This window comes from Burkholderia stagnalis (assembly GCF_039848545.1).
Taxonomy (GTDB): Bacteria; Pseudomonadota; Gammaproteobacteria; order Burkholderiales; family Burkholderiaceae; genus Burkholderia; species Burkholderia stagnalis.
This window is the reverse complement of the sequence record NZ_CP156685.1, coordinates 3,346,094-3,401,457: the sequence shown is the minus strand read 5'-3', so window position 1 is coordinate 3,401,457 and position 55,364 is coordinate 3,346,094. Positions and strand designations below refer to the sequence as shown.

The following is a 55,364-nucleotide window of genomic DNA, read 5'->3' as shown; positions in this document are numbered from 1 at the left end:
GCGCGGATTCTCGCGACCATCCCGACCAGCCGCTGGCTCATTTCCATGGTGCGTGTGCGTTGCGGCCGGCATGCGTGCGCCCGCTGCGGGCCGGGCTGTTGCGTCGTGCGCGTCGTGCCGCAGGCGACCTGCGCGGCAGGCGCATGCCGGATGCAAGTGTCATCTTCATTGGGAGGCCCGTCGCGCAATCATTCGCGACATCAGAGCAAAAGGAATGATCGTACCCTGACGGGCGATCGAAATGCACGACGGAGAATTCGACGCATGGCTTTTCATTGGTCGGGCGGCATGTCTTCAAGACTCCGAATGATATGCACAATCGTCTCCGGTCATGAGTCGGATTCGTGCGGTGCGAAGCCGATGGAGGGCGATGGCCTTTGTCGCGTCTCCGTTGCCATCCGATCGCCCGACGACTGTGATCTCACTGGGCATATCGTGCTTGACCGCGCCGGGCAGCGTGGTTGTTTGTATTTCTTTTCCCTTTCAAAAAGAGACCTTTTGTTAACATACTTCGCTATCATGTCGGCGAAGACTGAGTTCGATACCGCGAACGAGAAAAAAATCATGAGAGACGTTTCAACCGAGCCGGCCGTCGTGCCGGCAAGTGTGCGACAGCGCCGCGAGGGCAGGCGCCGCACGCGCACCTACCGACCCGCATCGGCTGACGGCGCCTGAGCGTCCGTCCGATCCCATGTGTCGCGGGCGGCGGCGCGGGCGTGCAGCCTGCATACGTCGCGGCCCTTTCCGTTGTCGACCAGCAGCCGGTCGGCCTATCGAGCCGATCCGGTAACGGCGGCGCGCGGGCGCCCGTGCGCCCGTGCGCCGAACCATGAAGCCGGCTCGCTTTCGGCCGATCGGCACGGGCAATCCAGAACACGACAGCCAATACGTCATTGGCAAGCAGAAGTGGCGAGGGACCAGGATGGATTTGCAGGCGTTGAAGATATTCAAGGCCGTCGCAGACGAGGGCGGCATCGCTCGCGCGGCTACCGTGTTGAACTGTGTTCAGTCCAATGTCTCGACGCGGCTGCGGCAGCTCGAGGCGCAGCTGGGCATCGCGCTGTTCTATCGCGTCAACGGGCGGCTCGTCATCACGAATGAAGGATCGCAGCTGCTCGGCTACGCGGAGCGGATACTGCAACTGGCGGACGAGGCACGCTCGATCGTGAAGGGCGGCGGCGAACCCGCCGGCAAGCTTCGCATCGGCGCGACGGAGGCGACCGCGGCCGCGCGCCTGCCGCGCATGCTGGCCGGCTTCCATCAGCGCTATCCGAAGGTCGACATGTCGATCGAGACCGGCTCGATCGAACAGATCACGCGCGCGGTCATCGGTCATCGTCTCGACGTCGCGCTCGTGCCCGCGCCGGTCGTATCCGACGAACTGGCCGATGAAGCGGCGTTCGACGAGGAGCTGCTGCTGATCACCGCGCACAGTCACCCGGCCGTCACGTCGGCCGCCGATCTCCGGGACTGCAGCTTCCTCGCGTTCCGCTCGGACGGTTCCCATCGGGCGCGCTTCGAGCGCTGGCTGGAGGGCGAGGGGCTCAAGCCGAGGATCGTGCTGGAATTCGGCGCGCTCGAGGTCATCATCGCGTGCGTCGGCGCGGGCATGGGCGTATCGCTGATGCCGAGATCACTGATCGAGCGGCGGGACTTGACGAATGTCATCAAGTGCCACGCCATGCTTCCGGATGTCGCGAGGAATCAGGTGCGTTTCGTGTGGCGCAAGGACATCGCGCAGCACAGCGCGCGGGACGCCTTCATTCGCAACCTCAAGGGGCACGAGTTGCGGGCGTCGTAGCGTACGGGCCTACAGGTCGCACGTGTCGCAGACGTCGACGGCCGGCGCCGTCTGCGCGAGCGCTGCCGACGGGGCGGGGCGGCCGACGAAGCTCTCCGCGAGCTGGCGGTGATTGGCATGATGCCGGCTGTCGGCGCGCCAGATCATCGTGGTCCTGACGAGCGCGTACGGTTCCGGCAAAGGGTGGCACTGGATCTGATCGGTGAAGCCGAGATTCCCGACGACGGCAGCCGGCATGATCGCCGCGCCGAGTCCCACCGCGACGCAGCCGACGATCGCCTCCGATGAGTCGAATTCCAGCATGCGGGTCAGCGGCACGCCGCCTTCGGCCAGCCAGCGCTGCAGCCGGTTGCGGTATGCGCATCCTTCTCGAAAGCCGATGATCATCGTATTGGCCAGATCCTTCGGATTGCGAATCACGGGATGGCGGCGATCGGTCAGCAGCACCAGTTCCTCCGCATCGAGTTCGATCTGGTGAAGCGCGTCATGCGAACCGGGGCCGACGATGAAGCCGACGTCGAGCGCCTGGTCGAGTACGTCGCGCACGATGCTGTCGGATGTCGCCACGTTGACGCGCAGTTGTATCTCGGGATGCTGGCGATGAAATTCGGTCAGTGCGCGCGGCAGATGCAGCGTCGCGGTCGCCACGGTCGCGCCGATGCGCAACTCCGTGCAGGGCTGGTCGGTGCCCTTCATCACCTGCCGGGCCTCGTCGGCCAGTTCCAGCAGCCGGGCCGCATAGCCGTGAAGCACCACGCCGCGCGGCGTCACCGTCAGTCGCTTGCCGACGCGGTCGAACAGGCGCGTGCCGAGCATGTCCTCCAGTTGCCTGATGCGTGTCGAAACGTTCGACTGAACACAGTGCAGCCGCTCGGCCGCGCGCGCCACGCCTCCCTCGTCGACCACCGTCTTGAAAATCTGCAATGCCCTCAGATCCATTCGTTTCGCCCCCGCAATCGGCCCAATCCAGTCGTCGACCTGAAACTCGCCCAATAAGAGAATTTCTCTTTATTCGGGTAGTTTCATTGCTTTGAAATCTGCGGGCAACTGTTTCTTAAAAAGCGAACGGAATATCAAAAATATAAATTATCCCGCTCGTTCGTCAGTAAATAGAATTTGCCTGGTGATTGATGTCGAGGCGGATTTTTCTAATTCGATGCCGGTCGCGCAGTAATCGAGGGCTGATTGATTCCAGGGTTTCGACGCGCCCGGAGGGGCGTCGGAACGGGATGAGCGGCGCTGCCGAGAGGCAGGCGTCCGGGGAGATTTTGTCCTTCGATTATTGAATCCGATTGTGGTGTATCTGATTAAATAATTCGGGAACGAATATGAAGAGAATTAGTGTCGTCATTGTCGGCATGGGTCAGCGCGGGCTGACGCTCCTTGAACGATTGCACGCAGTGCTGTCGGAACGCGAACTGGATGTCGGCATCGATCTGCATCTGATCGACCCGTCCACGCCGGGCCAGGGAATTCACGAATGGAGCCAGCCGGAACATTTGCTGGTGAACACCATTGCCGCGCAGATCACGATGTACTGCGACGAGTCCGTCACGGATGCCGGCCCGGTGCTGCCGGGGCCGTCCTTCCTTGAATGGGCGCTCGATCGCGGCTACAAGAAGCTCGACGGTCGTTACATCGTGTCGGACGAGGGCGAGCCGGTGGACGAGAACACCTATCTGCCGCGCGCCGTGCTGGGCGAATACCTCACGTGGGTGTACGACCGTCTGATCGACAGCCTGCCGGATTACGTGAACGTGATCAATCACCGGCGCAACGCGGTGGACATCGTGCCGATCGATTCGAACCGGATCGAGGTGCACCTCGAGGGCGGTTTCCGGATCGATGCGAACTACGTATTCCTGACGATGGGGCACAGCCTCGGCGGCGCGGACGGGTTCGACCGGAAGTTCGAGAACTGGGTTGAGCAAGGCAAGGCGGGCAACAGCCATCTGGCTTACTTCAAGTCCCCTTATCCGATCACGTCGCTCAATTCGATCAGTTCGCAGGCGCGCGTCGCGATCTGCGGCACCGGCCTGACGGCGGCGGACGCCATTTCGGCGTTGACGATCGGGCTCGGCGGCCGCTTCGAGAAGGTGTCGTTCGACCGCTATCGCTATGTTGCCTGCGGACGCGAGCCGAAGATCACCGTGTTCTCGCGCCAGGGCCTGCCGGCGGGAGGGCGGGCCGTGAACCAGAAAGGCACCTACGGCCAGTACAAGGCGAAATTCTTCACGCGCGATTTCGTCGACGTATGCCGGGCGAAGAACCTGGCCGAGCGCGGCAACGCGCAACTCGATTTCGATCGCGACCTGTGGCCGACGCTGAGAAAGGAAATGGCTTACGTGTACTCGAACTCCGTGTCGGGCGTGTGGGCCGATCCGGCGAGCTACGAGATCGAGCCGGAGATCGGCGCGGCGGTCGACCTGATGATGGTGCCCGCCGCGCATCTCGAGTTCGTCGACCAGGACGCGTACCGCAAGTACGTCCGCAGCCACCTGACCGAGGACATCGCGGACTGCTTCGCCGGCAACGTCGACAATCCGCGCAAGGCGGCGGCCGACATCCTGCGCGACATCCGCGACAACATCCGGCACGCGGTCGACTACTGCCGGCTGACGCCGGAATCGCACCGCCGCTTCCTGTCGTACTGGTGTTCGATCAGCAACCGCATCGCAAGCGGGCCGCCGAAGGAGCGGAACATGGAAATGCTCGCGCTGATCGACGCAGGCGTGCTGTCCTTTTTCGGTCCGAAGCCGGATCTCGGCTACGACGAGCAGCACCATTGCTTCACGCTGTCGACCGATCGTTTCGCCGAGCCCGTGCAGGAGGCGTTCGACGTGCTGATCCGCGCGAAGGTCGACCTCTTCGAACCCGAAGCGAGCCCGTCGCCGCTGGTTCGGAACATGCTCGCGTCCGGCGTCATCACGCCGTTCGGAAACGGCGACTTCAAGCCGAGCGGCATCGAGATCACGCAGGGCGTCAACGTGATCAACCGCGCAGGCGACGTGATCCCGAACCTGTGGGCGCTCGGCTATGTGGTGGAAGGCGCGCACTTCTATACGTACGTGCTGCCGCGCCCGTTTTCGAATTCGCGCGGGCTGCAGGATGCGGGCCACGCCTGCATCGCGATGGCGAACGACATCGAGGCGCGCTGCCAGGCGGAGCAGCCGCTGGCCGCCGAAACCGCATGACAGGAGACCGAATCATGAATCGTCGAAACTTCAACCAGGGGGCGTTCGGCCTCGCGCTGGGCGCGTTCGCGGCACGGCAGGTCAACGCGCAGGACGCGGCGGCCAGGACGCCGGAGAAATCGCAGTCGAAGGCGAAGACGTTCGTGCTCGTGCACGGCGCGTGGTATGGGGGCTGGTGCTGGAAGAAGGTCGCGAAGGAGCTGCGCGCGGCCGGGCATTACGTGTCCACGCCGACGTGCCCGGGCGTGGGCGAAGCCAAGCACCTGCTGTCGAAGGACATCACGCTCACCACCCACATCACGAGCATCGTGAATCACATCCAGTACGAGGGGCTGAGCGACGTGGTTCTCGTGGGCAGCGGCTTTTCCGGGCTCATCATCAGCGGCGTGGCCGACCGGATTCCGCACACGCTCAGGACGCTCGTCTATCTCGATGCGCTCGTGGTGCCGAACGGCGTGTCCGCATTCGACGCGCAGCCGGCGGAAATCACCCGCAAGCGGCTCGAGCAGGTGGCCCGCGAAGGCAACGGCATCGCGATCCCGCCGCCGCCGCTCAGCACCTACGACATCGTCGCGGAGGAGGACAAGGCATGGGTCGGGTCGTTGCTGACGCCGCATCCGGTCGGTCCTTACCAGGAGAAGTTCCACCTGAAGAACCCGATCGGAAACGGCGTGCCGCGCATCTACGTCGACTGCGTCGCGCACTCGTTCGCGCCGCTCGCGAAGCTCAAGAAGGACATTCGCGCGCAGCCGGGCTGGATCTGGCGAGAACTGGACGCGCGGCACGATCCGATGGTGACCGAACCTCACCTGCTCAACGAATTTCTGCAATCCATCTGAAACGATAAGGAGAACATCATGTTGAACGGATGGCAGAAAGTCAGCGCGCTGATACTGAGCTCGCTGCTGCTGCTGGCGGCGATTGCGTTTTCCGCGGCGCTTCCCAAGCTGGCGTCGAGCGTCGGCGTGATCGTCTGCATCCCGCTCGCGATCCTCTGCATGTCGAAGGAGAGCCGCAAGAAGCAGACGCTCTGGTATGCGGCGGGCATCTTCGTGATTTGCGTGCCGCTCGTCGGGAACGCGCTCGATGCGCCGCAGCTGCTGGCGGCGATGGGGCGTTTCTCGCCGGTGATGGCGCTGCTCGTGGGCGTGTCGCTGTTCCGGCACAGCCTGACGCGCTCGGGGCTCGCCGCGCTCGTCAGCAGCCGGCTCATCACGCCGCCCGCCGGCGCGCGGAACTCGGTGCGCGTCGCGCTCGCGACGATGGCGCTCACGCTGTTCACGAGCCAGGGGGCGATCTCGATGATGGGCGCCGTCTGCGGGCCGCAGGTGAAGAACCGGCTCGGCATCGCGCGGATCACGATGCGCGCGCTGTGCGCATCGATGTTCGTCCTGCCGACAACGGTTGCGTCGGCGTCGATCGCGGCGGCGATCCCGCATCTGGACACCGCCGCGGTGCTGTTGCTCGGCATGCCGCTGGCGCTGTTCGTCGTCGCGGGGGCGATGACGCCGCATCTCGAGCTCGACGACGGTCCGGGCAAGGCGCGCGAGGTCGACAAGCTCAAGCCGATCGTGCTTGCGGCGATGGTGACGGCGTTCGGCGTGATCTGCTACGTGGCGACGAACAAGCTGACCTGGTCGTTCGCGTTCGCGATGGTGTCCGGCTACGCATTCGAGCTGTTGGTGCTGTCGGGCGGCAAGGCCGCGCAGACGCTGGCGAAGGAAGCGCCGAAGAGCATCGACGGGATCGCGCCGGAGCTGCTGCTGCTCGCGGCGTCGAGCCTGCTGATCTTCACGATCCAGCACATCGATCTCGCCGCGTACCTGCCGCAGGCCGCGCGCGCGCCGCTCGCCAATCCCTATGCGATCGGCGTGCTGCTGATCGGCGTGCTGCCGGCGATCACGATGCTCGGCGTGCACCCGATGATCCTGTTCGGCATCTTCTTCCCGCTCGTGGATGCGACCGCGCTCGGGCCGACGTACGTCCAGTATCTCGCCTGGACGTCGATGTTCGTGATGTCGAACCTGCTGTCGCCCGTGTCGATCTGCTCGATCCTCGCCGCGACGAGCCTGCAGATGTCGAGCCGCGACACCAGTTTCGTATCGAACTGGCGCTTCTGCGCGCTCGGCATGGCGATCGCCTATGTCTACGTGCTCGCGCTGCTGAAGTTCCTGCCGCACGGCTGACGCCCGCGCGCGAACGTTCCGGATGCGCGGCGCGCATCCATGACCCTTACCGACACTCCATCGGACACCACCATGAAGATACTGTTGCTAGATTTGCTGAGTCAGCCGCTTCAGGATTCGCTGCTTGCGGACAACGTGGTCTACCGCCCGGATCTGCTGAACAAGAGCCAGGACATGCTGGCGCGCACGCTGATCGAGGGGGAGATCGACGCGCTGATCTCGAGCGAGCCGGTTCCCCGGAAAGCGATCGACGAATGGGCGGCGGCGCGCGCATCGACGGTCTACGTCGTGCGTGTCGTGATTCCCGATCCGAACGCGCACGACCTGCTCGACTATGCGCCGTCGGGCGAGATCGAGGCGGGCCGCAGCGTGACGCTGCAGGCGGTCGGAAAATCCCTCGGCGACGCGTACGTGAATGCATTCGAACTGCTCGAAGGCCGCTGGGTCAAGCAGGCGCTGCGCAGCCGCTTCGCCGTCGACGAAGCCGCGCTGCCCGACGTCGTTGCCGGCCGCACGAAAGTGCTGCTGGTCGGCGCGGGGCTCGTCAATCTCGTGACGGGCTACCGGCTGCAGCAAGAGGGCTATGCGGTGCATTTCGTCGATGCGCGGCCGGATCCCGGCGCGGCCCGCGCGTGGACGGCATACGGATGCAGCCACGGCGGCGACGACGCACGCATGTTCACGCTGTCGGAGATGGACAACTACAACGACCGGCAGGTTTCGCTGACGATGAACAGCCTGTTCCGGCGCAGCGTGACGGAGCTCGGCTGGAACGTCCACTGGCAGGAGACGCTGTCCGACGGCGAACTGCGCTGGGTCCGGGAGTTCGAGGGCATTCCGGTCTGGCTGGCCGACAAGTACAACGAGGACATCTTCGCGCTGTCGCGCGCGAGCCATCCGAAATGGACCCGCTGGATCGACGACGATCCGGATTTGTTCACGGCCGCGCTGATGCGCGAGGGCATCCTGCGGCTCTACTCGGACAAGACGCAGTTCGCGGCCGCGGTGCGGCGGCAGAACCGCATCGGCGCGACCCGGCACGTGCTCACGCCGCAAGAGGTTGCGCAGCAGCATCCGGCGCTTGCCGATGCGGTGCGCGGCGGCCATGTCGCGGGCGGCGTCCATGTCGTCGGCTTCACGGTCAATTCGCACAAGTTCGTCCGCGAACTGCTGCGGCGCCTGCGTGCGGGCGGCGCGGAGTTCACGTGGGAGCGCAGCGTGCAGAGCCTCGAGCGGGATGCGCAGGCACGGGTGTGCGGCGTGCGGATCGACGGTGATGTGCTCGAAGCCGACCACTACGTGCTGTCGACCGGCGCGTACGGCGATGCGCTGCTGAGCGGCACCGAGACGAAGGGCAAGATCCACGGCGTGCTCGGTGCGTGGCTGCGCATTCCGAATCTCGAGCCCGACCTGCGCCACTCGCTGAAGCTGGCGCGCAAGGGGCACATCACCGAGGACGCGAACATCACCGTCGCGACGGATGAGCACGGCCGGCCGATCCTCGTGATCGGCTCGGGATACGGCCATACCGGCGTCGATCCGCGCAACGTCGACCTCGCGCAGCTGCGGCAGATCTACGAGGGGCTCGTCGACACGGCCGCCAAGTACTTTCCCGCGTCGCACCGCGCGGCGGCCGAGGCCGGCAACCTGCGGGACAGCTTCAAGTACTGCGTGCGCCCGTGGACGTCGTCGGGCCTCGGCGTGTTCGAGATCCTGCCGGGCGCGAACGGCGGCCGCTGCGTGATCACGGGCGGGCACAACACCGGCGGATTCGCGCAGGCGCCCGAGATCGCGCAGGCGGTGTTCGACGCCGTCGAGCGCCGCGAGCATCCGATGCATTTCGCCTACCACCCGAACCGGCCGGGCGTGTTCCTCGGCGCGTCGGCGCCGCTGCCGCAGACGCTCGCGCATCCGGAAGCCGTGCTCGGCTGACGGACGGGGCGCGCGGGCGGTTTCCCCGGCCGGCCCGCGCGCCGTTTCATTCATTCCATCAAGACTGGCAGACCATGAAGATCACCAACAAGAAACCGACCCAGCGCGAACGCGACTATGACGCCCGGGCGCGCGAGGCGGCCGAGGAGTCGCAGCGCGTCGTGCGGAAGATGAAGCAGGAGGTCGGTGCGCGGCAGCCGCAGGTGCTGAAGGCGGGCGCCGTGGCCGCGCCGGACGTGTACAGCGCGCACGAGGCCGAGGCGGTGCTGGCGGAAGGCGGCAACGCGGTCGACGCCGCGGTCGCGGCGGCGTTCGTGCTGGCCGTCACCTATCCGGAAGCGGGCAACATCGGCGGCGGCGGGTTCATGAACATCCACTTCGACGGCTCGCCGTACTTCCTCGACTACCGCGAATGCGCGCCGGCGAATGCGCGGCGCGACATGTACCTGGACGAAGCGGGCGAGGTCGTGCCGGGCATGTGCGTGGTCGGCCGCCATTCGGTCGCCGTGCCGGGCACCGTGCGCGGGCTGTGGGATGCGCACCGCCGGTTCGGCAGCCTGCCGTGGCGGCGGCTCGTGGCGCCCGCGATCCGCTACGCGAAGCTGGGCTTCATCGTGCATCGCCAGTTGATCGAGCGTCGCGACGTGATGCTGGCCGATTTCGAGGGCAAGACGAACTTCGCGCAGTTCTTCGGCAAGATGGAGGAGGGCGGCGTGTTCCGCCAGCCGGATCTCGCCAATACGCTCGAGCGGATCGCGCGTTACGGCGTCGGCGAGTTCTATCTCGGCGTGACGGCGGACTTGCTGGTCAAGCAGCTGACCGACCTCGACGTGCCGATCACGAAGGACGATCTGCGCCAATACCGCACGATCTGGCGCAAGCCGCTCGTCGCGGACTGGAACGGCTACCAGGTGGTGACCGCGCCGCCGCCCAGCTCGGGCGGGATCGGGCTGCTTCAGCTGCTGAAGATGAAGGACGTGCTGAGCGCCGCATTCGCGGGCGTCGAGCACAACTCGACGCAGTACGTTCACCTGTTCGCGGAAATGTCGAAGCGCGTGTTCGCGGATCGCGCCGAATATCTGGGCGACCCTGCCTTCCAGGAGATGCCGGTCGACGCGCTGCTGCATCCCGCCTATATCCGCCGCCGCGCGGCGGAGGTCGATCTCGCGACGCCGACGCCGGTCGACGCCGTCCAGCCCGGGCTGGAGGAGAGCGAGGAGACCACGCACTTCTCGATCGTCGACAAGTTCGGCAACGCGGTGTCCAACACGTACACGCTGAACTCGAAGTTCGGCAGCGGCATCGTCGTGGAGGGCGCGGGCTTCCTGCTGAACAACGACATGGACGATTTCTCCGCGAAACCGGGCGCGGCCAACCGGTTCGACCTCGTCGGCACGGATGCGAATGCGATCGCGCCGGGCAAGCGGATGCTGTCGTCGATGACGCCCACGATCCTGACGAAGGACGGCCGCGTGTCCATCGTGATCGGCACGCCGGGCGGGTCGCGGATCTTCGGATCGATCTTCCAGGTGCTCAGCAACCTGCATTCGTTCGACATGTCGCTCGCGAAAGCCGTCGCGAAGATGCGCGTTCATCACCAGCTGCTGCCCGTCAACACCGTGTACTGGGAGCCTTACGCGCCGATCGAGGGCGCGCTCGCCGACGAGCTCCTCGCGCGCGGCTACAACCTGCGGCCGCGTTTCACGAATGGCGACATCCAGGTGATTCGCGTCAACGGCGACATGCCGGAAGCCGCGTCCGATCCGCGCGCGCGCGGCACGGTCCGTCTCGCCAACTAACCCTCATGCCCACAGGATTCCCATGAAAACGATCGATTTGTCGCGCGGCGTTCCCGATCCGCAATCGTTTCCGGTCGACTCGCTGCGCGCGATGGCGGCGGCCGCGCTCGAGCGCGACGCCGGCCGGATGCTGCAGTACGGGCCGGCGTTCGGCTATCCGCCGCTGCGCGAATTCATCGCGTCGTGGTTCGACAGCAAGATGTCGAACGTGCTGATCGGCCACGGCTCGCTCGAACTGTTCAATTTCATCTGCGACGCCTACCTGAAGCCGGGCGACGTCGTGTTCGTCGAGCGCCCGACCTACGACCGCGCGATCACGACCCTGCGGCAGCATGGCGTCACGATCGTCGGCATCGACGTCGGCGACGACGGCATGTGCGTCGACGCGTTCGAGCGCGCGCTGCGGCGCCACCGGCCCAAGCTCGTCTACCTGATTCCCGATTTCCAGAATCCGACCGGCGCGTGCATGAGCGTCGAGGCGCGGCGCACCGTGATCCGCTGCGCGCGCGAGCACCGGTTCCTGCTCGTCGAGGACGGGCCTTACGGCTTGCTCCGCTATCGCGGCACGCCGCTGCCGTCGCTGCACAGCATGGCGCCGGACCTGACGCTGCATCTCAGCTCGTTCACGAAGCTGATCAGCCCGGGCGTCAGGACCGGGTTCCTGGTGGCGCCGGACGAGGTCGTGAAGCGCGTCGCGAGCGTTGCCGAGCGGCACTACATCACGCCGAGCTTCTTCGCGCAGGGCATCGTGGCGGCGTGGTGCGAGAGCGGCCAGCTCGCGCCGCAGCTCGACCGCCTGCGGCACCTGTATGGGCCGCGGCTCGAAACCTGCGTGCAGGCGATCGAGCGCTACCTGCCCGGGCGGCTGTTCGTGAGGCCCGAAGGCGGGTTTTTCGCGTCGCTGCGGCTCGGCGCGCGCATCGACGAGCGATCGCTGCAGACGGCGGCCGCGGAGGCGGGGCTCGTGCTGTCGTCGGGAAACGCGTTCTTCGACGCGCATCCCGGCTACCAATTCCTGCGCGTGCCGTTCTGCGCGCTGAGCGCCGCCGACATTACCGAGGGCATCCGCCGGCTCGGCGACGTGGTGGACCACCTGAACATGGCGGCGCGCAGCGGCAAAGCGCATGCCGCGATCTGACGAGGAGGAGACGTCGTGTTGACACAAAGCGAAGCCCGCTCGCCCGACGGGGCCGCGGCGACGCTCGCGCAGGCGAGTGTCGAATACGTGCTGGTCGCGTCGTGCCGCGCGCAGCGCGGCATGATTCACCGCGTATCGAGCCTGCTTGCGGAACTGGGCGGCCACGTGCTGGATTCGGCGCAGTACAGCGATCCGTCGTCGCAACGGCTGTTCATGCGGATCGTATTCGCGGTGGACGAAGGCGGCGCGACCGAGGCGGCGCTGCGCGCGGGCATCGGCGTGCTCGACCACGGGGCGGACCTGCAGTGGCAGCTCTTCGTCGCGCGGCAGCGCCCCCGGGTGCTGCTGATGGCGTCGAAGCTCGGCCATTGCCTGAACGACCTGCTGTTTCGCTACGCGAGCGGCACGCTGCCGGTCGAGGTGTGCGGCGTCGTGTCGAATCATCGCGATCTCGCGCGGCTCGTCGACGGCTACAACGTGCCGTTCCATCATTTTCCGCTGCCGCCGCATGCATCGGCCGACGCGCGGGCCGCGCAGGAGCGGGGCATCCTCGCGCTCGTCGCCGCGCACGACATCGAACTGGTGGTGCTCGCGCGCTACATGCAGATCCTGTCGGCCGGGTTCTGCGATGCGCTGAAGGGGCGCGTCATCAACATCCATCACTCGTTCCTGCCGAGCTTCAAGGGCGCGCAGCCGTACGGCCAGGCGCACGCGCGCGGCGTCAAGCTGATCGGCGCGACCGCGCATTTCGTGACGCGAGATCTCGACGAGGGGCCGATCATCGAGCAGGACGTCGCGCGCATCGATCACGCGATGTCGCCTGAGGCGCTCGCGGCGATCGGCGGGGACGCGGAGTGCGTGGTGCTGGCGCGGGCGGTGAAGTGGTTCGCGGAGCGCCGAATTTTGCCGAACGGCAACAAGACGGTGGTGTTCCGGTAACGGGAGAAGCGGATCAAGACGGACGCACGGCCCCGTGAAGGGGCCGTGCGTCGTTGCGTTGCGAGGTTGAGTTAGCCGAACGCCGCGGCCGTTTCCTCGGCGAGCGCGTGCACCAGCGCCTCGGCCGGGATGCCGTCGTCGCGCCGGCGGCTCAGGCCTGCCGCCTGTCCGGCCCACATCGAAATGAAGTCGGTGCGGTTCGCGGCGCCCGCGGCCTTGCGGATCTCGGCCGTCAGCGCGTTCTGAACCGGATACGCGGGCACGTGCTGCTCGAACTCGGCCATGCGGCGGATGTAGTCGTTGACGATTCCGCGCGCCGGGCGCCCGGTGAACGTGCGGCTCGTGCGCGTCGACGTGTCGGCCGCCTGGCGGATCTGCGCCTTCCACGCGGGGTGGATCGGCGATTCGGCGCTCGTCAGGAAGGCCGTGCCGAGCTGCGCGGCCTGCGCGCCCAGCGTCAGCGCGGCGGCGATGCCGCGGCCGTCCATGATGCCGCCCGCGGCGATCACCGGCAGCGACACGGCGTCGACGATCTGCGGCACGAGCGCGAGCGTGCCGACCATGCTGGCGTCGAGGTCGCCGAGGAAGGTGCCGCGATGCCCGCCTGCCTCCGCGCCCTGCGCGCAGATGATGTCCGCGCCGTTGGCTTCCCACGCGCGGGCTTCGGCGACGCTGGTGGCCGTGCCGATGACGAGGCTGCCGGCGTCGTGCAGGCGCCGGACGGACGGCGCGTCGAGCAGGCCGAACGTGAAGCTCGCGACCGGCACCTTCAGCTCGACGAGCGCGTCGAGCTGCTCGCGAAAGTTCTCGCAATACCGTTCGAGCGGCTGTCCCTGCTCGAGGCCGAGCTCGGCGCGAATCGGCTGCAGGCGCTCGAGCGCGCGGCTGATTTCGTCGTCGGTCGGCGTGGGCGTGTCGAGTACGAACAGGTTGATGGCGAACGGCTTCGACGTGCCGGCGCGGATCGTCGCGACCTGCGCGCGGATCGCCTCCGGGCTGAGGCTGGCCGCGGCGAGCGAGCCGAGACCGCCGGCGTTGGAGACCGCGACGACCATCTCGGGCGTCGAGCCGCCGTTCATCGGGCCTTGCACGATCGGCAGGGCGATGCCGAGCCGTTGGGACAGCGGGGTGGAAAGCGAGCGTGGCATGGGTTGTTCCTCGGAAATGGAAGGGAAGGACAGATTGGGGTAGCGGGTGCCTGCCGGCGCCGTTCTGCGACGGCGTGCCGCTCTTAGAATGGGTCGGATTCGTCGCGCAGGACTTTTTCCCGTCGGCGTGCGGCGGCGCGCTGGTCGGCCTCGTACAGCAGCAACAGGAATTTGTAGAACAACGAACCCGCGACCGCCGCGATGCCGACGGTGATGACGATGGCGTCCAGCATGTAGGCTTCTCCTTGATCCTCATCGGCTGACGCGCGATGCCGGCAGGTAAAAGAACATGCAGATAATATGAATTTTATTGCGGGTGCGGGATGAAAAATACAGATATGGGGTTTCTCTAAAAGTGAACGATTGGCGTCGCGCAAGAGCGGGGCGCGGGGTGAGCGTGGCGCAGCAGGGTGTGCGGCGCACGGTGTCGGCCGATTCGCTTGGGTTGATTCCGGGATGGATCAGGGGGCGGCGGTCGGAGTTATGTTCGCGACCGCGTCTGAACGTGAGAATCGGTGAGCCGACCGGATGCGGGCGAGGGAGTCGAGCAGATCGAGAATTCGGCGACTTGGTTGCGGCGCTGATTGATGATGCGCGACAACTTGCCCTAGGTGCCGTGGCCGCTCCAGGGCAGGCCGGTGGTTTGGGCGAGGCGCCGCCGATATTGAGGCGCAAAAGAAAAAGGGCTTAGCCGAAGCTAAGCCCTTTTTCGTCCATCTGGTAGGCCGTGCGTGACTCGAACACGCGACCAACGGATTAAAAGTCCGCTGCTCTACCAACTGAGCTAACGACCCAAAGAGGCGAAATTATAGCGGTGGGTTTTGAGCTCGTCAACAACCCGGAGCTAAATTATTTCATCGTCTGCAGCTTGCCCTGTGCCGTCTGCGCCGCGCTCGACCCGCTGTACTGCGAGACGACCTGTTCGAAGGTCTTCTTCGCCGCCGCCTTCTGGCCTTGCTCGAGCTGGTTCGTGCCGATCGCCAGCATCGCATCGGCTGCGCGCGGATGCTGCGGGTACTTGCCGACGATGCCCTGCCACGTCGCCGTCGAACCCTTGTAGTCGCGCAGTGCGTACTGCGCGTTGCCGAGCCAGTACTGCGCGGTCGGCTGGTAAGGGCTCTGCGGATACTTCGCGATGAAGCTGCGGAACGATGCGGCGGCCGCCTTGAAGTTGCCGTCGCGGAACTGCTGCTGCGCTGTATTGAACGCGTCCGTCTCGCCCGGCTGCACGGTGCCTTCGACACCGTCGACCGTCTTCTGCTGCGGCTCGAACTTCTTGAGCCGCGTATCGAGATCGGTGTAGTACTCCTTCTGCTGGCGTTCGAGCGTCGTGAGCCGGTTCGTCAGATCCTCGTTCTCGCCGCGCAGCGTCGCGACCTGCTGGTTCAGCTGGTCGAGGCGGGCGGTCTGATCGAGAATCGTGCGTTGCGCGGCCGACAACTGGTTCGCAAGATTGTCGCTCTTGCTGCGCAGGTCGAGCACGGCGCGGCGCGCTTCGTTGTCGTCGAACATGCCGGCGTGCGCCGGCGCGGCCGACCACGCCGCGCCGGCGACGCAGAAGGCTGCGGCCACGCGCAGCCAGGATAGACGGTGCGTCATACGGCGATTCTTCCGTTACTTACTGTTGGTAGACGAGATCCGCGCGGCGGTTCTGCGCCCACGAAGCTTCGTCGTGACCCGCTGCCTGCGGCTTTTCCTTGCCGAGGCTCACGGCTTCCATTTGCGAGTCGGCCACGCCGAGCAGCGCCATCGCGCGACGGACGGCTTCGGCACGCTTCTGGCCCAGCGCCAGGTTGTACTCGCTCGTGCCGCGCTCGTCGGTGTTGCCCTGGATCAGCACGTGACGCTGCGGATGGCTCTTCAGGTACTGAGCGTGCTGCTGCATCAGCGGCTGGTACTCGTCCTTCACCGAATAGCTGTCGAAGTCGAAGTAGATGCTGCGCTTCGCGAGCGGGCTGTTCGGATCGTTCAGCGGATCGACGTTCACTTGCGCGACGTTTTCCGGGTTCGGCTGCGTGCTCACCGCGCCGGCGTTGGCCTTGTCGTCGAGCTTCACGCCCGACTTACATGCTGCCAGTGCGCCGATCATCATCACGGCCAGGGCCAGACGAGCCTTTTTTGACATCATGGTTACTCTCCTTGTGGTCATTGCATGAAGGGTCCCCACGACGGCTCGCGTACGGAGCCGCCCTGGACGGACAGAATCTGCGGCGGCGCGCTGCCGTCGGACGGGACGGCAGCCAGCACGTTGCGGCCACCCGACTGCGTGGCGTACAGCACGTACTGGCCGTTCGCCGCAAAGCTCGGCGACTCGTCATGGCTGGTATTCGTGATCGCGTTCGCCGCGCCCGTCTGCAGATCCTGAACGTAGAGCTTGAAGCCCCCGCCCGTGCGGGAGATGTAAGCGAGCAGCTTGCCGTCCGGGCTCACGCGCGGGCTCGTGTTGTAGCTGCCGGTGAAGGTCACGCGCTGGGCCGAGCCGGCGCTTTCGCCCTGGGCCGGCATCCGGTAGATCTGCGGCGCGCCGCCGCGGTCGCTCGTGAAGTAGATCCAGCGGCCGTCAGGCGAGTAGAACGGCTCGGTGTCGATCGAGCTGCTCTGCGTCAGCCGGCGCAGGCCGCCGCCGTTCGCATTGACCGAGTAGATCTGCGTGTTGCCCGTCAGCGACAGCGCGACCGACAGCGTCTGGCTGTCCGGCGACCACGCCGGCGCGCTGTTGTTGCCCTTCTGGTCGGACACGATGTAGCGGCGGCCGGTCGGCAGGTCGTGGATGTAGACGATCGGCTTCTTGCGCTCGAACGAGACGTACGCGACCTTCGTGCCGCTCGGCGACCACGACGGCGAGATGATCGGCTCGGTGCTCGACAGCGCGATGCGCGCGTTCTGGCCGTCCGAATCGGAAATCTGCAGCTGGTAGCGGTTGCCGGACTTGATCACGTACGACAGGCGCGTCGCGAACACGCCGCGCGTACCGAGCAGCTTCTGGTAGATGTAGTCGGCGATCTTGTGGCCGGCCGTGCGCAGCGTGCCGTCGTTCGCGGTCAGCGACAGGCCGCCGAGGCTCTGCTGCTTCACGGTGTCGTACAGGATGAAGTTGACCTTGTACTGGCCGTTTGCCTCGCGGTTCACGCTGCCGGCGACGAACGCGTTCGCGCCCTTGGCCTTCCACGCGCCGAGGTCGACCTGCGCGGTTTCCGGCACCGGCGTGCTGCCGGCGTCGACGTTGGTGAACTTGCCGCTGCGGGCGAGGTCGGCGCGGACGATCGACGTGACCTGCTGGGGCAGGCCCGCCTCGTTCGCGAAGTTCGCGGTGGCGATGGGGAACTGGGTCGAACCGACGCCGGTGATCAGCACGTCGACCTGCGCGTTAGCGGCGCTGCCCGCCGCAATCAGACACGAGGCCACGAGTGCCCTGAAACCTAGCTTCGTCATCAAACTCATGCTTCTTGCTTCCCGTATGACTTGTATCGCTGCGCAACCGCAGAGACAGTAAAAATACCCGATTCGTTCCCGTCTTACAGCGACGTCCGGAGTGTAAGCGCATTTCCGCTCACTCCGCCGCCTTGAAGGTAATCGTAATGTCCGACGGGGTACGGCCGTTAGAATCGGGCGGCAACGGGACCGACGCCTGGATCGCACTGACCACGGCTTGATCCCACCCCGAATTTCCGCTCGAACGGCGGATCGATACGCTCAATACATCGCCCGACGGCGTGCAGCGGATCGCGACGACCGTCGTCAGGCCCGCGCGCTCGCCGCCCCAGACGATGTTCGGCTTCACGCGGCGCCGCACCTTGTCGGGGTAGCCCGGGGACGCCGCATTGCCGCCGGAGCCCGTGCCGGTGCCGCTCTTCGCGAGGCCCTCGCCGCCGCCTTCGCCACCGCCCGCGAGGCCCTGCATCTGCGCGAGGCGCGTGCGGCGTTCCTGGTCGAGCTTCGCCTTCGCCGCGGAGTCTGCCTTGGCCTTCGCGGCCGCTTCGGCCTTCGCCTTCGACGCGGCTTCGGCTTTCGCCTTGGCCGCCTGCTGGGCTTCGAGCTTCTCGAGCTTCGCCTGCTTCTGTTGCTCGAGCTTTTGCTGTTCGAGTTTCTGCTGCTCGGCGAGCTGTTTCTGCTTGAGCTTGTCGGCCTGCTTCTGCTTTTCCTGCTCGGCGGCTTTCTGCGCGGCGAGCGCGGCCGCCTGCCTGGCCGCGAGCTGCGCGCGCCGGGTGTCTTCTTCCTGCTGTGCCTTCAGTTGCGCCGCGCGGCGCTGCTGCTCGAGCAGCGCTTCACGCGCGGCGGCTTCCTGCTGGCGCTTCTTCTGCTGCAGCGCGATGTCCGCTTCCTCATTCCTCACCGGGGGAGGGGGCGGCGCGACCTTCGCGGGCGGCGGCGCGACCGGTTGCGGGGGCGTGGTGTCCGGCACCGCCGTCCACAGTTCGGCCTCGGCGCCGGCCGGCGTGCTGTTCTGCCACTGCACGCCGTGATACAGGAACAGCGCGAGCAGCACGTGCATCAACGCGGCGAGCGCGAACGCGCGCCACGTGCCGCGCTCGCGCGGCGGCATCGGCGGGTAGGCGCTGCCGCGCGGGGATTGCCGTTTCATTGCGATTTGACGAGGAGGCCGACGCGCTTGACGCCGCGCGCCTTCAGGTCCGACATCACGGTCATGACTGCATCGTACTGCACGGTCTTGTCCGCTGCGATCACGACCGGCTGGTCGGGATGATCCGCCTGGCGGGCCACGATGAAGCTGTCGAGCTCGGCCTTGGTCATCGTGTCTTCCTGCGTCGCGCCCGAGGCGCTCTTGTACTTGACGCTCATCGTGCGGTCGGCCTTGATGTTGACGACGACGGGCGGCGTCTGCTCCTGCGGCGCGGCATTGCCGACGGTCGGCAGGTTGATGATCGACGGGGCGACGAGCGGCGCGGTGACCATGAAGATCACGAGCAGCACGAGCATCACGTCGATGTACGGCACGACGTTGATGTCGGCCATCGCGCGGCGCGAGCGGCCGCCGCGCATGCTGGATCGGATGGGCGTTCCTGCCATGGCGTGCTCCTTACTGGGCCTGACGCTGCAGGATGTTCGAGAACTCTTCGATGAAGGTCTCGAAGCGGATCGCGAGGCGGTCGATGTCGTGCGCGTAGCGGTTGTACGCGACGACTGCCGGAATCGCGGCGAACAGGCCGATCGCGGTTGCGACGAGCGCCTCGGCGATGCCCGGCGCGACGTTCGCGAGCGTGGCCTGCTGGACGTTCGCGAGGCCGCGGAACGAGTTCATGATGCCCCAGACCGTGCCGAACAGGCCGATGTACGGGCTGACCGAGCCGACCGACGCGAGGAACGCGAGGTTCGCTTCGAGCACGTCCATCTCGCGCTGGAACGATGCGCGCATTGCGCGCCGCGCACCGTCGAGGACGAGGCCCGGATCGCTGATGCGCTTTTCCTTCGCCTTCAGGAACTCGCGCATCCCCGATTCGAAGATCCGCTCGAGCGCGCCGATCGTATGGCGGTTGTTCGCCGCGCTCTGGTACAAGGCCTGCAGGTCGCCGCCCGACCAGAAATCCCGCTCGAAGCGTTCGGTCTGCGCGCGCGCGCGGCGGATCGCGAACCACTTGCGGAAGATGAAGGTCCACGACATCAGCGACAGCAACAGCAGCAGCCCCATCACCGCCTGGGCCAGGACGCTCGCATTGAGGACGAGGGAAATGATCGACAGGTCTTGAGAAGTATTCATAGAGGTTTGAGTAACGTCCCTTCGGGGGTGCCTGGCCAGCAGTGCTTGGCCGGGAGCCCGGCGAGAGGTGCACGGCCAGGAGCGCCCGGCGCCGGCAGCGCGCGGCGCGCCGGATTGCCGCTGCCGCCCCTGACGCCGAACCTTGCTTAGTATCGATTCAGGAAGGCGAGTTCATGGGCTTTGTCTAAACGGGGCTCATGCCGGCCCCGTTGACACTACAGTCTGCCCGGCTTCGGTGACGGGCCCGCGTTGCAGCGCGTCGAGCACGCCCGGCGGGATCGGCGCCGGCCGGATGCCGTCGCGGTCGACGCAACCGATGCGGATGTGCCCCGAGACGAGCAGCGTTTCGCCGCGCCACGCTTCCTGCATGAATTCCACCGACGCGCGGCCGATCCGCCCGGGCCGGCTCGTGATCGCCAGCGTGTCGTCGAGCCGCGCCGGCGCGCGATAGTCGAGCGCGGTGCTGCGGACGATGAAGATCGCGCCCGTTTCGTCGGCAAGCCGACGCTGGTCGATGCCGCAGGCGCGCAGCCACTCCGTGCGCGCGCGCTCGAAGAATTTCAGGTAGTTGGCATAGAAGACGATGCCGCCTGCGTCCGTATCCTCGTAATAAACGCGAACCGGCCAGGCGAAGCCGGAAGGCGCTTCCGGGGGGCGGGTAGGCTGGGTCATGGCGCGCATTCTACCGGAACCGGGGTACCCGGTTCGGTACCGATTCGTAACGGAATGTTGTGGGATGCGGGCCGGCCCGCGGCCGGGCCCGCAGGTCGATCAGCCGCGGTGGATCGTCAGGCCGGCGGGCGCCTGGGCGACCGGCATCATCTCGATCGTGTTGATGTTCACGTGCGCGGGGCGGGTCGCGATCCAGTAGATCGTGTCGGCGATGTCCTCGGCCGTGAGCGGCTGGACGTTCGCATACACGTTCGCTGCCTTCGTGTCGTCGCCGCGGTAGCGGACGTTCGAGAACTCGGTGCCGCCGCAGAGGCCCGGCTCGATGTCGGTGACGCGCAGCGGCGTGCCGATCAGGTCGGCGCGCAGGTTCAGGCTGAATTGTCTGACGAATGCCTTGGTCGCGCCGTAGACGTTGCCGCCCGGATACGGGTACATGCCGGCGACCGACCCGAGGTTGAAGATGTGGCCGCGGCCGCGCGCGATCATGCCGGGCAGCAGCGCATGCGTGACCGTCACGAGCCCCGAGCAGTTCGTGTCGATCATCGTCTGCCACTCGTCGAGGCTGGCTTTCTGCGCCGGCTCGACGCCGAGCGCGAGGCCCGCGTTGTTGACGAGCACGTCGAGCGCCGCGAATTCGGCGGGAAGCGTGGCCTCGACGGCCTCGACGGCGGCGCGGTTGCGCACGTCGAGCTCGAGCGGCAGCAGCGCGTCGCCGAGCTCGGTGGCGAGCGCGTCGAGGCGATCCTTGCGGCGCGCGGTCGCGACGACGCGGTGGCCACCCTTGACGAAGGCACGGGCGATGGCGGCGCCGAAGCCGGCGGACGCGCCTGTGACGAACACGATCATTGCTGCTCCTGGTCGGTAAAGAAGCGGATGAGGAACCTGCAAGCGTACTGTGATTGCCGCACCGCGGCAAGGCGGCGGAAGGTATACGCTGCGGGCGTGATGGGCCTGTCCCCAATTGTCCGGGCGGCGCCCGCGCGGTTGCCTATTCATGACGCATCCAATAAACTAGTGCGTTCATCACCCCTGCGTGACTGGCGATAGAACCCTCGGGTTCAAGGTGGAGCGTCCCACCGTGAAGCGCAGGGCATCGTTTTTTGCCGTTCGCCTGGGCAGCCGTTGTGCGCCGTCGCGTGCATCGCCGGTGGCTGTCCTGTCTCGCGTCATACGGATTCTTCCGCCATGTCGAGCTGGTGCCTCCAGCAGCGCAATGTACTCGGCCACCCCGGTCAACCTGTACACACTTAACGGAAACCGTATGTTTGACAGAGCCCAAAGCACCATTGCGAACGTCGATCCCGAAGTCTTTGCCGCGATCGAACAGGAAAACCGCCGCCAGGAAGATCACATCGAGCTGATCGCGTCGGAAAACTACACGAGCCCGGCCGTGATGGCTGCGCAGGGCTCGCAACTCACGAACAAGTACGCCGAAGGGTATCCGGGCAAGCGCTATTACGGCGGTTGCGAGTATGTCGACGTCGTCGAGCAGCTCGCGATCGATCGCGTGAAGGCGCTGTTCGGCGCGGAAGCCGCGAACGTCCAGCCGAACTCGGGTTCGCAGGCGAACCAGGGCGTGTTCTTCGCGATGCTCAAGCCGGGCGACACGATCATGGGCATGAGCCTCGCGCACGGCGGCCACCTGACGCACGGCTCGCCGGTGAACATGTCGGGCAAGTGGTTCAACGTCGTCAGCTACGGCCTGAACGAAAACGAAGACATCGACTATGACGCCGCCGAGAAGCTCGCGCAGGAGCACAAGCCGAAGCTGATCGTCGCGGGCGCGTCGGCATTCGCGCTGAAGATCGATTTCGAGCGTCTCGCGAAGATCGCGAAGTCGGTCGGCGCGTACCTGATGGTCGACATGGCGCACTACGCTGGCCTGATCGCCGCGGGCGTCTACCCGAACCCGGTGCCGCACGCCGACTTCGTCACGACCACGACGCACAAGAGCCTGCGCGGCCCGCGCGGCGGCGTGATCCTGATGAAGGCCGAGTACGAGAAGCAGATCAACTCGGCGATCTTCCCGGGCATCCAGGGTGGCCCGCTGATGCACGTGATCGCCGCGAAGGCCGTCGCTTTCAAGGAAGCGCTGTCGCCGGAATTCAAGGCATACCAGCAGAAGGTGGTCGAGAACGCACGCGTGCTGGCTGAAACGCTCGTGAAGCGCGGCCTGCGCATCGTGTCGGGCCGCACCGAAAGCCACGTGATGCTGGTCGACCTGCGCGCGAAGAACATCACCGGCAAGGCAGCGGAAGCCGCGCTCGGCGCCGCGCACATCACGGTCAACAAGAACGCGATCCCGAACGATCCGGAAAAGCCGTTCGTGACGAGCGGCGTGCGCCTTGGCTCGCCGGCGATGACGACGCGCGGCTTCGGCCCGGCGGAAGCCGAGCTGGTCGGCAACCTGATCGCCGACGTGCTCGAGAGCCCGGAAGACGCGGCGACGATCGAGCGCGTGCGCACGCAAGTGGCCGAGCTGACCAAGCGTTTCCCGGTCTATCGCTGATCGCTCATGCGCTGCCCGTTCTGCCGGAGCGACGACACGCAGGTGGTGGATTCTCGCGTGTCCGAAGATGGCGCCGCGATTCGCCGGCGTCGTCGCTGCTCGGCCTGCGACAAGCGTTTCACGACGTACGAGCGGGTCGAGCTGGCATTGCCGGCCGTCGTGAAGAAGGACGGCAGCCGCACGGAGTTCGACCGTCGCAAGATCGTCGCCAGCATGCAACTCGCGCTGCGCAAGCGGCCGGTTGCGGCTGACGCGATCGACGCGGCGGTCGCCCGCATCGAATATCAGCTGCTCGCGACAGGCGAGCGCGAAGTGCGTAGCGAGAAGCTCGGCGAGCTCGTGATGAACGAGTTGCGCGGCCTCGATACGATTGCCTACGTGCGTTTCGCATCGGTATATCGCCGGTTCGAAGACGTCTCCGAATTTGCCGACGTGATCGAAGAATTCCGTCGCGCCTCTCCGGCCGCCAAGCCGACGCGTAAGCGCTGACGCGCTGCGCTGTTTCATTCCGTTCCCTCCAGGTTGCTCGTCCTGCGCCGATTGTGGCCGGGGCGTTCGCGCGCCGCCAGCTGGCCGTTCGGCAGATGGTGCGCGTGCGTGCGCGCCGCTACAGTCGTCGCATGACGTTGGCGGAGGGTGGCGATGCGGCGCGGTGGAGCAGGGTGGCGGGCGTGCGGATTCTCGCTCGTCGAGTTGATGGTGGTGGTTGCGGTGATGGCCGGACTCGGCCTCTACGCGGCGCCTGCATTCGACCAGTGGCAGATGCGCGAACGGGTCGACGCCCGCTCGCGTGCGTTGCTCGGCGCGCTGTCGTTCGCGCGGGCCGAAGCGGCGCGTCTCGGTGTGCGCGTCACGCTGTGCCGAGCCGGGAGCGATGGCGCCTGCCTGCAATCCGGGCAGCGCTGCGATGATGCGGAATGGTCATGCGGCTGGATCGTGAGCGGACATTTCGACGAACAGGCGCGCGTGTTGCGGCGGTATCCGCGCGACCCTGGCGTGGCTGTCGCGGGCGTGGCGCACGATCTGGCATTTGCACCGCCGGCCGGCCAGGCGATCGGCGGGATCCGGCGATTCGAGCTGCGCCCGGCCCGCGGGGCGCCCGAGGCCGACGCGGCGCGCGCGTCGCGCTGCGTGCGGATCGCCGCAGGCGGCCGGGCACGCGTCGTCGCCGGCCGTTGCGAGGGCGCATCGTGAACCTGCGGCACACGATGCGCGGCGCGTCGCTGATCGAGGCGACGGTGGCGGTCGCGCTGCTCGCGTTGATCACGCTCGCGGTGGCCGGCAGCCAGCTCACGATGGCGCGCGCGCAACGCACGACGATCTGGCGTGAACGCGCGTTATGGCTGGCCGACGCGCGAATCGAACTCGAGCACGCGGCACCCGGCGCGGAAGCGGGTATGACGGCGATCGCCGCGGCTTCGTTGCCGGGAGGGGCGATGAAGCTCGACGGCGGCGCGGGTAGCGTGCGGCTCGCCATCGTCGGTTGGCGTGACGGCGACGCCGCTGCACCTGTGCAATGCGGCGCGGCCGGTGTGTCGGCGCGTCCGCCGTCGTGCGTGCGGATTCCGTTTCGCGAGGTGATGGCCGATGGGCATTGATCGTCGCGCGCGAGCGCATACGCTCCTCGAGATGCTGATCGCGATGTCCGTCGGCTTGCTCGTGCTGGCGGCCGTCGGCGCGCTGTATCACGCACAGCGTGTCGCGCAGCGCCGGGCCGAGGACGGTTTTCGCATGCGGGATACCGCAAGCACCGCATTGACGCTGATCGGCCAGGAGATTCAGATGGCGGGCTTCCGGCCGCTCGACGGCGCGGCGCCGCGATCGCTGCCGCCGCTGTTCGGTTGCGCAGCGGCGCGCGTGCGCGGCAGCGACGAACACGTGCGCTGCGAACCCGCGCAGGCGTCGTCCGACGCATTGCTGGTTCGATACGTCGGCGATGCCGTGTCGACGTGGCCGACGGCCAGCGGCCAGGTATCGGATTGTCTCGGGCAGGGCGTGGGTGCGCCGGCGGCGCGGCCGCTCGTGTCGAACCGTTTCGACGCGCACGTCAGCCCGTCGACGGGCGAGCCCGAACTCTATTGCGAAGGAAACGGGCGCCTGGGGACCGCGCAGCCTGTCGTTTCCGGAATCGACCAGCTGCGCGTGCGGTATCTGCGGCGCGGCGAGACGCAGTTCGTCGCCGCCGGCGCGATGCGCGAAGACGACTGGCATGACGTGATCGCCGTGCATCTCTGCGTGCGGGCGCGAGGCGAACCGATGCGGGAGCGCGGCCGGCATGTCGATTGCGACGGCATTGCATCCAGCGCGCCGGACCATCGCGCGCGGCTGACGCTGCATCGCGTCGTCGCGTTGCGGAACGTATCGAACGATCGCAGCGACGATCGGCCCGATGGGCGGCGCACACTCGGAGCGACACGATGAGCCTGGGCCGACATCGTGCATGGACGCCCACCCGCGGCATGGTCCAGCGCCGTGACGCGGGCATGGCGTTGCCGGCCGTCGTCGCGGTCGGCGCGGCCGTTGCGGCGCTGACGGGCACGTGGTTCGAAGCCGCATTGACGGAGGCGCGCCGCACACGCGCGTTGTCGGACCGCCTGATCGCGTTTCACGCCGCCGATGCGGCACTCGTCGCCTGCGTTGCGCGCTTGCGGCAGGGCGGAGTGGTGCCTTATCTCATCGCCGGGGCGTCGGATGCCGAACCCGATGCATGGCGTCGCGTGCCTGCGCTGGCGATGCCCGAAGCGTTCGCGCCGTTTGCCGGATGGCCGATGGCCGCGCGGCCGCCACGCTGCCTGATCGAGGCATGGTCGCTCGCGTGGCCCGCTGACGGGCGGGCATACCTCGTCACCGCGCGCGGCGTCGGGGCCCATGCATCCAGCGCCGTCTGGCTGCAGACGCAGGTCGTGATGCGCGATGGGCGGATTGTCGCGCAACGCTGGCGCCGCGTCGCGGCACAGCATCGATGATGCGTGGAGTGCGCGTGCGTCGGCCGGCCGGCTTCACGTTGCTTGAATTGATGATCGCGCTGGCGATCGTCGCGATCCTGACGGGTGTCGCGATTCCGTCGTACCACCGGCAAGCCGCGCAAGCGCATCACGCGTCGGCCGTGGCCGCGCTGTATCGCGCGGCGCAGTATCTCGAGACGCTCGACGGCGCGGCGCCGCCCGCATTGCCGGACGCGCTCGCGCATGCGCCGTCGGACGGGCGTGCCGTCTATCGGCTGGCGATCCGGCGTCCGGACGATGATGCATTCGTGTCCTATGTGCTGGAGGCGAGCCCGCTCGATGGCGGCTCGATGCGCGACGACCGATGCGGCGCGTTCACGCTGAGCGCTGACGGCACGAAAGGCAATGTGCGGCCGGATGGTGCGAACGAATGGGATCCGCGGTGCTGGGGCGTGCGATGACGTGATGCGGCATGCGCGGCATGCGCATCATGTGCGTCTTGTGTGTCTTGTGTGTCTTGTGTGTCTTGCGCGCGCAGCCGTGCGTCACTCCGCGCCGGCTGCCCCGCCTTCGCCGTCGTCGCGCGATTCCTTCAGGATCCGGTAGATTTCCCACGCGGCGAAGCCGAGCGAACCCCACTTCAGTGCCGGGCCCGCACTCGCGCGCAGCAGCGAGCGCACGGGTTTCGCGAGTACCAGCGAGATCAGCGAACTCACCATCGGATACTGGTTGACGAGGTTGCCGAGGCTTGCATTGAGGTTCTTCGCGGACTGTCCGAGCGATCCGCTGCCGAACCCCGGAACCAGCACCTTGAGCCAGCGGAAGCGGGAAAAGGAATGTCGTATTTCCGCGCCGGCCTCCGCGAGCTCCAGCCGTTCGACTTCGGCGCGCAGGATCAGCAATTCCTTGCGGACCGCGCGATTTTGCGCGGCGCTCAAGCGCGATTGCGACGAAGCGGGGCGGTAACGATTGCCTGTGGCGTTCTGGCTCATGGCGCGGCGGCGAGTGGAATGAAAGGAACGAACGCGTGCGCGTTCACGACTTGCCGCGGAACACGTCGCGGTCTTTCTCGAGCTCGGCCAGCGTGGCCTCGAACACGATCGGCGCATCGCGCAGGTTCGCGCGCGCCTTCAGCGCGCAGCCGATGCCGGCGAACGCATACAGCGCGGTGATCACCGCGAGCGATTGCCAGCGATAGCTATCCCAGAAGGCGATCGCGACGAGCACGGTCAGGCTGATGAGCGCCATCGTCGCCAGCATCATCGCGGCGAGGCCGAGGAACAGCACGCCCATCAGGCGCTCCTTCTCCTCGGCGAGCTCGATGCCCGCCAGCTCGAGGCGCGTTTGCAGCAGTCCGATTGCAGAGCCGGCAAAGCGGCGCAGCGGGCCGTGGCCGGCGGACTGCGAGGTGGTGTCTGTCGTCATGAATGAGGCGCTTGCGCGCGCAGAAAGCGGCTAAGGCAAAGCCGACCGGCGGCGTGCCGCCAGTCAGCTTCGGCGCTCGCGCGCCACGTCAGGCGGCGCGCCGGGCGACAGGGCGCAGGCTGCGCGTTACTTGCGGTTGATCAGCAGGCCGATCAGCACGCCGACACCGGCTGCGACGCCGATCGACGTCCACGGGTGCTCGTGCACGTAGTCGTCCGTCGCGCGCGCGGCCTTCTTGCCTTTCTCGACCACCACGACCTGAACGTCGGCTGCCTTGTCCTTCGCCTGCTTCAGGCGCGACATCGCTTTCTCGCGCAGTTCGGCCGCACGGTCGCCCGTGCTGCTCGCGGCTTGCTTGAGCAGATCTTCGGCGTCCGCGAGAACGGTTTTGATATCCGACATCAGTTTCTCCTTGTTGATTTCCGACATTGCAACTCCCTTCATGCTGTCATGCTGCAGGTTCACATCGTAGCGAAACGTGTGCCCGCTGGCGAGCCGGGATCGCGCGGGGCTGCTGCGCGGAGATGGCATGGTAAACGATTTGTAATGAATGGGAAGAGATACAACGGCGAGGAAAAGTTTCACGGCGCGGCGGGGCTCGGCGCAAAAATGATAAAAATGTATGAATATCGAACGGAATAATCGTTCGCACCGCCGTCCGCTTCCCGTAAGCTACCCGACTGTCCCGCGCCGGTGGCGCGGGTTTCACCACGCACAGTTCAAGGAGGGAACAACATGGGTCTGCGTCTTGGCGACATCGCGCCGGATTTCGAGCAGGATTCGAGCCTCGGCCGCATCAAGTTTCACGAGTGGCTGGGCGACGGCTGGGGCGTGCTGTTTTCCCATCCGGCCGACTACACGCCGGTATGCACGACGGAACTCGGGCTGACCTCGAAGCTGAAGGGCGAGTTCGAGAAGCGCAACGCGAAGGTGATCGCGCTGTCGGTCGACAGCGTCGAATCGCACGCGGGCTGGATCAACGACATCAACGACACGCAGTCGACGGTCGTCGGTTTCCCGATCATCGCGGACGCGGATCGCAAGGTCTCGCAGCTCTACGACATGATCCACCCGAACGCGAACGAGACGCTCACCGTGCGCTCGCTGTTCGTGATCGATCCGAACAAGAAGGTGCGGCTCATCATCACCTATCCGGCCAGCACCGGGCGCAACTTCGATGAAGTGCTGCGCGTGATCGACTCGCTGCAGCTGACCGACAACTACAAGGTCGCGACGCCGGGCAACTGGAAGGACGGCGACGACGTGGTGATCGTCCCGTCGCTGCAGGATCCGGAAGAGCTGAAGAAGCGCTTCCCGAAGGGCTTCAACGCGGTGCGCCCGTACCTGCGCCTCACGCCGCAGCCGAACAAGTAAGCACGGCACGCAGCGCACGCTCGCGCATCGGCAGCACGGCCCGCCCGGCATCGACGCCGGGCGGGCCGTTTCCGTTTCTGTTTTCTGCTTCTGTCTCGGCGGCGCGTACCGCGCACCGCCGTGCCGTCACGCGCGGACGATCAGAAGAACGCCTGGATGCCGGTTTGCGCGCGGCCGAGGATCAGCGCGTGGATGTCGTGCGTGCCTTCGTACGTGTTGACCACTTCGAGGTTGACGAGGTGGCGCGCGACGCAGAACTCGTCCGAGATGCCGTTGCCGCCGAGCATGTCGCGCGCGAGCCGCGCGATGTCGAGCGACTTGCCGCACGAATTGCGCTTCATGATCGACGTGATCTCGACGGCCGCGGTGCCTTCGTCCTTCATCCGGCCGAGGCGCAGCACGCCTTGCAGGCCGAGCGTGATTTCGGTCTGCATGTCGGCGAGCTTCTTCTGGATCAGCTGGTTCGCGGCGAGCGGCCGGCCGAACTGCTTGCGGTCGAGCACGTACTGGCGCGCGGTGTGCCAGCAGGCCTCGGCGGCGCCGAGCGCGCCCCACGCGATGCCGTAGCGCGCCGAGTTCAGGCAGGTGAACGGGCCGCGCAGGCCGCCGACGTGCGGCAGGCGGTTTTCTTCCGGCACGAACACCTCGTCGAGCACGATCTCGCCGGTGATCGACGCGCGCAGGCCGACCTTGCCGTGGATCACGGGCGCGGACAGGCCCTTCCAGCCCTTCTCGAGGATGAAGCCGCGGATCGTGTCGTGGCCGTCTTCCTCGAGCTTCGCCCAGACGACGAACACGTCGGCGATCGGCGAGTTCGTGATCCACATCTTCGAGCCGGACAGCGAATAGCCGCCGGGCACCTTCTTCGCGCGCGTGACCATGCTGCCCGGATCGGAGCCGTGGTTCGGCTCGGTGAGGCCGAAGCAGCCGATCCATTCGCCGGTCGCGAGCTTCGGCAGGTATTTCTCCTTTTGCGCGTCGGAGCCGAATTCATGGATCGGCACCATCACGAGCGACGACTGCACCGACATCATCGACCGGTAGCCCGAATCGATGCGCTCGACCTCGCGCGCGATCAGGCCGTAGCTCACGTAGTTGAGGCCCGGGCCGCCATACTGCTCGGGGATCGTCGGGCCGAGCAGGCCGAGTTCGCCCATTTCACGGAAGATCCCGGCATCGGTGCGTTCGTGGCGGAACGCCTCGGTGACACGCGGCGCGAGCTTGTCCTGTGCATACGCGTGCGCGGCGTCGCGCACCATCCGCTCGTCCTCGGTGAGCTGCTGGTCGAGCAGCAGCGGATCGTCCCAATGAAAGGTTGCAGCGCTCATCGTGTCATCTCCTCGCTTGACTAACGTTCCGCTGTGCGGAACAATGTTTTGCAAATTGATCCCAGTGTAGCATCAGATGACGCCTTCAACCATTGACGATCAACCGATCGACGAACGCAAGTTCGTCGTGGCGCTCGCGCGCGGCCTGGACCTGCTGCGCGCCTTCCGTCCCGGCGAGACGATGCTCGGCAACCGCGATTTCGCGGAGCGCACGGGCCTGCCGAAGGCGACGGTGAACCGGCTCGCGTACACGCTGACGGTGCTCGGCTACCTGCGCTACGACGACACGCTCGGCAAATACGCGCTCGACGCCGGCGTGCTGTCGCTCGGCTACGCGCTGCTGTCCGGCACGGGCACGCTCGACCTCGCGCGGCCGCACATGCAGGCGCTCGCGCGCGAGATCGGCGCGGCGGTGTCGCTCGGCTGCCGCGACGGGCTCGACATGATCTATCTGGAGACGATCCGCAGCGAGACCGCGCTGACGCTGGGGCTCGCGCCCGGCTCGCGGCTGTCGATGCTGACGAGTTCGATGGGGCGCGCGTACCTGGCCGTGCAGCCCGAGGACGCGCGGCGCGCGCTATACGCGGAGCTGCACCGGGCCGCCGGCGCGGGGCCCGACGCCGACGCGCTCGTGCGCGCCGCGCAGGACGCGGCGGCCGAGTTCGCGTCGGGCGGCTGCTGCTATTCGTTCCGCGCGTGGCATGCGGACGTCAACGCGGCCGCGGTGCCGTTTCGCGAGCCGCGCGAGGGGCGCTGGCTGATCCTGAGCTGCAGCGGGCCGGCGTCGTCGATGGGGGAGGACGTGTTCCGGTCGCAGGTCGGGCCGCGCCTGAAGGCGCTCGCGCAACGGCTGGGGCAGCTCGGCTGAGCGCGAAATGCGCCGGGCGCGCGTGACGCGCCGGTTGCGCACGCGCCGAGCGGCGCTCATCATCGTTGGCCCGACGCGCGAAAACGACGAGGTCGACGATGTCACACCCGGAAACGCTGGAAGGCGGCTGCGCCTGCGGCGCGATCCGTTACCGGATCACGCAAATCCCGACCGACGCCGGCTTCTGTCATTGCCGGCTGTGCCAGAAGACGACGGGCGCGGCCGTGCTCGCGTCCGCCTCGGTGCCGATCGACGCGTTCGACTACCTGCGCGGCGAGCCGGTGGTGTACGCGTCGAGCGCATGGGGCGAGCGGCGCTTCTGCGGCCGATGCGGCGCGCAGCTCGAATACCGGCTGCGCGATGCGCCGAAAACGGTCGAGATCAACTACGCGACGCTCGACGATCCATCGAGGATTCGCCCGGCGTGGCACATCTGGTATGCGAACCGGTTTCCCGGCCTCGAGATCGGCGACACGCTGCCGAAGCACGACGACGGCGACGCGTGACATCCGGCCGGCAAGCGCCCGGCCCGAAGCGACAGGCCTCCGGCCCGGCTCATCCCCTCATCAAGCCGATACCACCTTCGCAAGATCGGCGACACGCTGCCGAAGCACGACGACGGCGACGCGTGACATCCGGCCGGCGAGCGCCCGGCCCGAAGCGACAGGCCTCCGGCTCCGCTCATCCCCTCGTCAAGCCGATACCACCTTTGCAAGATCGGCGACACGCTGCCGAAGCACGACGACGGCGACGCGTGACACCCGGCACGCAAGCGCCCGGCCCGAAGCGACAGGCCTCCGGCTGCGCTCATCCCCTCGTCAAGCCGATACCACCTTCGCAAGGTCGGCGACACGCTGCCGAAGCACGACGACGGCGACGCGTGACACCCGGCACGCAAGCGCCCGGCCCGAAGCGACAGGCCTCCGGCTGCGCTCATCCCCGCGTCAAGCCGATACCACCTTCGCAAACACCGGCCCCTGCATGAACCGCACGTCGTGCTGCCGCAGCAGTTCGCACTGCGTTTCGTCGACCACGCCGTCAAAGATCAGCGGAATCCGCGCGCGCTGCGCATACGCGACGAGCGCCTTGACCATCCCGTCGCGCAACGCGATGCCCGCGTCCATCTTGATGTAGTCCGGCCGCGCCATGTCCGATTCGACCGCGAGGATGCGGCCCGGGTCGGGCAGCTTGTCCGCGACCTTGAAGCCGTGGTGCTGGTAGCTGCGCGTCAGGTAGCCGAGGAACGTCTTGTGCGCGACCGCGGCCGCCGGCAGCTCGATCACGACCCGCTCCGTCGGCAGGCCGAACCGCTGCAGCACCGACGAGAAGTGCTTGCCGTGATCGTATTTCACGCTCTTCAGCAGACGTTCGTGCACGCGCAGGAACAGCAGCCCGTGGCGCTGCGCGCCGAAGAAATTGATCGCGTGCAGTGCGCGCGACAGGCGGTCGACCGCGACCAGCGCCTGATCGTCGGCGGCCGAATCGAACGGATCGGGCGCGTTGCCCGTCGCCAGCGTGACCGCCTGGAAACCCAGCTCGTCGCCGTAGCGCTCGATCGTGTCGGCGAACGACGTCGACTGCGGCGCGCCCGGCATCGTCACGTCGTAGATCGGTTCATACGCGCTGTTGAGCGTCAGCTCGGGCAGCCGCGCGCAGGCGGTGCCGCCGTCGACGAGCGCGACGTGATCCCGCAGGAACGGCAACTGCCCGGCGCGGGTGACCAGCTCGGGAATGGTGGGCGGAATCATCGGGAATCGGAATGGAAAAACGGCGGCCGAACCGGCCGCCTCATGTCTCGATAGTAGCAGCGCCCGCCGGGCTCGGCTCGGCGAATCGCTCATATCGTTATCCCGTCCCCGGGGCGATGACCTAGGGTTTACGTTGTTTTCACTATACGTAATTGGTTTTACTATTCGTAAATCCTGAGTTTGTCGCCGATCAAAACAAGCGCATTCGGGCATCGCCCGGCGATGTCCTGTCCCCGATTCAACAGGAAGCAAGGAGCGAGACGTGGCGGGTGAGTGGAAACGTGGGTCGCAGATGGACCAAGCGGGTCCGGCAGGCCGGAAGGCCGCCGGCGGGCAACGGGCGGGGCAGGCGGGCGCGGCGTCGCGCTGCAGCCAGGGTCGAGCGGACGGACGGCAGCCATGAGCATCGATTACCAGACCCTGAAGTTCGCGTACCGGCCGCGCGCGGAGCGCGACGCCGGCCGCGATGCGGCGATCCATCCGGTGATCGTCGTCGGCGCGGGCCCGGTGGGCCTCGCTGCGGCGATCGACCTCGCGCAGCAGGGCGTGCCGGTCGTGCTGCTCGACGACGACGACACGCTGTCCACCGGCTCGCGCGCGATCTGCTTCGCGAAGCGCACGCTCGAGATCTTCGACCGGCTCGGCTGCGGCGAGCGCTTCGTCGACAAGGGCGTCAGCTGGCACGTCGGCAAGGTGTTCCTGCAGGACGAGCAGCTGTATGCCTTCGACCTGCTGCCCGAGGCGGGCCACGCGCGCCCGGCGTTCATCAACCTGCAGCAGTACTACGTCGAAGGCTATCTGGCCGAGCGCGCGTTCGCGCTGCCGAACCTCGACATCCGCTGGAAGCACAAGGTGTCGGGCATCGCGCAGACGCCCGAACACGCGACGGTGACGGTCGAGACGCCCGAGGGCGTCGAGACGCTGCGCGCGCGCTACGTGATCGCCGCGGACGGCTCGCGCAGCCCGATGCGCACGCTGATGGGCCTCGAGAGCCACGGCCGCACCTTCAAGGACCGCTTCCTGATCGCCGACGTGAAGATGAAGGCGGAATTCCCGACCGAGCGCTGGTTCTGGTTCGATCCGCCGTTCCACCGCAACCAGTCGGTGCTGCTGCATCGCCAGCCGGACAACGTGTGGCGCATCGACTTCCAGCTCGGCTGGGATGCCGACCCGGTTGCCGAGAAGCAGCCCGAGCGCGTGATCCCGCGCGTGCGCGCGCTGCTCGGCCCGGACGTCGAGTTCGAACTGGAGTGGGTGAGCGTCTACACGTTCCGCTGCCAGCGGATGGACGCGTTCCGCCACGGCCGCGTGCTGTTCGCCGGCGATTCGGCGCACGGCGTGTCGCCGTTCGGCGCGCGCGGCGCGAACAGCGGCGTGCAGGATGCCGACAACCTCGCGTGGAAGCTGAAGCTCGTGCTGGACGGCCAGGCCCCCGACCGGCTGCTCGACACCTATGCGAGCGAGCGCGAGTTCGCGGCCGACGAGAACATCCGCAACTCGACGCGCTCGACCGACTTCATCACGCCGAAGAGCCCCGTGTCGCGCGTGTTCCGCGACGCGACGCTGAAGCTGGCGCGCGACTGCGAATTCGCGCGCAAGCTCGTCAACAGCGGCCGCCTGTCGGTGCCGGCGGTGCTCGCCGATTCGCCGCTCAACACGCCGGACCGCGGCGGCGACGCGTTTGCGGGCGCGATGCGGCCGGGCGCGGCGGCCGCGGACGCGCCGGTGCGCGCGCACGGCGCGGCCGGCTGGCTGCTGCAGCACCTGCGCGACGGCTTCGCGGGCGTGCTGTTCGGCCTGCCCGGCGACGCGCCCGCGCTCGCGCAGGCGGTGGCCGGCCTCGCGCTGCCGGTGAAGCCGGTGCTGGTCGTGCCGCGCGGGCAGGCGCAGGCCGTGCAGGGTGCGCCGGGCGTCGACGTGGTGGAGGACGTCGACGGCCTCGCCGCGCAACGCTACGACGCGAAGCCCGGCACGTTCTACCTGCTGCGCCCCGACCAGCACGTATGCGCGCGGATGCGCGCGCTCGACCGGCAGGCGGTGGGCGACGCGCTCGCGCGCGCGACCTGCGCGGCCTGACCGACCACGACACATCGGAGACACCCGTGATGCCTCACCATCTCGACACCCGCCCGCGCCTGGCCGATCCGGACGCGTTCTACGAAGCGCTGATCGACATGCACCGCGACCTGACCGACAGCGACAGCCAGCTCGTCAACGCGAAGCTGATCCTGCTGCTCGCGAACCAGATCGGCGACGCCGACGTGCTGCGCGAGGCGATGGCGCTCGCGCGCCAGGGCGTGACGCCGCCCGCGCATCCGGCCGCGGAGGCCGTGCAATGAGCGCCGCGCCGGCCGCGGGACGTTCGCTCGAAGTCGAGAGCGTGATCGACGACACGCATCGCCCCGCGTTTCACTGGATGCTGCTCGCGCTGTGCGGGCTGTGTCTCGTGATCGACGGCTTCGATGCGCAGGCGATGGGCTACGTCGCGCCGAGCGTGATCGCCGAGTGGGGCGTGCCGAAGCAGGCGCTCGGCCCGGTGTTCAGCGCGAGCCTGTTCGGGATGCTGCTCGGCGCGCTCGGCCTGTCGGTGCTGGCCGACCGGATCGGGCGGCGGCCGGTGCTGATCGGCGCGACGCTGTTCTTCGCGCTGACGATGCTCGCGACGCCGTTCGCGAAGTCGATCCCGATGCTGATGGCGCTGCGCTTCGTCACGGGCCTCGGCCTCGGCTGCATCATGCCGAACGCGATGGCGCTGGTCGGCGAGTTCAGCCCGGCCGCGCATCGCGTGAAGCGGATGATGATCGTGTCGTGCGGCTTCACGCTCGGCGCGGCGCTCGGCGGCTTCATCAGCGCCGCGCTGATTCCCGCGCTCGGCTGGCGCGCGGTGTTCTTCGTCGGCGGCGCGGTGCCGCTCGTGCTCGCGATCGCGATGCTCGCGCGGCTGCCCGAATCGCTGCAGTTCCTGGTGCTGAAAGGCCGCGACGCGCAGGCGCGCGACTGGCTCGCGCGCTTCGCGCCGGCCGCGGGCATCGACGCCGGCACGCGCCTCGTCGTGCGCGAGCAGGCGCCGAGCGGCGCGCCGGTCGCCGAACTGTTCCGCGACGGCCGGCTGCCGGTCACGCTGCTGTTGTGGTCGATCAGCTTCATGAACCTGATCGACCTGTATTTCCTGTCGAACTGGCTGCCGACCGTGATGCGCGACGCGGGCTACGCCCCGGGCACCGCGGTGATCGTCGGCACCGTGCTGCAGACGGGCGGCGTGATCGGCACGCTGTCGCTCGGCTGGTTTATCGAGCGCTACGGTTTCGTGCGCGTGCTGTTCGCGTGCTTCGCGGGCGCGGCGGTGTCGGTCGGGCTGATCGGCTCGGTCGCGCACGCGCTGCCGTGGCTGCTGCTCGTCGTGTTCGCGGGCGGCTTCTGCGTGGTGGGCGGGCAGCCGGCCGTGAACGCGCTCGCGGGCCAGTACTACCCGACCTCGCTGCGCTCGACGGGCATCGGCTGGAGCCTCGGCATCGGCCGGATCGGCTCGGTGCTCGGGCCGCTCGTCGGCGGGCAGCTGATCGCGCTGAACTGGTCGAACGACGCGCTGTTCCATGCGGCGGCGGTGCCGGTGCTGTGTTCGGCGCTGTTCGTGCTCGGGCTTGCAAACGTGACGCGGCGGCGCGGTGCCGAGACACCGCGCGCCGTCTGAATCGAGGGAGAACTGAAACGATGACGCTTGACCTGTCGACACCGGCGACTGCCGGCTACCTGAGCGGATTCGCGAACGAATTCGCGACCGAGGCGCTGCCGGGCGCGCTGCCGCACGGCCGCAACTCGCCGCAGCGCGCGCCGTACGGGCTCTATGCGGAGCAGCTGTCGGGCACCGCGTTCACCGCGCCGCGCAGCCACAACCGCCGCTCCTGGCTGTACCGGATCCGCCCGGCGGCCGTGCACCGGCCGTTCGAGCCGTTCGGCGGCCCGCAGCGGCTCGTGTCGGAGTTCGGCGATTCGGCCGACGTGCCGCCGACACCGCCGAACCAGCTGCGCTGGAACCCGCTGCCGATGCCGGTCGAGCCGGTCGATTTCGTCGAGGGCTGGGTGACGATGGCCGGCAACGGGTCGGCCGCCGCGATGAACGGCTGCGCGATCCACCTGTATGCGGCGAACCGCTCGATGCAGGACCGCTTCTTCTACAACACCGACGGCGAGCTGCTGATCGTCCCGCAGCAGGGGCGCCTGCATATCGCGACCGAACTCGGCCGGCTCGACGTCGAGCCGTTCGAGATCGCGGTGATCCCGCGCGGCGTGCGCTTCACGGTTGCGCTGCCCGACGGTCACGCGCGCGGCTACATCTGCGAGAACTTCGGCGCGCTGCTGCGGCTGCCGGATCTCGGCCCGATCGGCTCGAACGGCCTCGCGAACCCGCGCGACTTCCTGACGCCGCAGGCCGCGTATGAAGATCGCGAAGGCGCATTCGAACTGGTCACGAAGCTGAACGGGCGCCTGTGGCGCGCGGACATCGGCCATTCGCCGCTCGACGTCGTCGCGTGGCACGGCAACTATGCGCCGTACAAATACGACCTGCGCCTGTTCAACACGATCGGCTCGATCAGCTACGACCATCCCGATCCGTCGATCTTCCTCGTGCTGCATTCGACCAGCGACACGCCGGGCGTCGATGCGATCGACTTCGTGATCTTCCCGCCGCGCTGGCTCGCGGCCGAGGACACGTTCCGCCCGCCCTGGTTCCACCGCAACGTCGCGAGCGAATTCATGGGTCTCGTGCACGGCGCATACGACGCGAAGGCCGAAGGCTTCGTGCCGGGCGGAGCGAGCCTGCACAACTGCATGGCGGGCCACGGGCCGGACGCCGACACGTTCGATAAGGCGTCGGCGAGCGACACGACGAAGCCGCACAAGGTCGACGACACGATGGCGTTCATGTTCGAGACCCGCACGCTGATCCGGCCGACGCGCTTCGCGCTCGACACCGCGCAGTTGCAGGCCGACTACTTCGAATGCTGGCAAGGCATCCAGAAACACTTCACTCCGGAGCAACGATGAGCATGTCCCCTGAACTGCGCGCGACGCTCGACCCGGCCCGCAAGAGCTGGGTCGACACGGCGAACGAACCCGCGTGCGACTTCCCGATCCAGAACCTGCCGTTCGGCATCTTCAGCGATGCGAAGCAGACGGCGCGCCGCGCGGGCGTCGCGCTCGGCGACCAGATCGTCGACCTCGCGGCGCTCGCGCGCGCGGGCCTCGTGACGCTGCCGGCCGGCGCCGGCGACGTGTTCGCGCTGCCGACGCTGAATGCGTTCATCGCGCTCGGCCGCGACGCATGGCGCGGCGTGCGCGTGCAATTGAGCGCGCTGTTCGCGCGCGACGCCGCGCGGCTGCGCGACGACGCGGCGCTGCGCGCGCAAGTGCTCGTGCCGCAGCGCGACGCGACGCTGCATCTGCCGGTCGACATCCCCGGCTATACGGATTTCTATTCGTCGAAGGAGCATGCGACCAACGTCGGCTCGATGTTCCGCGATCCGAAGAACGCGCTGCTGCCGAACTGGTCGGAGATGCCGATCGGCTACAACGGCCGCGCGTCGTCGGTGGTGGTCAGCGGCACGCCGGTGCGTCGGCCGAGCGGGCAGCTGAAGCTGCCCGACCAGGAGCGCCCGGTGTTCGGCGCATGCCGCAAGCTCGACATCGAGCTGGAGACGGGCTTCATCGTCGGCCGCGGCAACGCGCTCGGCGAGCCGATCGCGTGCGAGGATGCCGAGGCGCACATCTTCGGCATGGTGCTGCTGAACGACTGGAGCGCGCGCGACATCCAGCAGTGGGAATACGTGCCGCTCGGGCCGTTCAACGCGAAGACCTTTGCGACGACGATCTCGCCGTGGATCGTCACGCTCGACGCGCTCGAGCCGTTCCGCACCGCGCAGCCCGAGCAGTCGCCGCAGCCGCTCGCGTATCTGCGGCATGCAGGCGCGCACGGTTTCGACATCACGCTCGAAGTGACGCTGCGCGCCGACGGCGCGGCCGACGCGACGACGATCTGCCGCACCAACTTCAAGCACATGTACTGGACGATGGCGCAGCAGCTCGCGCATCACACGGTATCGGGCTGCAACACGCGGGTGGGCGACCTGATGGGCTCGGGCACGATCAGCGGGCCGACCAAGGATTCGTTCGGCAGCCTGCTCGAACTGACGTGGAACGGCAAGGAGCCGGTCGCGCTGACGGGCGGCGGCAGCCGCGCGTTCATCGAGGACGGCGACGAGCTCACGCTCGGCGGCTGGTGCCAGGGCGACGGCTATCGCGTCGGCTTCGGCACGTGCGCCGGCAAGATCCTGCCGGCGCGGAGCGCGTAACGCGCGACGGCGCGATGGCGCGACAAGTCACGCGCAATCCGGAAGGACAGGGCGGCCCGCATTGCGCGGGCCGTTTTCGTTGTACCGGCGGGCGGCGGTGCGTGTGCGCGGACGTATGGCGTCACGCACGCGCGTCACGGTGAGCGCCGGCGACGGCGCCGGCGTCAGACCGCGCGTTGCAGCGCGGCGCGACGTTCCCACAGCGCGGCCGCGACGAACGCCGCGACGCAGACGACCAGCACGCCGACCAGCGCATTGCTGCCCAATTGCTCCATCAACGCGCCCGCCACGAGCGGGCCGCCGAAGCTCGCGGCGCTCCACGACGCCGACACGAGCGAGCTCGCAGTGACGAGCGCGGCGCCGCGGAAGCGCTCGCCGCATGCGACGAGCGACAGCGTATAGATGCTGCCGGCCGCCGCGCCGAGTACGAACAGCAGCGGCCAGCACAGCCACGGATTCGTGATCACGAACGGCAGCAGCGGCAGGCCGGCCAGCACGATCCAGCCGGCGCCGAGGTGCACGCGTTCGCGGCCGAGCTTGTCCGCGAGCCAGCCGATCGGGAACTGCATCGCGGTATCGCCGAACAGCATGATCGACGCGAGCAGCACGGCGGTCGCGCTCGCGACGCCGCGATCCATCGCGTAGAGCGGCAGCAGCGACAGCGCGAGCGTGTCGAACAGCGCGAAGAAGCCGGTGCCGATGATCAGCGCGGGCATGCGCGGCAGCACGTCGAGCCAGCGATCGTGCGCCTCGTGATGCGCGTCGTCGCCGGCGAGCGGCGCGCGCCGGATCGTCGCGAGCGTCGGCAGCGCGAGCAGGAACAGTGCGCCGCACAGCGCGAAGCGGATGCTCGTCGCACCCGCGATCTGGCTGACGAGCACCGGGCCCGCCATCTGGAACAGCGTGAAATTGGTCGCGTAGATCGCGACGACGCGGCCGCGCGTCGAATCGTCGGCGAGCTGGTTGACCCAGGCCTCGCCGATCGTGAACAGCAGCATCAGTGCGGCGCCGCACAGCACGCGCAGCACGCCCCACAGGATCAGATTCGACGTGAACTGCATCAGCGCGGTGGCCGCTGCGAGCAGCACGACCGACACGACGATCGCGCGGCGCGAGCCGATGTGACGCGCGAGCGCGGTGACGAACGGCACGATCGCGAGGCCGCCGAGGGCTTGCGCGGCCGTCAGCATGCCGACGACGTTGGTGCCGTGGCCGGCTTCGGTCAGTGCGAGTGCGGTGAGGGGGAGGGTGGCGCCGGTGCCCAGGCCGACGACGGCGACGCTCAGGATCAGCGCCAGGAAATCCCGATTAAGAATAGCTTTCATCGGCCGAGATGCTACACCGGCGGCCCGCAACGGTCCATGAAGGCCGTCAAGCGCGCGGGGCCCGGTGCACGCGCCGACGGCGCGCACCGCGCGGCCGGGTGACCGCACGGCGCGCCGCGGGTATTACACGTATTCGGTCGGCGCGGCGACCGGCCGGCGTTCGAGCGACGCCGACCACAGCGTGAGCGCGAGCGCGGCGACCGCCATCGCGACGCCGACCCACGGCAGCTTCACGAGCGGCACGCTGGCGCCGATCGCCATCCCGCCGAGCCACGCGCCCGTCGCGTTGCCGAGGTTGAACGCGCCCTGGTTGAGCGTGGACGCGAGGTTCGGCGCGTCGCTCGCCCGGTCGACGATCAGGATCTGCAGCGGCGGCACGATCGCGAACGCGAGCACGCCCCACACGAAGATGGTCGCGAGCGCGGCGAGCGGCATGTGCATCGTGCCGGCGAACAGCGCGAGCACGACGCCGATCAGCGCGAGCGTCGCGATCAGCGACGGCATCCGCCGCCAGTCGGCGAGCTTGCCGCCGAGCGTGCCGCCGACCGTCAGGCCGAGGCCGAACAGCAGCAGCACGTAGGTGACCTGGCGCGGCGAGAAGCCGGTGACGTCCTCGAGGATCGGCGTGATGTACGTGAACACGCTGAACAGGCTCGCGGACGCGAGCACGCTGATGCCGAGCACCATCAGCACCTGCGGGTGCTTCAGCACGCCGAATTCGCGGGTGATGCTGGTTTCCGGCATCGCGAGGTGCTTCGGCAGGCAGACCGCGAGCGCGGCGGCCGCGGCGATGCCGATGCCCGTCACCGCCCAGAACGTCGCGCGCCAGCCGTACGCCTGGCCGAGCGCGGTGCCGAGCGGCACGCCGAGCACGTTCGCGAGCGTGAGGCCGGTGAACATCAGCGCGATCGCCTGCGCGCGGCGGTTCGGCGCGACGAGGTTGCTCGCGACCACCGAGCCGATCCCGAAGAACGCGCCGTGGCAGAACGCGGTGACGACGCGCGCGGCCATCAGCACTTCATAGCCGGGCGCGATCGCGCAGAACAGGTTGCCCGCGATGAACAGGCCGATCAGCCCCATCAGCGCGCGCTTGCGCGGCATCTTCGCGGTGACGACCGCGAGGATCGGCGCGCCGATCGTCACGCCGAGCGCATAGCCGGACACGAGCATCCCGGCGGCCGGGATCGACACGCCGAGGTCGCGCGCGACGTTGGGCAGCAGCCCCATGATCACGAATTCGGTGGTACCGATTCCAAATGCGGCAATGGCGAGGGCGAGAAGAGGTAAAGGCATCGCGGTGGGCCCGGGAAATGCCGCCGGGCGCGGGATGCGCAAGGCAGGCGGAGGGAACGTCAGCCGCGATTCTACTTCAGTGAAAACCCCTACGTTTGGGGCCGGAACGGTTGTTGCCGGCAAGCGACGGCAGGGCGGGCAGGCGGTGGGGAAAGGCCCGCCGAAATCTCACGATTTGGGAAGCGCGTCGGAATCGGTCGATTCGGCGGGTTCGGCTGACCCGGCCGGGGCGCCGTTCCAGCCGTTTTCGAACAGGCAGGCTTCGACGGGCATCCGCGCGGCCCAGCGTTCTTCCTCGAGCATCGGCTTCGCGTAGAACGCGTCGACGTGGCCGAGGCACAGCACCGCGATCGGCTTCGCGCCGTCGGGCATGCCGAGCAGCGTGCGCAGCGCGTCGACGTCGAACAGCGATACCCACCCCATCCCGAGCCCTTCGGCGCGGGCCGCGAGCCACATGTTCTGGATCGCGCACGCGGCGGACGCGAGATCCATCTCCGGCAGCGTGCGGCGGCCGAACACATGGCGCTCCCGGCCGTCGGCCAGCGCGACGACCAGCAGCTCGCCGCATTCGCGCACGCCCTCGACCTTCAGCCGCATGAACTCGTCCTGCCGCTCGCCGAGCGCATCGGCGGTCGCGCGGCGCTCGGCTTCGACGAGCGCATGGATGCGCGTGCGCAGCGCGGGATCGGTGATGCGGATGAAGCGCCACGGCTGCATGAAGCCGACGCTCGGCGCATGGTGCGCGGCGCGCAGCAGCCGCGCGAGCACGGCCGGATCGACGGGGGCCGACGTGAAATGGCGCATGTCGCGCCGCTCGAAGATGGCGCGGTAGACGGCGGCGATGGCGGGATCGTCGAAACGCATGGGCGGCAAGGGCTGGGATGACGTCGGCGCAACGATAGCAGACCGCGGGCGGGCAGCGTTGCTTCAGTCGCAATGAAGTGCGTGATCGTTGATGTTTTCGGAATGAAGTCCGCGCGTGCGGTCAGCGATTCGACGTCACGACGTTCTGCGGCGTGCCCGCGTGCCACGCCTCGACGTTGACGAGCGTCGTGTGCGCGATCTCCGCGAGCGCCTCGCGCGTGAAGAACGCCTGGTGCGACGTGACGATCACGTTCGGGAACGTCAGGAGCCGTGCGAGCACGTCGTCCTGCAGCGGCTGGTCCGAATGGTCTTCGAAGAACAGCCCGCTTTCCTCCTCGTACACGTCGAGCCCGAGATGGCCGAGCTGGCCGCTCTTGAGCGCGTCGACCAGCGCCGGCGCATCGACGAGCGCGCCGCGCCCGGTGTTGATCAGCATCGCGCCGTGCTTCATCTGCGCGAGCGTGCGCGCGTTGATCAGGTGATGCGTGGACGGCAGCAGCGGGCAGTGCAGGCTGACGATGTCGGCGTGGCGCAGCAGCTCGTCGAGCGCGACGTAGCGGGCGCCGAACGCGATCAGCTCGTCGTTGTACGGCGGCACCGAGTGCGCGAGCACATGCATCCCGAAGCCCATCATGATCTTCGCGAACACGCTGCCGATGATGCCGGTGCCGATCACGCCGACGGTCTTGCCGTGCAGGTCGAAGCCGAGCAGGCCGTTCAGCGAGAAGTCGCCTTCGCGGGTGCGTGCGACGGCGCGCGGCAGCCGGCGGTTGAGCGCGAGGATCAGCGCGACCGCATGCTCGGCCACCGCGTGCGGCGAGTACGCGGGCACGCGCACCACCGTGATGCCGAGCCGCTCGGCGGCCGCGAGGTCGACGTGATTGAAGCCCGCCGAGCGCAGCGCGACGAGCCGCGTGCCGCCGTCCGCGAGGCGCTCGAGCACCGCCGCGTCGACGGTGTCGTTGACGAACGGGCACACGACTTCGTAGCCGTGCGCGAGGATCGCGGTTTCCGCGTCGAGATGCGACGGCTGGAAATGCAGCCGGTAGCCGAACTGCCGGTTCGCCACGGTGAACGAATCGTTGTCGTACTGCCGGCTGCTGAACAGGATCACGCGCACGCTGCACCTCCGAAGGCTGAAGCGTGCAGTTTACTGTTACTGCAGGCCCGTGACGATATCGGGCCGGTCGGGCGCGCGCGTGTCGCGCAGGAACGCATAGCTCGCGTGGGAGCGGGCCGCCTGCGTGCTGAAGTGCTCGAGCGCGTGCTCGACGAAGCCGCGGGTGCGGGCGGGCACGAACTGGCGGTTCGGGTAGACGAGCGACAGCTGCGCATCGGGGTCGTCGATCCGGTAGCCGGGCAGCAGCCGCACGAGCGCGCCGCTGTCGAGCGCGTCGGCGACGACGCTCTCCGGCAGCACCGCGACGCCCGAGCCTGCGACGGCGGCCGCCTGCACGAGCGACAGCTGGTTGACCGTGTACGCGGGGCGCACGGTTACCGGATGGACCGCGTCGTCCGGGCCGACCAGCCGCCATGCGCTGACGTGCTGGTGCGGCGCGAGCGCGACCCAGTCGTGGCGCGGCAGGTCGTCGGGCACGAGGGGCTCGCCGCGGCGCTGCAGATACGCGGGCGCCGCGCACGCGACGAGCGTGTTCGGCGTGAGCGCGTGGCCGATCAGCGCGGGATTGCCGTCCAGCCGGTTGCCGGTGACGATGCCGACGTCGTAGCCCGTGTCGAGCACGTCGAGCGGGCCTTCGGCGATGGTGAGCTGCACGCGCACCTGCGGATAGCGGCGCTGGAAGCCGCTCACGAGCGGCGTCAGCGCGAGCGGCGACAGCATGCCGGACGCGACGATGCGCAGCGTGCCGATCGGCTCGCGCACCGCATGCGCGACCGACGCCTCCAGGTGATCGAATTCCTCGAGCAGCGCCCGACACCCGTCGAGGTAGCGCACGCCCGCCTCGGTGAGCGACAGGTTGCGCGTGGTGCGGTGGATCAGGCGCGTGTTCAGATGGCCCTCGAGCATCGCGATCGAGCGCGTGACGAGGGCGTTCGACACGCCGAGTTGATGTGCTGCGCGCCTGAAGCTTTGTTGCTCTGCGACGCAGACGAATACACGCATGGTCTGAATCTGGTTCATAGCTTGCGTATTTTTCCGGCCCGGTTGATTGATTATGGTTGTGTTTTTGCGTTGCGCAAGTCTAAAAGCAACGCTGCGCAACCCCTATATCGACATCGCGTCGAAAAAAGAGGATTTTCGATAGCGTTGCCGATTGTTCATGACAGTGGCTATATCCGTCAACCTGAGAAAAGAATCGGGTTGCATAAAATCGGGATCACGCGTATCGAGATGCAGCGAAAACGGCGGAGGATGACGCCGGAAAGCGGCATGTCGTTTTTGTGACGCGCAGCCTGCATGATTAAAAAATCGCTTTTTAGATCAATGTGTTGCGACGGTGCTCGCGGCGTGTTCCGGTGTTTTGCGCAATGCCCCGGCAATGCGTGCCGCAATAGCGGATTTTTGGGGGCGATCGTCTAAATCGCGCGCAAATCGGCGGCGCCGATTTTTGATGCAGCGCATTTTCTCGATTCTCCGGGGCGATCGGCGCGACGGCCGGCACCCGGAAACGCGCCGGCATGCGCGAAAAAATGGAACCGATTCACGGCGATTCGAATAACACCGCCATTGAAAGGGGGAATCGCGTCGCGCGCACGGCCGGCGCCGATATTGGGCGGCGCGGGCGCGTGTCATGCGATTCATTCGCACGATCCTCTTGCGCAATGCAGCGGAACGGGGAATGATCGATGGATTCGCCGCAATGCGCGACGCGCGTCCGTGCCTTTTCGTTCCTCACCTTTTTCCAGCCATGTCCATCGATTACTCGCCGATCCCCTGTCCCGTCGTCGTGCCGCTCGACGCGATCCTGCCCGAAGAACCGCTGCTGATGATGGGGGCCGGCCCGGTTCCGATCCCGGCCGCGGTGGCCAAGGCGAACACGATCGTGATCAACCACCTCGGCGCGACGATGGCGAAGGTCATCGAGCAAGTGAAGGAGATGGCGCGCTACGTGTTCCAGACCCGCACGAAATGGGTGCTCGGCGTCGCGGGCCCCGGTTCGGCCGCGATGGAAATGGCGATGTCCAACCTCGCGTGGCGCGGCACGCGCGTGCTGTCGATCCGCAACGGCTTCTTCAGCGCGCGGATGGCCGAGATGGCCACGCGCGTCGGCGCCGACGTCGCGATGCTCGAGGTGCCCGACCGGGCCGTCGCGAGCCTCGACGAGATCGCCGACGCGATCGCGCGCGAGCGCCCGGAGATCGTCACGATCGTCCACGGCGAAACCTCCAACACCGTCTGGAATCGCGAGCTGCGCGACATCGCGGCGCTCGCCAAGGCGGCCGGCGCGCTCGTCGTCGTCGACGCGGTGTGCACGCTGTCGACGATGCCGCTCGAGATGGACGCGTGGGGCATCGACGCGGTGATCACCGGCGGGCAGAAAGGGCTGTCGTCGATCCCGGGCGTGTCGCTGATCGCATTCTCCGACGCCGCCTGGGAGCGGATGAAGAACCGCCCCGAGCCGAACGCGCACTGGTGCCTCGACATGGCGCTCGCGGAGAACTTCTGGCACAACGCCGGCTATCACTACACCGCGCCGGTGTCGGGCGTGCTCGCGCTGCACGAGGCGCTGCGGCTCGTCTGCGCGGAGACGCTCGAAAGCCGCTTCGCGCGCCACCTGCGCTGCTCGCTCGCGCTGCAGGCGGGCGTCGAGGCGATGGGGCTCAAGCTGTATGCGCCGAAATCGTGCCGGCTCTCGTCGGTGGTCGGGATCGAGACGCCCGAAGGCCTCACGCCCGGCATGATCTGCGGGCATATCTCGAAGCAGTACCAGGTCGAGATCTCCGGCTCGTTCGGCTTGCCGATCGTGCGGATCGGCCAGATGGGCGAGCAATGCCGCGAGCACAACCTGTTCCGCACGCTGCACGCGTTCGGCCGCACGATGGTCGACCTGAAGGTGCCGGTGGACCTGCCGGCCGGCGTCGCGGCGCTCGAGCAGGAGCTGTCGCGGCGCGGCGGCTGAACGCGCGGCGGGCGGCGTCAGCCGCCCCGCATCGCCCGCCGGTAGGTGTTCGGCGTCGTGCCGTGCGCGTCGCGGAAGCGATGGCTGAAGTGTCCGGCGTTCGCGTAGCCGCATGCCGCGGCGACCTGCGCGAGCGGCAGCGACGTCGTGCGCAGCAGCAGGCGCGCCCGCGCGAGCCGCTGCTCGGCGATCCACGCATGCGGCGCGCGGCCGAACGACAGGCGGAACATCCGCGAGAAGTGGTATTCGGACAGCGCGGCGACGTCGGCCAGCTCGCCGAGCGTCAGCGGCTGCGTCAGGTAGGTGTCGATGTAGTCGCGCACGCGGCGCCGCACGGCGGGCGCGAGGCCGCCCTTGAACGGCGTGTCGTCGCGCATCGTGCTTTGCCCGCGCAGCAGCAGGCTCAGCACGTCGTGCGCGGTCTCGTTCGCGCGCAGCCGGCCGTCGGCGTCCTCCCAGCTCTCCAGCGCCAGTGAGCGGCACAGCGCCGCGACCTGCGCGTCCTCGAAGTAGGTGCGATCGGCGAGCGTCAGCTCGCGCGGCTCGCGGTCGAGCTCGCGGATCGCGCGCTGCGTGAAGTGCTCGGGCAGGAAGTACAGGTGGACGAAGTGCATCTCGCCGCGCACCCACCAGCGCGATTCGTGGTCGCCGGGCAGCGCGCACAGCAGGCTCGGCGCGCCGTAGCGCGGCACCTTCTGGCGCTCCGTGCGGTAGCCGCCGTCGAGGTAGCACGACAGCGTGTGGTGGCCGGGCTGGTCGTAGACCGTCTCGGCTTCCTCGGTGATCCGCGTCCATTCGGCGATCGCGAGATGGTCGCCGAGCCATGCGAAGCGCTCGAGCGTCGCGTTCGCCTCCGCGAGCGTGCGGCACACCGACTGCAGCCCGAACGGCATCGCGTCGCCGGCAATGGCGGCGGCGGACGGGCGGGCGGCGGGCGGGGCGGGAGGCGGAGGGCGCATGACGAGCGAGTATACGCGCGCAGGCCCCGGCGGCAGCGGCCCGCCGGCAAAAGACCGCAATTCCGGACAATCGGCGCGCGCCGCGCGGCCGCATAGTCGGCGGCTCCGTCTCACGTCCCGGCTTGCGTCATGAACCTCTCGCTCTACATTCTCACCGTGCTGATCTGGGGTACCACCTGGATCGCGATCAAGTGGCAGCTCGGCAGCGTGCCGCCGCCCGTGTCGATCGCGTGGCGCTTCTGGATCGCGGCGGCCGTGCTGTTCGTGCTGCTGCGCGCGATGCGCCGGCCGATCCGGCCGCCGCGCGAAGCGTGGCGCTACCTCGCCGCGCAGGGTTTCGCGCTGTTCTGCCTGAACTTCCTGTGCTTCTACTACGCGGAGCGGGTCGTGCCGAGCGGCCTCGTCGCGGTGATCTTCTCGACCGCGCCGCTGCTGAACTCGATCAACGGCCGGCTGTTCATGGGCCGCCCGCTGCGGCCGTCGGCGGTGGCCGGCGCGCTGCTCGGCCTGGCGGGCATCGCGTGCCTGTTCTGGCAGCAAATGGCCGGCCATCTCGACGACCATGCGACCTGGGTCGGCCTCGCGATCGCGTTCGCCGGCACGATGTGCTTCTCGGCAGGCAACCTGCTGTCGAGCCGCATGCAGTCGATGGGGCTCCATCCGCTCGCGACCAACGGCTGGGCGATGCTGATCGGCGCGGTGATCCTCACCGTCGGCAGCGCCGCGGCCGGGCTGCCGTTCGCGCTCGACCCGAGCCCGCGCTATCTCGGCGCGCTCGTGTACCTCGCCGTGCCGGGCTCGGTGATCGGCTTCACCGCGTACCTGACCCTCGTCGGCCGCATCGGGCCGGAGCGCGCCGCGTACTGCACGGTGCTGTTCCCGATCGTCGCGCTGGCCGTGTCGACGGTGTTCGAGGGCTATCAGTGGTCGCCGCTGGCCGTCGTCGGCCTGCTGCTGGTGCTGGCGGGCAACCTGGTCGCGTTCGACGTGGCGCGGCGGCTGTTTGCCGGCACCGCGAGGGCCTGACGGCGGGCCCGCGCGGGAGCGCAGTCAAGATCAGGAGGCGCGCGGCGGCCGTGACCGGCGTCGCCGGATTGTCCGCCGGAGATTCCGTGGCGCTTCGGTTTGGTTGACATGGTTGACGTGGTTGCAATGATGGGCTACGCTTTCCTGAAGCAGCAAAAGGAGGCGATGATGACCCGGCATGCCCATGCGATCGAAGGCACGGTTGCGATTCTCGATGTCGAGACCGAAGCGGCGCTGCGCAGCGCCGTCGGTGCCGCGACCATGCTCGGGCCCGATCGGGCCCGCGCGCTGCTCAGGCTGTCCGACGAACAATTGGGGCGCCTGTTCAAGATCGGCATCGCCCAGGTGATCGATGTTGCCGCCACGGTCACTTTCGGCATCGCCGCTGCCGCTACCCGCGACAAGAAAAAATCCGCCGATCCTGCACGGCATGCGAAGCCGGCTGCGCGCACGGACGGCGTCTCCGCCGATTTCGAGCGCCGCGCGCTGTCCGAACGGCAAACGCTGGTTGCCGAGGGCAGGTTGCTGCCGGCCATCGAGGTTCGGGTAGGGCTGGGTATTACGCGGCAGGCGCTCAACAAGGCGGTCGCGTCGGGGCGGATGTTCACATTGGACGTCGGGGCGGGGCAGTATTATCCGGCCTTCTATCTCGCGGGCGATATCGACCGCAAGACGCTCGGAAAGGTGACGCAGCGTCTGGGCAGTTTGCCGGGATGGAGCAAATGGCAGTTCTTCACGGCCCCCAAGGCTTCGCTCGGCAACATCACGCCGCTGGACGCGCTGTCGCGAGGCAAGGTCGAGCAGGTGGAGCGGGCGGCAGTGGCCTTTGCGGAACGCTAGGGCCTGGAGCGAGCGGCTTTTGACGCTGGCGGCCCCGAGCAGGCATTTGGCGAGCGCGACGCTCGCAACCAGGGAAATCGATCCGGCGACGCTGGTGCGCGTATCGCGTTACGACACCGGCGAGCCCTACTTCGGCAAGTCAGGCGGCAACCGATTCGACGACCCGCGCAAGCGGGGCAGGTATGGCACCTGCTATTTCGGCTTCGACCTGCATTGCGCATTCGCCGAGACGGTGTTGCACGACGAAGTGGCGGACCTTCGACTCGGCGGCTTTCCGCTCGTGACGACTGAATTCGAGCGTTACGTGCTGTCCTTTGCCGGTTCGCCGCTGTGCGTGGCGAGCCTGCATGGCGTACCGCTGAAGAACCTGGGCGGCGACGGGGCGCTCTCGACGATTGTCCCTTACGACATCCCGCAGCAATGGTCGCTTGCCGTGCACCGGCACAAGGAGCAGGTCGATGGCTTCCTGTACATGTCGCGGCACATGAATACGGCGCAAGCGCTTGTCCTCTTCGACCGGGCCGCGTCCAAACTCAGGCTCAAGGACGCGATCCGCTTCCGGGACCATCCCGAAGCGGCCGGCGTGCTACGGGATTTCAACGTCTTGCCGCGATAGTGCGCAGCCGTCGGCTCAGGCCGCCGCGCCGCTGCCGGCGACGCGGGCCTGCCGCTGGTACAGCAGCGCCGACAGCGCGACGCCCGCGGCCGATGCCGCCGCGGCGAACAGGAACACCTGCGGATAGCCGAACGCGCCGGCGACGTAGCCCGCGAGCGGGCCGGTGATGCCGAGCGACAGGTCGAGGAACACCGAATACGCGGACAGCGCCGCGCCGCGGCTTGCCGGCGGCACGAGCGCGACCGCCTCGACGCCGAGCGCGGGGAAGATCAGCGCGAAGCCGAAGCCGGTCAGCGCCGCGCCGACCAGCGCGACGTGCGGCACCGGCGCGAGCCACAACAGCAGCAGCCCCGCGGCTTCGAACGCGAACGACACGATCGCGACGCGGAAGCCGCCGTAGGTCTTGATCGTGTTCGCGAACAGCAGCCGCGCGCCGATGAACAGCGTGCCGAATACCGTCAGCGACAGCGCGGCGTTCGGCCAGTGGCGCGCCGCGTAGTACAGCGTGACGAACGTCGCGATCGAGCCGAAGCCGGCCGAGCCGAGCGCGAGGCCGAGGCCGTGCGGCAGCACGCGGGTGAACACGCTCGCATACGACATCCGTTCGCCGTGCACGACCGGCACCGCGGCGATCAGGCGCGCGAGATAGTAGCCGAGCGCGGCGAGCGCGATCACGATCACGCCGATCAGCGCCGGGTTCAGCGTGTGCGCGATCGCGACGCCGACCGGCGCGCCGAGCGCGAGCGCGCCGTAGGTCGCGATGCCGTTCCACGAGATCACCTTTGCGTTGTGCGCGATGCCGACCCGGCCGATGCCCCACAGGATCGCGCCGGTGCCGCACAGGCTCTCGCCGACGCCCAGCACGAGCCGGCTCGCGACCAGCAGCACGAGGCTCGCGGCCGGCCAGTGCGCGAGCAGCAGCGCGACCAGCAGCAGCACGCCCGACACGCCGCAGCCGATCAGCCCGCGCATGACCGTCTGCTTCGGGCCGAGCGTATCGGCAAGGCGCCCGGCGAGCGGCCGCGACGCGAGCGTCGCGAAATACTGCACGCTGATCGCCGCGCCCGCGACGATCGCCGAGAAGCCGAGGTCGTCGTGGACGAAGCCCGGCAGCACCGCGAGCGGCAGGCCGATGGTCAGGTAGCAGATGAACGTGAAGCAGACGACGGAGACGATTTGCAGCGTGACGGCGAACCCGCTGCGCGGCGTTGAGGCGGAATCGGTGGACATGTGGGGTCGGAACTGATGAGCGAAACCGCACGGAAGGCGGCCGAAAATGGAATCGGGATTTTCCCATGGAACCGGTTTTGCCGCAGTGACCATTGAGTGAATCGGGCCCTTTGCGCCATATCGCCTCAGTTATATGGGCCGCATGCGTGATGGGCTATGGGTTGCGGAATTTGACGGTGATAGCGTTCAAACTGTCAGAGAAGACGACGGCCAGCCCCATCGGCGCGGGCCGCCTTGCCCCAACTTGAAGAACGTTACGAGACATGAGTGAGCCGATCCGTTTCTATCATCGTCATGCGATCCGCGAGGTCAGCGGCGCGGACGTCACCCGCACGGTGCTGCAATACCTGCGCGAGGACGCGCACTGCACCGGCACCAAGGAAGGCTGCGCGGAAGGCGACTGCGGCGCGTGCACGGTCGTCGTCGGCGAACTGACCGACGCGGGCGAGGTCGCGTTCAAGGCCGTCAACGCCTGCATCCAGTTCCTGCCGACGCTCGACGGCAAGGCGCTCTTGACCGTCGAGGACCTGCGCCGGCCGGACGGCTCGCTGCACCCCGTGCAGCAGGCGATGGTCGACTGCCACGGCTCGCAGTGCGGGTTCTGCACGCCCGGTTTCGTGATGTCGATGTGGGCGCTGTACGAGAAGCACGGCCACGAAGGCTGCGGCAGCGGCGCGTGCGCGAAGGCGAAGGACGTGCCGACGCGCACCGAGATCGCCGACGCGCTGACCGGCAACCTGTGCCGCTGCACGGGCTACCGGCCGATCGTCGATGCGGCGGTGCAGATGTTCGACGCGGCCGGCGAAGGTGCGACCGGCGAAGGTGCGGCCGGCGAAGGCGCGGCGCAGCCATCCCCACCGGTCGACACGGCCGCGCTCGCCCGCGCGCTCGCGTCGCTGAAGCGCGACGGCACGTTCGACTACGAGATCGGCGGCGCGCGCTTCGCCGCGCCGCGCACGCTCGATGCGCTCGCCGCGCTGAAGGTCGAGCGCCCGGACGCGCGGATCCTCGCGGGCAGCACCGACATCGGGTTGTGGGTCACCAAGCAGATGCGCCGGCTCGACGACCTGATCTACGTCGGCCAGGTCGCCGAACTGCAGCGCATCGTGCATGGCGACGACTGGATCGAGATCGGCGCGGGCGTCACCGTCGAGGCGGGTTACGCGGCGCTGGCCGGCACCTATCCGGAGCTGACCGAGATGTGGAAGCGCTTCGCGTCGCTGCCGATCCGCAACGCTGGCACGCTCGGCGGCAACGTCGCGAACGGCTCGCCGATCGGCGATTCGATGCCGGGGCTGATCGCGCTCGGCGCGCGCGTGGTGCTGCGCGGCGGCGACACCGTGCGCGAGCTGCCGCTCGAGGCGCTCTACACGGGCTACCAGCAGAAGGACATGGCCCCGCACGAATTCGTCGTCGGCGTGAAGGTGCCGACCCGCGGCGGCGCGCGCGCGAAGCTGCAGTTCCGCACCTACAAGCTGTCGAAGCGCTTCGATTCGGACATCTCGGCCGTGTGCGCGGCGTTCGCGTTCATCGCGGACGGCGACACGATCCGCGAGCCGCGCATCGCGTTCGGCGGGATGGCCGCCACGCCGAAGCGCGCGACGCACACGGAGGCCGTGCTCGACGGCGCGCCGTGGCACGAAGCGACCGCGCAGGCCGCGATGCAGGCGCTCGAGCGCGACTACCAGCCGCTCACCGACATGCGCGCGACGAGCGCCTACCGCCTCGAGACCGCGAAGAACCTGATGTATCGGTTCTGGCTGGAGACGCGTGCGCACGACCCGCTGCCGCCGCAGGCATTGAGCGTGCGCGAAGTGGCCGCCGAAACGGCGCGGGCCTGACGAGGGAGAACACACGATGAACCAGCAAGCCGAACCGTTCCTGAACACCCTCGACGCGCAGGCCGACGCCGCGCAGGTCCACATCTCGCGTCCGCACGAATCCGCGCACCTGCACGTGAGCGGGCGCGCCACCTACACCGACGACATCCCGCTCGTCGCCGGCACGCTGCACGCGGCGCTCGGGCTCTCCGCGAAGGCGCACGCGAAGATCGTGTCGATGAATTTCGACGCGGTGCGCGCGACGCCCGGCGTCGTCGCCGTGTTCACCGCCGACGACATTCCCGGCGTGAACGACTGCGGCCCGATCATCCACGACGACCCGGTGCTCGCCAGCGGGCTCGTGCAGTTCGTCGGCCAGCCGATGTTCATCGTCGTCGCGACGTCGCACGAAACCGCGCGGCTCGCCGCGCGCCGCGCGAAGGTCGAGTACGAGGAGCTGCCCGCGATCCTGACCGCGCAGGATGCGCGCCGCGCCGAGTCGTACGTGATCCCGCCGCTGAAGCTCGCGCGCGGCGACGCGGCCGCGCATCTCGACGCGGCGGCGCACCGTCACGCGGCGGAGATGGTTCTCGGCGGCCAGGAGCAGTTCTATCTCGAAGGGCAGATCGCCTACGCGGTGCCGAAGGACGACGACGGCATGCACGTGTACTGCTCGACGCAGCACCCGAGCGAGATGCAGCACCTCGTCGCGCACGTGCTCGGCGTCGCGTCGCACAACGTGCTGGTCGAATGCCGCCGGATGGGCGGCGGCTTCGGCGGCAAGGAATCGCAGTCGGGCCTGTTCGCGTGCTGCGCGGCGCTTGCCGCGTGGAAGCTGCTGTGCCCGGTGAAGCTGCGCCCGGACCGCGACGACGACATGATGATCACCGGCAAGCGGCACGATTTCCACTACCGCTTCGACGTGGGCTACGACGACGACGGCCGCATCGACGGCGTGTCGCTCGACATGACGTCGCGCTGCGGCTTCTCGGCCGACCTGTCGGGCCCGGTGATGACGCGCGCGGTGTGCCACTTCGACAACGCGTACTGGCTGCCCGACGTGTCGATCGCCGGCTACTGCGGCAAGACCAACACGCAGTCGAACACCGCGTTCCGCGGCTTCGGCGGCCCGCAGGGCGCGTTCGCGATCGAGTACATCGTCGACGACATCGCGCGCGCGCTCGGCCGCGACCCGCTCGACGTGCGCTACGCGAACCTGTACGGCAAGACCGAGCGCAACGTGACGCCGTACGGGCAGACGATCGAGGACAACGTGCTGCCCGAGCTGCTCGCCGAACTCGAGGCGACGAGCGGCTACCGCGCGCGGCGTGCCGGCGTGCGCGAATTCAACGCGCGCAACACGGTGCTGAAGAAGGGCATCGCGCTGACGCCGGTGAAGTTCGGCATCGCGTTCAACGTCACGCACTTCAACCAGGCGGGCTCGCTCGTCCACATCTACACCGACGGCTCGGTGCTCGTGAACCACGGCGGCACGGAGATGGGGCAGGGCCTCAACACGAAGGTCGCACAGGTCGTCGCGCACGAGCTGGGAATTCGCTTCGAGCGCATCCGCGTGACCGCCACCGACACGAGCAAGGTCGCGAACACGTCGGCGACCGCCGCGTCGACCGGCTCGGACCTGAACGGCAAGGCTGCGCAGGATGCCGCGCGGCAGCTGCGCGAGCGGCTCGCGGCGTTCGCGGCGAGCCACTACGGCGGCGGCACGGTCAACGCGGCCGACGTGCGGTTCGGCAACGACACCGTGTGGGTCGGCGCGACCGGCGTGCCGTTCGGCGAGGTGATCGCGAAGGCGTATCTCGCGCGCGTGCAGCTGTGGTCCGACGGGTTCTACGCGACGCCGAAGCTGTACTGGGACCAGTCGAAGCTGCAGGGCCGGCCGTTCTACTACTACGCGTACGGCGCGGCCGTGTCGGAAGTCGTGATCGACACGCTGACGGGCGAGATGCGCACGCTGCGCGTCGATGCGCTGCACGACGTCGGCGCGTCGCTGAACCCGGCGCTCGACATCGGCCAGGTCGAGGGCGCATTCATCCAGGGGATGGGCTGGCTCACGACCGAGGAGCTGTGGTGGAACGCGGGCGGCAAGCTGATGACGCATGCGCCGTCCACCTACAAGATCCCGACCGTCAACGACACGCCGCCCGAGTTCAACGTGCGGCTATTCCAGAACCGCAACGTCGAGGACAGCATCCACCGCTCGAAGGCGGTGGGCGAGCCGC

55 protein-coding genes, 1 tRNA gene and 1 riboswitch (2 of these 57 running past the window's edge) are annotated in these 55,364 nt (G+C 67.9%); of the genes, 31 read left to right on the top strand and 25 right to left on the bottom strand.

The genetic code is table 11. From position 1 onward, the window contains the following. Positions 1-47: the start of a LexA family protein gene (locus ABFO07_RS15805; protein WP_059802483.1), read on the bottom strand. Its footprint begins 559 nt before the window's first position; 47 of the gene's 606 nt are visible here — the first part of the coding sequence; it begins with the start codon at positions 45-47; the stop codon falls past the left edge of the window. Between the two features lie 217 nt (positions 48-264). Here ABFO07_RS15805 and ABFO07_RS15800 point away from each other — a divergent pair, with 217 nt between their 5' ends. After that, positions 265-675, top strand: coding sequence for a hypothetical protein (locus ABFO07_RS15800; RefSeq protein ID WP_347467869.1), 411 nt, complete (start codon positions 265-267; stop codon positions 673-675). Positions 676-829: 154 nt separating this feature from the next. Then, complete coding sequence (locus ABFO07_RS15795) at positions 830-1,801, top strand: LysR substrate-binding domain-containing protein (RefSeq protein ID WP_230942670.1); 972 nt, start codon at positions 830-832, stop codon at positions 1,799-1,801. Between the two features lie 9 nt (positions 1,802-1,810). On the opposite strand, the gene ABFO07_RS15790 is transcribed toward ABFO07_RS15795, so the two are convergent. Next, complete coding sequence (locus ABFO07_RS15790) at positions 1,811-2,740, bottom strand: LysR family transcriptional regulator (RefSeq protein WP_081069796.1); 930 nt, start codon at positions 2,738-2,740, stop codon at positions 1,811-1,813. A 389-nt stretch (positions 2,741-3,129) separates the two neighbouring features. Between ABFO07_RS15790 and ABFO07_RS15785 the strand changes: the two genes are divergently transcribed. From ABFO07_RS15785 to purU, 7 genes are all read left to right on the top strand, one after another. Further along, positions 3,130-4,995, top strand: coding sequence for an FAD/NAD(P)-binding protein (locus ABFO07_RS15785; RefSeq protein ID WP_347467866.1), 1,866 nt, complete (start codon positions 3,130-3,132; stop codon positions 4,993-4,995). Between the two features lie 14 nt (positions 4,996-5,009). After that, entirely contained in the window at positions 5,010-5,834 is an 825-nt protein-coding gene (locus ABFO07_RS15780) for an alpha/beta fold hydrolase (RefSeq protein ID WP_059565276.1), read from the top strand. Positions 5,835-5,852: 18 nt separating this feature from the next. Next, entirely contained in the window at positions 5,853-7,181 is a 1,329-nt protein-coding gene (locus ABFO07_RS15775; RefSeq protein WP_059565277.1) for a hypothetical protein, read from the top strand. A 72-nt stretch (positions 7,182-7,253) separates the two neighbouring features. After that, positions 7,254-9,113, top strand: a complete 1,860-nt coding sequence (locus tag ABFO07_RS15770) for an NAD(P)/FAD-dependent oxidoreductase (RefSeq protein WP_347467864.1) — start codon at positions 7,254-7,256, stop codon at positions 9,111-9,113. Positions 9,114-9,283: 170 nt separating this feature from the next. Next, the gene (ggt, locus tag ABFO07_RS15765; RefSeq protein WP_347468666.1) at positions 9,284-10,912 is read left to right on the top strand and encodes a gamma-glutamyltransferase; all 1,629 of its coding nucleotides are present in this window, start codon (positions 9,284-9,286) and stop codon (positions 10,910-10,912) included. A gap of 22 nt (positions 10,913-10,934) precedes the next feature. Then, positions 10,935-12,050 (top strand): PLP-dependent aminotransferase family protein, encoded by a 1,116-nt coding sequence (locus ABFO07_RS15760; protein WP_059802469.1) that lies wholly within the window; start codon positions 10,935-10,937, stop codon positions 12,048-12,050. A 15-nt stretch (positions 12,051-12,065) separates the two neighbouring features. After that, on the top strand, positions 12,066-12,989 hold the full coding sequence (gene purU / locus ABFO07_RS15755; protein ID WP_081059591.1) for a formyltetrahydrofolate deformylase: 924 nt from the start codon (positions 12,066-12,068) through the stop codon (positions 12,987-12,989). 71 nt (positions 12,990-13,060) lie between these two features. On the opposite strand, the gene ABFO07_RS15750 is transcribed toward purU, so the two are convergent. The 11 genes from ABFO07_RS15750 to ABFO07_RS15700 form a co-directional block, all read right to left on the bottom strand. Next, positions 13,061-14,137 carry an NAD(P)H-dependent flavin oxidoreductase gene (locus ABFO07_RS15750; protein WP_059909617.1) on the bottom strand — a complete coding sequence of 359 codons (1,077 nt, stop codon included), beginning with the start codon at positions 14,135-14,137 and terminating at the stop codon, positions 13,061-13,063. A gap of 83 nt (positions 14,138-14,220) precedes the next feature. Next, positions 14,221-14,370, bottom strand: a complete 150-nt coding sequence (locus tag ABFO07_RS15745; protein WP_155628720.1) for a hypothetical protein — start codon at positions 14,368-14,370, stop codon at positions 14,221-14,223. Positions 14,371-14,855: 485 nt separating this feature from the next. Then, positions 14,856-14,931: transfer RNA gene (locus tag ABFO07_RS15740), tRNA-Lys, on the bottom strand. 55 nt (positions 14,932-14,986) lie between these two features. Continuing rightward, complete coding sequence (gene ybgF / locus ABFO07_RS15735) at positions 14,987-15,736, bottom strand: tol-pal system protein YbgF (protein ID WP_059565282.1); 750 nt, start codon at positions 15,734-15,736, stop codon at positions 14,987-14,989. A gap of 19 nt (positions 15,737-15,755) precedes the next feature. Beyond that, the gene (pal, locus tag ABFO07_RS15730; protein ID WP_059565283.1) at positions 15,756-16,265 is read right to left on the bottom strand and encodes a peptidoglycan-associated lipoprotein Pal; all 510 of its coding nucleotides are present in this window, start codon (positions 16,263-16,265) and stop codon (positions 15,756-15,758) included. Positions 16,266-16,282: 17 nt separating this feature from the next. Continuing rightward, entirely contained in the window at positions 16,283-17,578 is a 1,296-nt protein-coding gene (tolB, locus tag ABFO07_RS15725; protein WP_059565284.1) for a Tol-Pal system beta propeller repeat protein TolB, read from the bottom strand. 109 nt (positions 17,579-17,687) lie between these two features. Further along, the gene (tolA, locus tag ABFO07_RS15720) at positions 17,688-18,719 is read right to left on the bottom strand and encodes a cell envelope integrity protein TolA (protein ID WP_060351085.1); all 1,032 of its coding nucleotides are present in this window, start codon (positions 18,717-18,719) and stop codon (positions 17,688-17,690) included. Further along, the gene (gene tolR / locus ABFO07_RS15715) at positions 18,716-19,165 is read right to left on the bottom strand and encodes a protein TolR (RefSeq protein WP_059565286.1); all 450 of its coding nucleotides are present in this window, start codon (positions 19,163-19,165) and stop codon (positions 18,716-18,718) included. The genes tolA and tolR overlap by 4 nt, the downstream gene beginning before the upstream one ends. A 10-nt stretch (positions 19,166-19,175) precedes the next feature. Beyond that, complete coding sequence (gene tolQ / locus ABFO07_RS15710) at positions 19,176-19,853, bottom strand: protein TolQ (protein ID WP_010091489.1); 678 nt, start codon at positions 19,851-19,853, stop codon at positions 19,176-19,178. Positions 19,854-20,048: 195 nt separating this feature from the next. Then, positions 20,049-20,534: a tol-pal system-associated acyl-CoA thioesterase gene (gene ybgC / locus ABFO07_RS15705; protein WP_059802463.1), complete on the bottom strand. Its 486-nt coding sequence runs from the start codon at positions 20,532-20,534 to the stop codon at positions 20,049-20,051. A gap of 90 nt (positions 20,535-20,624) precedes the next feature. Continuing rightward, complete coding sequence (locus ABFO07_RS15700) at positions 20,625-21,371, bottom strand: SDR family NAD(P)-dependent oxidoreductase (protein WP_347467858.1); 747 nt, start codon at positions 21,369-21,371, stop codon at positions 20,625-20,627. Positions 21,372-21,548: 177 nt separating this feature from the next. Beyond that, positions 21,549-21,649, top strand: a riboswitch (ZMP/ZTP riboswitch). 137 nt (positions 21,650-21,786) lie between these two features. Between ABFO07_RS15700 and glyA the strand changes: the two genes are divergently transcribed. The 7 genes from glyA (at position 21,787) to ABFO07_RS15665 (ending at position 26,440) form a co-directional block, all read left to right on the top strand. Continuing rightward, positions 21,787-23,034 carry a serine hydroxymethyltransferase gene (glyA, locus tag ABFO07_RS15695; RefSeq protein WP_059802460.1) on the top strand — a complete coding sequence of 416 codons (1,248 nt, stop codon included), beginning with the start codon at positions 21,787-21,789 and terminating at the stop codon, positions 23,032-23,034. A 6-nt stretch (positions 23,035-23,040) separates the two neighbouring features. Continuing rightward, positions 23,041-23,523 (top strand): transcriptional regulator NrdR, encoded by a 483-nt coding sequence (gene nrdR / locus ABFO07_RS15690; RefSeq protein WP_017333303.1) that lies wholly within the window; start codon positions 23,041-23,043, stop codon positions 23,521-23,523. A gap of 153 nt (positions 23,524-23,676) precedes the next feature. Further along, positions 23,677-24,228, top strand: coding sequence for a GspH/FimT family pseudopilin (locus tag ABFO07_RS15685; protein ID WP_059960818.1), 552 nt, complete (start codon positions 23,677-23,679; stop codon positions 24,226-24,228). Between the two features lie 14 nt (positions 24,229-24,242). Next, on the top strand, positions 24,243-24,632 hold the full coding sequence (locus tag ABFO07_RS15680) for a type IV pilus modification PilV family protein (RefSeq protein ID WP_059882686.1): 390 nt from the start codon (positions 24,243-24,245) through the stop codon (positions 24,630-24,632). Beyond that, positions 24,622-25,455: a PilW family protein gene (locus ABFO07_RS15675; protein ID WP_347467855.1), complete on the top strand. Its 834-nt coding sequence runs from the start codon at positions 24,622-24,624 to the stop codon at positions 25,453-25,455. The genes ABFO07_RS15680 and ABFO07_RS15675 overlap by 11 nt, the downstream gene beginning before the upstream one ends. Before the next feature lie 38 nt (positions 25,456-25,493). Further along, positions 25,494-26,000, top strand: coding sequence for a pilus assembly PilX family protein (locus ABFO07_RS15670; protein ID WP_124481332.1), 507 nt, complete (start codon positions 25,494-25,496; stop codon positions 25,998-26,000). A gap of 14 nt (positions 26,001-26,014) precedes the next feature. Further along, entirely contained in the window at positions 26,015-26,440 is a 426-nt protein-coding gene (locus tag ABFO07_RS15665; protein WP_060014157.1) for a type IV pilin protein, read from the top strand. Between the two features lie 84 nt (positions 26,441-26,524). Here ABFO07_RS15665 and ABFO07_RS15660 read toward each other — a convergent pair whose 3' ends face one another. The 3 genes from ABFO07_RS15660 to ABFO07_RS15650 all read right to left on the bottom strand — a co-directional run bounded on the left by ABFO07_RS15660 (position 26,525) and on the right by ABFO07_RS15650 (position 27,833). Further along, the gene (locus ABFO07_RS15660; protein ID WP_060292051.1) at positions 26,525-26,971 is read right to left on the bottom strand and encodes a DUF3318 domain-containing protein; all 447 of its coding nucleotides are present in this window, start codon (positions 26,969-26,971) and stop codon (positions 26,525-26,527) included. A gap of 43 nt (positions 26,972-27,014) precedes the next feature. Further along, complete coding sequence (locus tag ABFO07_RS15655) at positions 27,015-27,404, bottom strand: phage holin family protein (RefSeq protein ID WP_059565294.1); 390 nt, start codon at positions 27,402-27,404, stop codon at positions 27,015-27,017. A gap of 126 nt (positions 27,405-27,530) precedes the next feature. Beyond that, positions 27,531-27,833, bottom strand: coding sequence for a DUF883 family protein (locus ABFO07_RS15650; protein WP_026044969.1), 303 nt, complete (start codon positions 27,831-27,833; stop codon positions 27,531-27,533). A 306-nt stretch (positions 27,834-28,139) separates the two neighbouring features. On the opposite strand from ABFO07_RS15650, the gene ABFO07_RS15645 reads away from it, so the two are divergent. After that, on the top strand, positions 28,140-28,778 hold the full coding sequence (locus tag ABFO07_RS15645; RefSeq protein WP_059565295.1) for a peroxiredoxin: 639 nt from the start codon (positions 28,140-28,142) through the stop codon (positions 28,776-28,778). Between the two features lie 140 nt (positions 28,779-28,918). On the opposite strand, the gene ABFO07_RS15640 is transcribed toward ABFO07_RS15645, so the two are convergent. Beyond that, on the bottom strand, positions 28,919-30,106 hold the full coding sequence (locus tag ABFO07_RS15640) for an acyl-CoA dehydrogenase (protein ID WP_017333313.1): 1,188 nt from the start codon (positions 30,104-30,106) through the stop codon (positions 28,919-28,921). Between the two features lie 76 nt (positions 30,107-30,182). Here ABFO07_RS15640 and ABFO07_RS15635 point away from each other — a divergent pair, with 76 nt between their 5' ends. Next, positions 30,183-30,974, top strand: a complete 792-nt coding sequence (locus tag ABFO07_RS15635) for an IclR family transcriptional regulator (RefSeq protein ID WP_059565296.1) — start codon at positions 30,183-30,185, stop codon at positions 30,972-30,974. A gap of 98 nt (positions 30,975-31,072) precedes the next feature. Next, entirely contained in the window at positions 31,073-31,480 is a 408-nt protein-coding gene (locus ABFO07_RS15630; protein ID WP_060014086.1) for a GFA family protein, read from the top strand. Positions 31,481-31,918: 438 nt separating this feature from the next. Here ABFO07_RS15630 and ABFO07_RS15625 read toward each other — a convergent pair whose 3' ends face one another. Continuing rightward, positions 31,919-32,722: an EAL domain-containing protein gene (locus ABFO07_RS15625; protein ID WP_059565298.1), complete on the bottom strand. Its 804-nt coding sequence runs from the start codon at positions 32,720-32,722 to the stop codon at positions 31,919-31,921. 399 nt (positions 32,723-33,121) lie between these two features. Between ABFO07_RS15625 and ABFO07_RS15620 the strand changes: the two genes are divergently transcribed. The 5 genes from ABFO07_RS15620 to fahA are packed head-to-tail and all read left to right on the top strand — an operon-like array spanning position 33,122 to position 39,072. Beyond that, on the top strand, positions 33,122-34,798 hold the full coding sequence (locus ABFO07_RS15620; RefSeq protein WP_059909638.1) for an FAD-dependent oxidoreductase: 1,677 nt from the start codon (positions 33,122-33,124) through the stop codon (positions 34,796-34,798). Between the two features lie 29 nt (positions 34,799-34,827). Continuing rightward, entirely contained in the window at positions 34,828-35,061 is a 234-nt protein-coding gene (locus ABFO07_RS15615; RefSeq protein WP_059565300.1) for a DUF2783 domain-containing protein, read from the top strand. Then, on the top strand, positions 35,058-36,413 hold the full coding sequence (locus ABFO07_RS15610) for an MFS transporter (protein WP_059889819.1): 1,356 nt from the start codon (positions 35,058-35,060) through the stop codon (positions 36,411-36,413). Before ABFO07_RS15615 ends, ABFO07_RS15610 begins: the two co-directional genes overlap by 4 nt. A gap of 20 nt (positions 36,414-36,433) precedes the next feature. Beyond that, positions 36,434-37,768, top strand: a complete 1,335-nt coding sequence (gene hmgA, locus ABFO07_RS15605; RefSeq protein WP_347467850.1) for a homogentisate 1,2-dioxygenase — start codon at positions 36,434-36,436, stop codon at positions 37,766-37,768. Next, positions 37,765-39,072 carry a fumarylacetoacetase gene (gene fahA / locus ABFO07_RS15600; protein WP_060149180.1) on the top strand — a complete coding sequence of 436 codons (1,308 nt, stop codon included), beginning with the start codon at positions 37,765-37,767 and terminating at the stop codon, positions 39,070-39,072. The genes hmgA and fahA overlap by 4 nt, the downstream gene beginning before the upstream one ends. A 164-nt stretch (positions 39,073-39,236) precedes the next feature. On the opposite strand, the gene ABFO07_RS15595 is transcribed toward fahA, so the two are convergent. From ABFO07_RS15595 to ABFO07_RS15575, 5 genes are all read right to left on the bottom strand, one after another. Beyond that, entirely contained in the window at positions 39,237-40,397 is a 1,161-nt protein-coding gene (locus ABFO07_RS15595) for an MFS transporter (RefSeq protein ID WP_059565304.1), read from the bottom strand. Positions 40,398-40,520: 123 nt separating this feature from the next. Next, entirely contained in the window at positions 40,521-41,690 is a 1,170-nt protein-coding gene (locus ABFO07_RS15590) for an MFS transporter (RefSeq protein WP_059924067.1), read from the bottom strand. A 168-nt stretch (positions 41,691-41,858) separates the two neighbouring features. Beyond that, positions 41,859-42,554: a 5,6-dimethylbenzimidazole synthase gene (bluB, locus tag ABFO07_RS15585; protein WP_059924068.1), complete on the bottom strand. Its 696-nt coding sequence runs from the start codon at positions 42,552-42,554 to the stop codon at positions 41,859-41,861. Between the two features lie 121 nt (positions 42,555-42,675). Then, positions 42,676-43,674 (bottom strand): 2-hydroxyacid dehydrogenase, encoded by a 999-nt coding sequence (locus tag ABFO07_RS15580; protein ID WP_059565307.1) that lies wholly within the window; start codon positions 43,672-43,674, stop codon positions 42,676-42,678. Between the two features lie 36 nt (positions 43,675-43,710). After that, positions 43,711-44,676: a LysR family transcriptional regulator gene (locus tag ABFO07_RS15575; protein WP_230941824.1), complete on the bottom strand. Its 966-nt coding sequence runs from the start codon at positions 44,674-44,676 to the stop codon at positions 43,711-43,713. Here ABFO07_RS15575 and ABFO07_RS15570 point away from each other — a divergent pair. Continuing rightward, the gene (locus ABFO07_RS15570; RefSeq protein WP_347468671.1) at positions 44,566-44,958 is read left to right on the top strand and encodes a hypothetical protein; all 393 of its coding nucleotides are present in this window, start codon (positions 44,566-44,568) and stop codon (positions 44,956-44,958) included. The two genes, ABFO07_RS15575 and ABFO07_RS15570, sit on opposite strands and share 111 nt — an antisense overlap. Before the next feature lie 463 nt (positions 44,959-45,421). Beyond that, positions 45,422-46,633, top strand: a complete 1,212-nt coding sequence (locus ABFO07_RS15565) for a pyridoxal-phosphate-dependent aminotransferase family protein (RefSeq protein ID WP_059565309.1) — start codon at positions 45,422-45,424, stop codon at positions 46,631-46,633. Positions 46,634-46,650: 17 nt separating this feature from the next. Here the strand turns inward: ABFO07_RS15565 and ABFO07_RS15560 are convergent, their stop codons facing one another. Continuing rightward, a complete protein-coding gene (locus tag ABFO07_RS15560) occupies positions 46,651-47,592 on the bottom strand; it encodes an AraC family transcriptional regulator (RefSeq protein ID WP_059565483.1) in 942 nt (313 codons plus the stop codon). Positions 47,593-47,721: 129 nt separating this feature from the next. Between ABFO07_RS15560 and ABFO07_RS15555 the strand changes: the two genes are divergently transcribed. From ABFO07_RS15555 to ABFO07_RS15545, 3 genes are all read left to right on the top strand, one after another. Beyond that, positions 47,722-48,618, top strand: coding sequence for a DMT family transporter (locus tag ABFO07_RS15555; protein WP_347467847.1), 897 nt, complete (start codon positions 47,722-47,724; stop codon positions 48,616-48,618). A gap of 108 nt (positions 48,619-48,726) precedes the next feature. Then, entirely contained in the window at positions 48,727-49,458 is a 732-nt protein-coding gene (locus tag ABFO07_RS15550) for a hypothetical protein (RefSeq protein WP_081070597.1), read from the top strand. Between the two features lie 46 nt (positions 49,459-49,504). Next, positions 49,505-50,074: an RES family NAD+ phosphorylase gene (locus tag ABFO07_RS15545; RefSeq protein WP_347467845.1), complete on the top strand. Its 570-nt coding sequence runs from the start codon at positions 49,505-49,507 to the stop codon at positions 50,072-50,074. A gap of 15 nt (positions 50,075-50,089) precedes the next feature. On the opposite strand, the gene ABFO07_RS15540 is transcribed toward ABFO07_RS15545, so the two are convergent. After that, on the bottom strand, positions 50,090-51,304 hold the full coding sequence (locus ABFO07_RS15540; RefSeq protein WP_347467843.1) for an MFS transporter: 1,215 nt from the start codon (positions 51,302-51,304) through the stop codon (positions 50,090-50,092). A 263-nt stretch (positions 51,305-51,567) separates the two neighbouring features. On the opposite strand from ABFO07_RS15540, the gene xdhA reads away from it, so the two are divergent. Both xdhA and xdhB read left to right on the top strand, forming a co-directional pair. Further along, positions 51,568-53,145, top strand: a complete 1,578-nt coding sequence (xdhA, locus tag ABFO07_RS15535; protein WP_347467841.1) for a xanthine dehydrogenase small subunit — start codon at positions 51,568-51,570, stop codon at positions 53,143-53,145. Between the two features lie 16 nt (positions 53,146-53,161). Then, positions 53,162-55,364, top strand: partial view of a xanthine dehydrogenase molybdopterin binding subunit gene (gene xdhB / locus ABFO07_RS15530; protein ID WP_059882669.1) — the 5' portion only. 149 nt of this gene lie beyond the right edge of the window; only the first 2,203 of its 2,352 coding nucleotides appear in the window; it begins with the start codon at positions 53,162-53,164; its stop codon lies off the right edge, out of view.

Coding starts and splice junctions, on each gene's coding strand:
- ABFO07_RS15800 (WP_347467869.1), top strand. CDS start 265: ATGGCTTTTCATTGGTCGGGCGGCATGTCTTCAAGACTCCGAATGATA.
- ABFO07_RS15795 (WP_230942670.1), top strand. CDS start 830: ATGAAGCCGGCTCGCTTTCGGCCGATCGGCACGGGCAATCCAGAACAC.
- ABFO07_RS15790 (WP_081069796.1), bottom strand. CDS start 2,740: ATGGATCTGAGGGCATTGCAGATTTTCAAGACGGTGGTCGACGAGGGA.
- ABFO07_RS15785 (WP_347467866.1), top strand. CDS start 3,130: ATGAAGAGAATTAGTGTCGTCATTGTCGGCATGGGTCAGCGCGGGCTG.
- ABFO07_RS15780 (WP_059565276.1), top strand. CDS start 5,010: ATGAATCGTCGAAACTTCAACCAGGGGGCGTTCGGCCTCGCGCTGGGC.
- ABFO07_RS15775 (WP_059565277.1), top strand. CDS start 5,853: ATGTTGAACGGATGGCAGAAAGTCAGCGCGCTGATACTGAGCTCGCTG.
- ABFO07_RS15770 (WP_347467864.1), top strand. CDS start 7,254: ATGAAGATACTGTTGCTAGATTTGCTGAGTCAGCCGCTTCAGGATTCG.
- ggt (WP_347468666.1), top strand. CDS start 9,284: ATGAAGCAGGAGGTCGGTGCGCGGCAGCCGCAGGTGCTGAAGGCGGGC.
- ABFO07_RS15760 (WP_059802469.1), top strand. CDS start 10,935: ATGAAAACGATCGATTTGTCGCGCGGCGTTCCCGATCCGCAATCGTTT.
- ABFO07_RS15750 (WP_059909617.1), bottom strand. CDS start 14,137: ATGCCACGCTCGCTTTCCACCCCGCTGTCCCAACGGCTCGGCATCGCC.
- ABFO07_RS15745 (WP_155628720.1), bottom strand. CDS start 14,370: ATGCTGGACGCCATCGTCATCACCGTCGGCATCGCGGCGGTCGCGGGT.
- ybgF (WP_059565282.1), bottom strand. CDS start 15,736: ATGACGCACCGTCTATCCTGGCTGCGCGTGGCCGCAGCCTTCTGCGTC.
- pal (WP_059565283.1), bottom strand. CDS start 16,265: ATGATGTCAAAAAAGGCTCGTCTGGCCCTGGCCGTGATGATGATCGGC.
- tolB (WP_059565284.1), bottom strand. CDS start 17,578: ATGAGTTTGATGACGAAGCTAGGTTTCAGGGCACTCGTGGCCTCGTGT.
- tolA (WP_060351085.1), bottom strand. CDS start 18,719: ATGAAACGGCAATCCCCGCGCGGCAGCGCCTACCCGCCGATGCCGCCG.
- tolR (WP_059565286.1), bottom strand. CDS start 19,165: ATGGCAGGAACGCCCATCCGATCCAGCATGCGCGGCGGCCGCTCGCGC.
- tolQ (WP_010091489.1), bottom strand. CDS start 19,853: ATGAATACTTCTCAAGACCTGTCGATCATTTCCCTCGTCCTCAATGCG.
- ybgC (WP_059802463.1), bottom strand. CDS start 20,534: ATGCGCGCCATGACCCAGCCTACCCGCCCCCCGGAAGCGCCTTCCGGC.
- ABFO07_RS15700 (WP_347467858.1), bottom strand. CDS start 21,371: ATGATCGTGTTCGTCACAGGCGCGTCCGCCGGCTTCGGCGCCGCCATC.
- glyA (WP_059802460.1), top strand. CDS start 21,787: ATGTTTGACAGAGCCCAAAGCACCATTGCGAACGTCGATCCCGAAGTC.
- nrdR (WP_017333303.1), top strand. CDS start 23,041: ATGCGCTGCCCGTTCTGCCGGAGCGACGACACGCAGGTGGTGGATTCT.
- ABFO07_RS15685 (WP_059960818.1), top strand. CDS start 23,677: ATGCGGCGCGGTGGAGCAGGGTGGCGGGCGTGCGGATTCTCGCTCGTC.
- ABFO07_RS15680 (WP_059882686.1), top strand. CDS start 24,243: ATGCGCGGCGCGTCGCTGATCGAGGCGACGGTGGCGGTCGCGCTGCTC.
- ABFO07_RS15675 (WP_347467855.1), top strand. CDS start 24,622: ATGGGCATTGATCGTCGCGCGCGAGCGCATACGCTCCTCGAGATGCTG.
- ABFO07_RS15670 (WP_124481332.1), top strand. CDS start 25,494: ATGGTCCAGCGCCGTGACGCGGGCATGGCGTTGCCGGCCGTCGTCGCG.
- ABFO07_RS15660 (WP_060292051.1), bottom strand. CDS start 26,971: ATGAGCCAGAACGCCACAGGCAATCGTTACCGCCCCGCTTCGTCGCAA.
- ABFO07_RS15655 (WP_059565294.1), bottom strand. CDS start 27,404: ATGACGACAGACACCACCTCGCAGTCCGCCGGCCACGGCCCGCTGCGC.
- ABFO07_RS15650 (WP_026044969.1), bottom strand. CDS start 27,833: ATGTCGGAAATCAACAAGGAGAAACTGATGTCGGATATCAAAACCGTT.
- ABFO07_RS15645 (WP_059565295.1), top strand. CDS start 28,140: ATGGGTCTGCGTCTTGGCGACATCGCGCCGGATTTCGAGCAGGATTCG.
- ABFO07_RS15640 (WP_017333313.1), bottom strand. CDS start 30,106: ATGAGCGCTGCAACCTTTCATTGGGACGATCCGCTGCTGCTCGACCAG.
- ABFO07_RS15635 (WP_059565296.1), top strand. CDS start 30,183: ATGACGCCTTCAACCATTGACGATCAACCGATCGACGAACGCAAGTTC.
- ABFO07_RS15630 (WP_060014086.1), top strand. CDS start 31,073: ATGTCACACCCGGAAACGCTGGAAGGCGGCTGCGCCTGCGGCGCGATC.
- ABFO07_RS15625 (WP_059565298.1), bottom strand. CDS start 32,722: ATGATTCCGCCCACCATTCCCGAGCTGGTCACCCGCGCCGGGCAGTTG.
- ABFO07_RS15620 (WP_059909638.1), top strand. CDS start 33,122: ATGAGCATCGATTACCAGACCCTGAAGTTCGCGTACCGGCCGCGCGCG.
- ABFO07_RS15615 (WP_059565300.1), top strand. CDS start 34,828: ATGCCTCACCATCTCGACACCCGCCCGCGCCTGGCCGATCCGGACGCG.
- ABFO07_RS15610 (WP_059889819.1), top strand. CDS start 35,058: ATGAGCGCCGCGCCGGCCGCGGGACGTTCGCTCGAAGTCGAGAGCGTG.
- hmgA (WP_347467850.1), top strand. CDS start 36,434: ATGACGCTTGACCTGTCGACACCGGCGACTGCCGGCTACCTGAGCGGA.
- fahA (WP_060149180.1), top strand. CDS start 37,765: ATGAGCATGTCCCCTGAACTGCGCGCGACGCTCGACCCGGCCCGCAAG.
- ABFO07_RS15595 (WP_059565304.1), bottom strand. CDS start 40,397: ATGAAAGCTATTCTTAATCGGGATTTCCTGGCGCTGATCCTGAGCGTC.
- ABFO07_RS15590 (WP_059924067.1), bottom strand. CDS start 41,690: ATGCCTTTACCTCTTCTCGCCCTCGCCATTGCCGCATTTGGAATCGGT.
- bluB (WP_059924068.1), bottom strand. CDS start 42,554: ATGCGTTTCGACGATCCCGCCATCGCCGCCGTCTACCGCGCCATCTTC.
- ABFO07_RS15570 (WP_347468671.1), top strand. CDS start 44,566: ATGGCCCTCGAGCATCGCGATCGAGCGCGTGACGAGGGCGTTCGACAC.
- ABFO07_RS15575 (WP_230941824.1), bottom strand. CDS start 44,676: ATGCGTGTATTCGTCTGCGTCGCAGAGCAACAAAGCTTCAGGCGCGCA.
- ABFO07_RS15565 (WP_059565309.1), top strand. CDS start 45,422: ATGTCCATCGATTACTCGCCGATCCCCTGTCCCGTCGTCGTGCCGCTC.
- ABFO07_RS15560 (WP_059565483.1), bottom strand. CDS start 47,592: ATGCGCCCTCCGCCTCCCGCCCCGCCCGCCGCCCGCCCGTCCGCCGCC.
- ABFO07_RS15555 (WP_347467847.1), top strand. CDS start 47,722: ATGAACCTCTCGCTCTACATTCTCACCGTGCTGATCTGGGGTACCACC.
- ABFO07_RS15550 (WP_081070597.1), top strand. CDS start 48,727: ATGGTTGACGTGGTTGCAATGATGGGCTACGCTTTCCTGAAGCAGCAA.
- ABFO07_RS15540 (WP_347467843.1), bottom strand. CDS start 51,304: ATGTCCACCGATTCCGCCTCAACGCCGCGCAGCGGGTTCGCCGTCACG.
- xdhA (WP_347467841.1), top strand. CDS start 51,568: ATGAGTGAGCCGATCCGTTTCTATCATCGTCATGCGATCCGCGAGGTC.